Origin of the sequence: Pseudomonas sp. GM79, from assembly GCF_000282495.1 — a bacterium.
In the GTDB taxonomy this organism is placed as follows: Bacteria; Pseudomonadota; Gammaproteobacteria; order Pseudomonadales; family Pseudomonadaceae; genus Aquipseudomonas.
On record NZ_AKJE01000004.1, the window covers coordinates 57672 to 115342 of the forward strand.

The 57671-nt window shown below is 59.4% G+C and carries 49 protein-coding genes (2 of these 49 cut by a window edge); 22 read left to right on the plus strand and 27 right to left on the minus strand.

Annotated features, from left to right (window positions below):
* Together PMI36_RS28205 and PMI36_RS28200 are read left to right on the plus strand one after the other, a co-directional pair.
* Nucleotides 1-1269, plus strand: the 3' portion of a protein-coding gene (locus PMI36_RS28205) for a PTS fructose-like transporter subunit IIB (protein ID WP_008067241.1). 471 nt of this gene lie to the left of the window's left edge; 1269 of the gene's 1740 nt are visible here — the last part of the coding sequence; its start codon lies beyond the left edge, outside the window; its stop codon occupies nucleotides 1267-1269.
* Between the two features lie 184 nt (nucleotides 1270-1453).
* A complete protein-coding gene (locus PMI36_RS28200; protein ID WP_008067244.1) occupies nucleotides 1454-2995 on the plus strand; it encodes an alkaline phosphatase D family protein in 1542 nt (513 codons plus the stop codon).
* Nucleotides 2996-3126: 131 nt separating this feature from the next.
* On the opposite strand, the gene PMI36_RS28195 is transcribed toward PMI36_RS28200, so the two are convergent.
* A complete protein-coding gene (locus PMI36_RS28195) occupies nucleotides 3127-5655 on the minus strand; it encodes a PepSY domain-containing protein (RefSeq protein ID WP_008067245.1) in 2529 nt (842 codons plus the stop codon).
* Between the two features lie 236 nt (nucleotides 5656-5891).
* Complete coding sequence (locus PMI36_RS28190; protein ID WP_008067247.1) at nucleotides 5892-8150, minus strand: TonB-dependent receptor; 2259 nt, start codon at nucleotides 8148-8150, stop codon at nucleotides 5892-5894.
* Between the two features lie 206 nt (nucleotides 8151-8356).
* Here PMI36_RS28190 and PMI36_RS28185 point away from each other — a divergent pair, with 206 nt between their 5' ends.
* Both PMI36_RS28185 and PMI36_RS28180 read left to right on the plus strand, forming a co-directional pair.
* On the plus strand, nucleotides 8357-9037 hold the full coding sequence (locus tag PMI36_RS28185) for a Fe2+-dependent dioxygenase (RefSeq protein ID WP_008067249.1): 681 nt from the start codon (nucleotides 8357-8359) through the stop codon (nucleotides 9035-9037).
* Nucleotides 9038-9094: 57 nt separating this feature from the next.
* Nucleotides 9095-9793 (plus strand): tetratricopeptide repeat protein, encoded by a 699-nt coding sequence (locus PMI36_RS28180; protein WP_050549246.1) that lies wholly within the window; start codon nucleotides 9095-9097, stop codon nucleotides 9791-9793.
* 165 nt (nucleotides 9794-9958) lie between these two features.
* On the opposite strand, the gene PMI36_RS28175 is transcribed toward PMI36_RS28180, so the two are convergent.
* The 5 genes from PMI36_RS28175 to PMI36_RS28155 all read right to left on the minus strand — a co-directional run bounded on the left by PMI36_RS28175 (nucleotide 9959) and on the right by PMI36_RS28155 (nucleotide 15025).
* Nucleotides 9959-11122, minus strand: coding sequence for a type III PLP-dependent enzyme (locus tag PMI36_RS28175; protein WP_008067252.1), 1164 nt, complete (start codon nucleotides 11120-11122; stop codon nucleotides 9959-9961).
* A gap of 452 nt (nucleotides 11123-11574) precedes the next feature.
* On the minus strand, nucleotides 11575-12732 hold the full coding sequence (locus PMI36_RS28170) for an osmoprotectant ABC transporter ATP-binding protein OsmV (RefSeq protein ID WP_008067255.1): 1158 nt from the start codon (nucleotides 12730-12732) through the stop codon (nucleotides 11575-11577).
* Nucleotides 12729-13382 (minus strand): ABC transporter permease, encoded by a 654-nt coding sequence (locus PMI36_RS28165; protein ID WP_007900392.1) that lies wholly within the window; start codon nucleotides 13380-13382, stop codon nucleotides 12729-12731. The genes PMI36_RS28170 and PMI36_RS28165 overlap by 4 nt, the downstream gene beginning before the upstream one ends.
* Nucleotides 13383-13394: 12 nt before the next feature.
* Nucleotides 13395-14288 carry a glycine betaine ABC transporter substrate-binding protein gene (locus PMI36_RS28160; protein WP_008067257.1) on the minus strand — a complete coding sequence of 298 codons (894 nt, stop codon included), beginning with the start codon at nucleotides 14286-14288 and terminating at the stop codon, nucleotides 13395-13397.
* Nucleotides 14289-14308: 20 nt separating this feature from the next.
* Nucleotides 14309-15025 (minus strand): ABC transporter permease, encoded by a 717-nt coding sequence (locus tag PMI36_RS28155; RefSeq protein ID WP_008067259.1) that lies wholly within the window; start codon nucleotides 15023-15025, stop codon nucleotides 14309-14311.
* A gap of 444 nt (nucleotides 15026-15469) precedes the next feature.
* Between PMI36_RS28155 and PMI36_RS28150 the strand changes: the two genes are divergently transcribed.
* Nucleotides 15470-17053, plus strand: coding sequence for a peptide chain release factor 3 (locus PMI36_RS28150; RefSeq protein WP_008067261.1), 1584 nt, complete (start codon nucleotides 15470-15472; stop codon nucleotides 17051-17053).
* A 336-nt stretch (nucleotides 17054-17389) separates the two neighbouring features.
* Complete coding sequence (locus PMI36_RS28145) at nucleotides 17390-17605, plus strand: hypothetical protein (protein ID WP_008067267.1); 216 nt, start codon at nucleotides 17390-17392, stop codon at nucleotides 17603-17605.
* A 169-nt stretch (nucleotides 17606-17774) separates the two neighbouring features.
* On the opposite strand, the gene PMI36_RS28140 is transcribed toward PMI36_RS28145, so the two are convergent.
* The 11 genes from PMI36_RS28140 to PMI36_RS28090 form a co-directional block, all read right to left on the minus strand.
* Nucleotides 17775-18755 (minus strand): peptide ABC transporter ATP-binding protein, encoded by a 981-nt coding sequence (locus tag PMI36_RS28140; RefSeq protein ID WP_008067268.1) that lies wholly within the window; start codon nucleotides 18753-18755, stop codon nucleotides 17775-17777.
* Entirely contained in the window at nucleotides 18755-19723 is a 969-nt protein-coding gene (locus PMI36_RS28135) for an ABC transporter ATP-binding protein (protein ID WP_008067269.1), read from the minus strand. The genes PMI36_RS28140 and PMI36_RS28135 overlap by 1 nt, the downstream gene beginning before the upstream one ends.
* 10 nt (nucleotides 19724-19733) lie before the next feature.
* On the minus strand, nucleotides 19734-20645 hold the full coding sequence (locus PMI36_RS28130) for an ABC transporter permease subunit (RefSeq protein ID WP_008067271.1): 912 nt from the start codon (nucleotides 20643-20645) through the stop codon (nucleotides 19734-19736).
* A gap of 10 nt (nucleotides 20646-20655) precedes the next feature.
* A complete protein-coding gene (locus PMI36_RS28125; protein WP_008067272.1) occupies nucleotides 20656-21666 on the minus strand; it encodes an ABC transporter permease subunit in 1011 nt (336 codons plus the stop codon).
* A 73-nt stretch (nucleotides 21667-21739) separates the two neighbouring features.
* Complete coding sequence (locus PMI36_RS28120; protein WP_008067273.1) at nucleotides 21740-23335, minus strand: ABC transporter substrate-binding protein; 1596 nt, start codon at nucleotides 23333-23335, stop codon at nucleotides 21740-21742.
* A 75-nt stretch (nucleotides 23336-23410) separates the two neighbouring features.
* Nucleotides 23411-24844 carry an OprD family porin gene (locus PMI36_RS28115; RefSeq protein ID WP_008067274.1) on the minus strand — a complete coding sequence of 478 codons (1434 nt, stop codon included), beginning with the start codon at nucleotides 24842-24844 and terminating at the stop codon, nucleotides 23411-23413.
* A gap of 172 nt (nucleotides 24845-25016) precedes the next feature.
* Entirely contained in the window at nucleotides 25017-26618 is a 1602-nt protein-coding gene (locus PMI36_RS28110; RefSeq protein WP_008067276.1) for an ABC transporter substrate-binding protein, read from the minus strand.
* A 301-nt stretch (nucleotides 26619-26919) separates the two neighbouring features.
* A complete protein-coding gene (locus PMI36_RS28105; RefSeq protein ID WP_008067278.1) occupies nucleotides 26920-28545 on the minus strand; it encodes an ABC transporter substrate-binding protein in 1626 nt (541 codons plus the stop codon).
* A gap of 258 nt (nucleotides 28546-28803) precedes the next feature.
* Nucleotides 28804-30414 (minus strand): ABC transporter substrate-binding protein, encoded by a 1611-nt coding sequence (locus tag PMI36_RS28100; RefSeq protein ID WP_008067279.1) that lies wholly within the window; start codon nucleotides 30412-30414, stop codon nucleotides 28804-28806.
* 281 nt (nucleotides 30415-30695) lie between these two features.
* Entirely contained in the window at nucleotides 30696-30929 is a 234-nt protein-coding gene (locus tag PMI36_RS28095; RefSeq protein WP_008067281.1) for a hypothetical protein, read from the minus strand.
* A gap of 4 nt (nucleotides 30930-30933) precedes the next feature.
* Complete coding sequence (locus PMI36_RS28090; protein WP_008067287.1) at nucleotides 30934-31416, minus strand: hypothetical protein; 483 nt, start codon at nucleotides 31414-31416, stop codon at nucleotides 30934-30936.
* A 479-nt stretch (nucleotides 31417-31895) separates the two neighbouring features.
* Between PMI36_RS28090 and PMI36_RS28085 the strand changes: the two genes are divergently transcribed.
* A complete protein-coding gene (locus PMI36_RS28085) occupies nucleotides 31896-32264 on the plus strand; it encodes a DUF6124 family protein (protein ID WP_008067289.1) in 369 nt (122 codons plus the stop codon).
* Nucleotides 32265-32551: 287 nt separating this feature from the next.
* On the opposite strand, the gene PMI36_RS28080 is transcribed toward PMI36_RS28085, so the two are convergent.
* Complete coding sequence (locus PMI36_RS28080) at nucleotides 32552-33271, minus strand: SIMPL domain-containing protein (RefSeq protein ID WP_008067290.1); 720 nt, start codon at nucleotides 33269-33271, stop codon at nucleotides 32552-32554.
* 322 nt (nucleotides 33272-33593) lie between these two features.
* On the opposite strand from PMI36_RS28080, the gene PMI36_RS28075 reads away from it, so the two are divergent.
* From PMI36_RS28075 to PMI36_RS28060, 4 genes are all read left to right on the plus strand, one after another.
* The gene (locus tag PMI36_RS28075; RefSeq protein WP_008067291.1) at nucleotides 33594-34856 is read left to right on the plus strand and encodes an ATP-binding protein; all 1263 of its coding nucleotides are present in this window, start codon (nucleotides 33594-33596) and stop codon (nucleotides 34854-34856) included.
* Nucleotides 34849-35409: a response regulator transcription factor gene (locus PMI36_RS28070; RefSeq protein ID WP_008067292.1), complete on the plus strand. Its 561-nt coding sequence runs from the start codon at nucleotides 34849-34851 to the stop codon at nucleotides 35407-35409. Before PMI36_RS28075 ends, PMI36_RS28070 begins: the two co-directional genes overlap by 8 nt.
* A 96-nt stretch (nucleotides 35410-35505) precedes the next feature.
* Nucleotides 35506-37233: an ABC transporter ATP-binding protein/permease gene (locus PMI36_RS28065; RefSeq protein WP_008067293.1), complete on the plus strand. Its 1728-nt coding sequence runs from the start codon at nucleotides 35506-35508 to the stop codon at nucleotides 37231-37233.
* Nucleotides 37234-37422: 189 nt separating this feature from the next.
* A complete protein-coding gene (locus tag PMI36_RS28060) occupies nucleotides 37423-38172 on the plus strand; it encodes a FadR/GntR family transcriptional regulator (RefSeq protein ID WP_008067294.1) in 750 nt (249 codons plus the stop codon).
* 158 nt (nucleotides 38173-38330) lie between these two features.
* Here PMI36_RS28060 and PMI36_RS28055 read toward each other — a convergent pair whose 3' ends face one another.
* Nucleotides 38331-38522, minus strand: coding sequence for a hypothetical protein (locus PMI36_RS28055; protein ID WP_008067295.1), 192 nt, complete (start codon nucleotides 38520-38522; stop codon nucleotides 38331-38333).
* A gap of 14 nt (nucleotides 38523-38536) precedes the next feature.
* A complete protein-coding gene (locus PMI36_RS28050; protein WP_008067296.1) occupies nucleotides 38537-39856 on the minus strand; it encodes a hypothetical protein in 1320 nt (439 codons plus the stop codon).
* 235 nt (nucleotides 39857-40091) lie between these two features.
* On the opposite strand from PMI36_RS28050, the gene kdgD reads away from it, so the two are divergent.
* The 5 genes from kdgD (at nucleotide 40092) to PMI36_RS28025 (ending at nucleotide 46790) form a co-directional block, all read left to right on the plus strand.
* A complete protein-coding gene (gene kdgD / locus PMI36_RS28045) occupies nucleotides 40092-41003 on the plus strand; it encodes a 5-dehydro-4-deoxyglucarate dehydratase (RefSeq protein ID WP_008015297.1) in 912 nt (303 codons plus the stop codon).
* 60 nt (nucleotides 41004-41063) lie between these two features.
* On the plus strand, nucleotides 41064-42509 hold the full coding sequence (locus PMI36_RS28040) for an aldehyde dehydrogenase family protein (RefSeq protein WP_008067297.1): 1446 nt from the start codon (nucleotides 41064-41066) through the stop codon (nucleotides 42507-42509).
* Nucleotides 42510-42729: 220 nt separating this feature from the next.
* Nucleotides 42730-44097 (plus strand): MFS transporter, encoded by a 1368-nt coding sequence (locus PMI36_RS28035; protein ID WP_008067299.1) that lies wholly within the window; start codon nucleotides 42730-42732, stop codon nucleotides 44095-44097.
* 11 nt (nucleotides 44098-44108) lie between these two features.
* Complete coding sequence (gene garD / locus PMI36_RS28030) at nucleotides 44109-45662, plus strand: galactarate dehydratase (protein WP_008067302.1); 1554 nt, start codon at nucleotides 44109-44111, stop codon at nucleotides 45660-45662.
* 186 nt (nucleotides 45663-45848) lie between these two features.
* Entirely contained in the window at nucleotides 45849-46790 is a 942-nt protein-coding gene (locus PMI36_RS28025; protein ID WP_008067303.1) for an AEC family transporter, read from the plus strand.
* 154 nt (nucleotides 46791-46944) lie between these two features.
* Here PMI36_RS28025 and PMI36_RS28020 read toward each other — a convergent pair whose 3' ends face one another.
* The 6 genes from PMI36_RS28020 to gatC form a co-directional block, all read right to left on the minus strand.
* The gene (locus PMI36_RS28020) at nucleotides 46945-47325 is read right to left on the minus strand and encodes a carboxymuconolactone decarboxylase family protein (protein WP_008067305.1); all 381 of its coding nucleotides are present in this window, start codon (nucleotides 47323-47325) and stop codon (nucleotides 46945-46947) included.
* Entirely contained in the window at nucleotides 47322-48383 is a 1062-nt protein-coding gene (locus tag PMI36_RS28015; protein ID WP_008067306.1) for a calcium/sodium antiporter, read from the minus strand. The genes PMI36_RS28020 and PMI36_RS28015 overlap by 4 nt, the downstream gene beginning before the upstream one ends.
* Before the next feature lie 50 nt (nucleotides 48384-48433).
* On the minus strand, nucleotides 48434-48808 hold the full coding sequence (locus tag PMI36_RS28010) for a septal ring lytic transglycosylase RlpA family protein (RefSeq protein WP_008067308.1): 375 nt from the start codon (nucleotides 48806-48808) through the stop codon (nucleotides 48434-48436).
* Between the two features lie 148 nt (nucleotides 48809-48956).
* Nucleotides 48957-50402 carry an Asp-tRNA(Asn)/Glu-tRNA(Gln) amidotransferase subunit GatB gene (gene gatB / locus PMI36_RS28005; protein ID WP_008067310.1) on the minus strand — a complete coding sequence of 482 codons (1446 nt, stop codon included), beginning with the start codon at nucleotides 50400-50402 and terminating at the stop codon, nucleotides 48957-48959.
* A gap of 10 nt (nucleotides 50403-50412) precedes the next feature.
* Entirely contained in the window at nucleotides 50413-51864 is a 1452-nt protein-coding gene (gene gatA / locus PMI36_RS28000) for an Asp-tRNA(Asn)/Glu-tRNA(Gln) amidotransferase subunit GatA (protein WP_008067312.1), read from the minus strand.
* A 16-nt stretch (nucleotides 51865-51880) separates the two neighbouring features.
* On the minus strand, nucleotides 51881-52168 hold the full coding sequence (gene gatC / locus PMI36_RS27995) for an Asp-tRNA(Asn)/Glu-tRNA(Gln) amidotransferase subunit GatC (protein WP_007901429.1): 288 nt from the start codon (nucleotides 52166-52168) through the stop codon (nucleotides 51881-51883).
* 210 nt (nucleotides 52169-52378) lie between these two features.
* Here gatC and mreB point away from each other — a divergent pair, with 210 nt between their 5' ends.
* The 6 genes from mreB to PMI36_RS27965 all read left to right on the plus strand — a co-directional run.
* The gene (mreB, locus tag PMI36_RS27990) at nucleotides 52379-53416 is read left to right on the plus strand and encodes a rod shape-determining protein MreB (protein ID WP_002555108.1); all 1038 of its coding nucleotides are present in this window, start codon (nucleotides 52379-52381) and stop codon (nucleotides 53414-53416) included.
* A 142-nt stretch (nucleotides 53417-53558) separates the two neighbouring features.
* Nucleotides 53559-54689: a rod shape-determining protein MreC gene (gene mreC, locus PMI36_RS27985; RefSeq protein ID WP_081499219.1), complete on the plus strand. Its 1131-nt coding sequence runs from the start codon at nucleotides 53559-53561 to the stop codon at nucleotides 54687-54689.
* A complete protein-coding gene (mreD, locus tag PMI36_RS27980) occupies nucleotides 54689-55180 on the plus strand; it encodes a rod shape-determining protein MreD (RefSeq protein ID WP_007901481.1) in 492 nt (163 codons plus the stop codon). The genes mreC and mreD overlap by 1 nt, the downstream gene beginning before the upstream one ends.
* An 89-nt stretch (nucleotides 55181-55269) precedes the next feature.
* A complete protein-coding gene (locus PMI36_RS27975) occupies nucleotides 55270-55866 on the plus strand; it encodes a Maf family protein (RefSeq protein WP_008067329.1) in 597 nt (198 codons plus the stop codon).
* Nucleotides 55867-55923: 57 nt separating this feature from the next.
* Nucleotides 55924-57381 carry a ribonuclease G gene (gene rng, locus PMI36_RS27970; RefSeq protein ID WP_008067330.1) on the plus strand — a complete coding sequence of 486 codons (1458 nt, stop codon included), beginning with the start codon at nucleotides 55924-55926 and terminating at the stop codon, nucleotides 57379-57381.
* A gap of 75 nt (nucleotides 57382-57456) precedes the next feature.
* Nucleotides 57457-57671, plus strand: partial view of a YhdP family protein gene (locus PMI36_RS27965; protein ID WP_008067331.1) — the beginning only. The gene runs 3589 nt beyond the window's last position; the window shows 215 of its 3804 coding nt (coding positions 1-215); it begins with the start codon at nucleotides 57457-57459; the stop codon falls past the right edge of the window.

The following is a 57671-nucleotide window of genomic DNA, read 5'->3' on the forward strand; positions in this document are numbered from 1 at the left end:
CAAGGTTCGGTCGGCGCGCGCAATCCACTCAGCGCACAAGCGATTGCCGATGCCGACGTGGTGTTGCTGGCGGCAGACATCGAAGTCGCCACCGAGCGTTTCGCGGGCAAGAAAATCTACCGCTGCGGCACCGGCATTGCGCTGAAACAGGCCGAAGCGACGCTGAACAAAGCCCTGGCCGAAGGCAAACAGGAAAGCGCTTCGACCGGCGCCAAAGGCCCGGCCAAGCAAGAGAAAACCGGCATCTACAAGCACCTGTTGACCGGTGTGTCGTACATGTTACCCATGGTGGTGGCGGGCGGTCTGATGATTGCCTTGTCCTTCGTATTCGGTATCACCGCATTCAAGGAGGAAGGCACGCTCGCGGCGGCGCTGATGCAGATCGGCGGCGACACCGCGTTCAAACTGATGGTGCCGTTGCTGGCGGGCTATATCGCCTACTCGATCGCCGACCGCCCGGGCCTGGCGCCGGGGATGATCGGCGGTTTGCTGGCGAGCACCCTGGGTGCCGGTTTCATCGGCGGGATCATTGCCGGTTTCATCGCTGGCTATGCGGCCCAGGCGATCAATCGCTATGCGCGTTTGCCGCAGAGCCTTGAGGCGCTGAAACCGATCCTGATCATCCCGTTGCTGGCGAGCCTGTTCACCGGTCTGGTGATGATCTATGTGGTCGGCAAACCGGTGGCCGGGATGCTTGCAGGGCTCACGCACTTCCTCGACAGCATGGGCACCACCAACGCCATTCTGCTGGGTGTGCTGCTGGGCGGCATGATGTGCGTCGACCTCGGCGGGCCGATCAACAAAGCCGCTTACGCGTTTTCGGTGGGGCTGCTGGCGTCGCAAAGTTATGCACCGATGGCCGCGACCATGGCGGCTGGTATGGTGCCGCCGATTGGCCTGGGCATCGCCACGTTCATTGCTCGGCGCAAGTTCGCCCAGACTGAACGCGAGGCCGGTAAAGCGGCGCTGGTGTTGGGGCTGTGCTTTATCTCCGAAGGGGCGATTCCGTTTGCGGCGAAAGACCCGCTTCGGGTTATTCCGGCAAGCATCGCCGGCGGTGCGCTGACCGGCGCGTTGTCGATGTATTTCGGCTGCAAACTCATGGCGCCGCACGGTGGATTGTTCGTGATGCTGATTCCGAATGCGATCAACCATGCGCTGTTGTATCTGCTGGCGATCGTCGCCGGGAGTCTGCTGACGGCGGTGACGTATTCGGTGCTCAAACGGCCTGAGACGGTGGAGTTGGCAGTAGAGCCAGTCAGCGCCTGACCCCAATCCCTTGTGGGAGCGGGCTTGCTCGCGAAAGCGGTCTGACAGCCAGCATTAATGTTGAATGTTGAACCGTCTTCGCGAGCAAGCCCGCTCCCACAGGGATCTGCTGCATTGGCAGACTTTTGTGTCATGCCGCAGTCATACAGCCATGCTTAAGTTTTCCTTTTTCAGGGAGAACACCATGAGCGAATTTGACCTCGGCCGTCGTCGCGTCATGCAAGCCGTTGGCGCCGGGCTGTTGCTGCCCGGCCTGGCCCCGGCGGTGATTGCTTCGGTCAAGGATCGGCCGCAACTCACCGATGGCGTGCAGTCCGGCGACCTGTTGGGCGACCGGGCGATGATCTGGAGCCGTTGCGACCGTGCGGCGCGGATGGTGGTGGAATGGGACACACGGAGCCTGTTCAGTAATCCTCGTCGATTCGTCTCGCCATTGGCCGATGCCCGCACCGACTTCACCGCCCGGGTCGAACTCACGGGTCTGCCCGCCGATCAGGCAATTTTCTACCGCGTGACGTTCGAAGACGCCCAGAGCGGTGTTGCCAGTGAACCCTGGTTCGGTCATCTGCGCAGTGTGCCAACCGCCCGGCGGAATATTCGCTTTGTCTGGAGCGGTGACACAGTCGGCCAGGGCTTCGGCATCAACCCGGACATCGGCGGCATGCGCATCTACGAAGCCATGCGTCTGCGCCTGCCGGACTTTTTTATCCACAGCGGCGACACCATCTACGCCGACGGCCCGGTGCCGGCGCAACTGACCACCGAAAGTGGCCGGGTGTGGCGCAACCTCACCAGCGAAGCCAAGAGCAAAGTCGCCGAAACCCTCGACGACTATCGCGGCAATTACCGCTACAACCTGATGGATGAAAACATCCGCCGCTTCAACGCTGAAGTGCCGCAGATCTGGCAGTGGGACGACCACGAAGTGGTGAACAACTGGTCGCCGGGCAAGCAACTGGATGAGCGTTACAAAAGCAAAGATATCCACAGCCTGGTGGGCCGTGCGCGCCAGGCCTGGCTGGAATACGCGCCGATGCGCTTGCAGAGTGCCGATGACGGCGGGCGGATTTATCGCAAGCTGAGTTATGGGCCGCTGCTTGATGTGTTCGTGCTCGACATGCGCAGTTATCGCGAAGCCAATGACGACAACCTCGGTGCCGCCAAACCGTTTCTCGGCAGAGAGCAATTGGATTGGCTCAAACGCGAATTGAAAGGCTCCCGGGCCCAATGGAAAGTCATTGCCGCCGACATGCCCATCGGCCTCGGCGTACCCGACGGTGAAGTCAGCCCCGGTGTGGCGCGGTGGGAAGCGGTGGCCAATGGTGATCCAGGCCCGGCGCAGGGCCGTGAAGTGGAAATCGCTGAATTACTCGGTTTCCTGCGGGCGCAGCAGGTGCGTAATTTCGTATTCCTCACGGCGGATGTGCATTACTGCGCCGCGCACCATTACCACCCGGATCGCGCGGCATTTCAGGACTTCGAACCGTTCTGGGAATTTGTCGCGGGGCCGTTGAATGCGGGGAGCTTCGGGCCGAATGCGCTGGATAAAACCTTCGGCCCCGAAGTGGTGTTCGAGAAAGCACCCTCTGCGCAGAACACCTCGCCGTTTGCCGGGTTTCAGTTTTTTGGCGAGGTGAATATCGATGGGCAGACGGGGGAGATGGGCGTCGTGCTACGGGATCTGGATGGGGTGGGGGTGTTTGAGCGCAAGTTGCAGCCGGTTTGAGAAGAAGTAAGCCGATACATCGATCAATGTGGGAGCGGGCTTGCTCGCGAAGGCGGCCTGACAGCCAACATCTTTGTTGACTGTTAAATCGCTTTCGCGAGCAAGCCCGCTCCCACATTTAATGGGGTGTGTCAGTAGACGTCGCGGCGGTAGCGGCCTTGTTCGATCAGACGGTCGACTTCTTCAATGCCGAGCAATTCGTTGAGCACGTGATCTACGCCTGAAGCCATCCCCTGCAAACTGCCGCAGATGTAAATCACGGCGCCATCGGCCAGCCATTTTTTCAACTCGTCGGCAGATTCGCGCAAGCGATCCTGCACATAGATCTTCTCTGGCTGATCTCGCGAGAACGCCAGATCCAGTCGCGTCAGATCACCGTTGATCAACCACTCTTCCAGTTCCGCGCGGCACAGGTAGTCGTGCTCGCGATGACGCTCGCCGAACAGCAGCCAGTGACGCTGCTGCCCGTCGGCAATCCGCGCCTTGAGCAAACTGCGCAACCCGGCCAGGCCGGTACCGTTGCCCAGCAGAATCATCGGCACCGGTTCGTTCGGCAGATGGAAACCACTGTTGCGTCGCACCCGCAAACTGATGCTGCTACCCACGGGAGCGTGTTCGGTCAACCAGCCGGAACCGACGCCCAGGCTGCCATCGGCATGCAACTCCTGACGCACGATCAATTCCAGCACGCCGTCGGCGGCGATCGAGGCGATGGAGTATTCGCGCATGGACAACGGCACCAGGGCGTCCGCCAGCGCTTGCGCATGCAGGCCGACCAGATGCGCGCGGTTTTCGGGCAGTTGGCGGCCGGCCAGGGCTTGTTCCAGTGTTTGCGACAGGCCATCGAACTCAACCGTGGCCCGACCGTCGATCCCCAGGCCGTCGAGGAAATGCTCGATGGCCCACGGACAATTGCGCGGCAGCACTTCCACCAGATCACCGGCCAGCCAGCTGCTGGTGGTGGGGGCGCTGAGGCCGAGCAAATACACGGGCGAACCGCTGCTGTCCGGGTTCATCAATTCGCGGCGGGTCAGGGTCCAGTTGTCGTAGCTTGGCGCTTGCCAGGTATCCACCGGCGCCTGGCCCGTCAGCAGGCCGAGTTGCTGTTGCCAGTGACGCAGGGCGTAGGGGTCGCCGCTGTCGACCTCCACCGGGGCGAACAAGGTCTTGCCGCCGTGCTCGCCCAACCAGGTGTGCAAGCGGCGGGCGAAGCCGCAGAAGTGTTGGTACTGACGGTCACCGAGGCCGAGCACGGCATAGTTCAGGCTGTCGAAGCTCAGCGCACGACCCAGCACTTTGCGTTCGAATCCTCGGGCGCTGTCCGGCGCTTCACCGTCGCCGAAGGTGCTGACCACAAACAGCGCGTTGCTGGAATCCTGCAGGTCCTGTTCGCTGACATTGGCCAACGGTTGAACCTTCACCGGCAACCCGGCGGCCTGCAATTGCCCGGCGGTCTGCCAGGCCAGTTGTTCCGCGAATCCGCTCTGACTGGCGAAGCCGATCAGCCATGCCGGCGCATCACTGCCCGGTTGCGCGAGGCCTTTGCGGGCGTCCTTGATCTGGCGTTTCTTGCGTCGACGGTCCAGGTACAGCAACCAGCCAGTGATGAAAAACAGCGGCATGGTCAGCGCGGCGATGGTCAGGATAATCCGCCCGATCATCCCGAAATAACTGCCAACGTGCAGCGCATAGATACTGGTCAGCAGCTGCGCCTTGAGGCTCTTGTCGCTGTAGCGGTCATGACGGCTGACGATGCCGGTCGCCGGATCGAGGGTGAGCTGGTTCCGTGCCTGGTCGTGGGGGGAATTCTTCAGCAGGTAGAACACGGTTGCCGGTTGCCCGGCCACGGGCGGCATACGCACGTTGTAGGACGCAAGCCCAGGGCCGGCGGCGCTGTAGATGCTGCTCCATATCGCAGCGTAATCGGCAGTCGGGGCCGGGCCGCTTGGCGCAGGACCGCGACCACTGCGGACCCGCTCGTTCTGCGGCGAATCGGAAAGCAGCCGGGTCAGGCCTTTGTTGTACCACTCGTACGACCAGGACAGCCCGGTCAGCGCTGCCAAAAGATAGAACACCAGGCACCAGGTGCCGGCCACTGAGTGCAAATCCCAGTTGAAGCTGCGACCTTTTTTATTCCAGTCCAGGGTCAGCCAGGCGCGCCAGCTTTTCCACTGGCGTGGCCAACGCAGGTACAGGCCGGACAGGCAGAAGAACACCAGAATCAGGGTACAGGCGCCGGTGATCTGCCGGCCGATATCGCCCATGGCCAGGACCCGGTGCAGTTGCAGCATCAGGCCAAAGAAATCCTGGCCGGTGACGTCGCCCATGAACTCGCCGGTGTATGGGTCGAAGTAACGCATCGGCCCGCGACGTTCACCGGGTGGCGCCGTGAAGATCACCCGCGCGGCGTTGCCGCTGTCGGTCTCGACCCAGAGCATCGAGACTGTCTTGCCCGAAGCGCCTTCGATTTTTTCTACCAGCTCGGCAGGTGGCAGTACGCCGGCAATCTGCTTTTCGACGTGCAGCACAGAGGGGTTCAACGCCCGCAGGATTTCATCCTGGAACGATACCGCCGCCCCGGTGATGCCCATCAGGGCCAGGACCAGTCCGGCGCTGATGCCGAAAAACCAGTGCAACTGGAACAGGGATTTCTTCAACACGTCGCTCGCCTTGTTCGTTCAAAAGTCATCATCACGGCGCGCATTATGCCGTGAGTTGTCGAGAAGCATTCTTTTTTACACACAAAAGCCCCGTTCACTTCGATGAACGGGGCTTTGGCCTAATGCCAATGTAGGAGCTGGCGAAGCCTGCGATCTTTTGATCTTTAGCGATTTCAGCTCTGCCAAAAATCAAGGTCAAAAGATCGCAGCCTTCGGCAGCTCCTACAGTGTTTGGGCTAGAAGTGGAAGTTGGCACTCAGCAGGGCGGTACGGCCCGCCGCCACATGGGCGTAGTGGTTCTGGAGGATCTGGTCGAAGTAACGCTCGTCGGTCAGGTTCTGCACGTTGAGTTGCAGGTCGACGTTCTTGGTCAGGCGGTAGCTGGCCATCGCGTCGTAACGCCAGTAAGACGGGATCTCCACCGAGTTGGCGACGTTGCCGAACTGGGAATCGACGTAGGTCGCACCGGCACCGATGGTCAACTTGTCCGGCACCAGGTCGTAGGTCGACCAGAACGTGAAGTTGTTCTGTGGCGTGCTTGGCATGTGGTTGCCTTCATCGGCGGCGAGGGTGGTTTTGACCACTTCGCTGTCCATGTAGGTGTAGCCGCCGAAGACTCTCCAGTTACGGGTCAGCTTGCCGGCGTAGCTCAGTTCCAGGCCATTGACCTGCTGTTCGCCGTCCAGTACCTGCGTGGTGCCACCGTCCGGATCGTTGATCCGCGCGTTGGTTTTCTCGGTGCGGAACAGCGCGGCGGTCAGCGACAGATCGTCACCGAAGAAGTCCCACTTGGTGCCGATTTCGTAGTTGCGGTTCTTTTCCGGGTCCAGTTTGCTGTTGTTCGCGGCCAGTTCCAGGCCACCGTTGCCGCTGGTTTCGCCGGCCGGGTTGCTGGAGGTCGAGTAGGCCGCGTAAATGCTGCCGTTAGGCAACGGGTTGTAGACCACGCCGATCTGGTAGTTCACCAGGTCGCTGGTGTTCTCACGGGAGAAACTGCCCGCTGGCGCTGTGCTGCTGGCGTTGGCGAAGCCACTGGATTCGACCTGGTAGTTGTCATAACGCAGGCCCAGGTTCAGGGACCATTGCTCGTTGAACTTCAGGGTGTCGAACACGTAGGCCGCGGCGGTCTTGACGTTGGTGTCGGTGAAGGCTTTGCTGTCGGTGATCCTGCCGTTCCAGTTATCCCCTGGCGTCGGGTTGTACAGGCTGGTGCAGTCGCCGGAAGTGAACAGGGCGCTGTTGCATCGCGTGCCGCTGGCGCTGGAGGTCAGGAGGTACGGACGGTTGTGGGTGTCCTGATAGGAAAACTCCAGACCGGTCACCAGACTGTGCTCGATGGCGCCGGTGTTGAACTTGGCGCTCAGGTCGGTCTGGTTGATCCAGCCGCTGGACGTCGAGTTACGGCTCTTCGCACCCCGGTACACGTTGCCATTGACCACGTTGCCCTTGCTGTCGTCCGGGTTGGTGACGATGTAGTCCAGGGTCGAACGGGACATCCGGAAGCTGTTGGACACGGTCAGGTTTTCGTTCAGATCGTGCTCGAGCTTGATCGTACCGCTGTCGTTTGTGGTCTCGCGAAAGTCGCGACCGGTGAGGCCGTAGAAGTTGTCGCGGTCAACGTTGGCCGGCTTGTCGACGTTGTGCTTGCTGCGGTTGGGGCTCAACGTCAACGGGATGCCGTAGTCGGGCATGTCGTCGGTCTCGACGTGGTAGTAGCCGACGGTCAAGCGGGTATCGGTGCCCAGGCCGAACGCGAAGGACGGTGCGACGCCCCAGCGACTGACATCCACGGTATCGCGGCCGGCGACGTTGGCTTCGTGCTTCATCAGGTTCAAGCGTAAGGCCGAGGTGTCGGTCATCTGCTGGTTCAGATCAAGGGTGGTGCGCTGGGTCTGGTCCGAGCCCCAAGTGAAGCCGCCGTTGTAGGAATTGCCCAGCTTGGGGGTCTTGCTCACCAGGTTCAGGCTGCCACCGGTGGAGCCGGCGCCGGTGAAGGCTGAACCCGGGCCCTTGCTGACTTCGATCGATTCAACGTTGAAGATTTCGCGGCTCTGGGACGCCGGGTCGCGCATGCCGTCGACAAACGTGTCGCTTTCGGCGTTGAAGCCGCGAATGATCGGGCGATCGCCGGCCGGGTTGCCGCCTTCGCCGGCACCAAAGGTGATGCCCGGGGTGGTGCGCAGGGCGTCGACCAGACTGGTAGCGCCGGTGTCGCGAATCACTTGTTGCGGAATCACGGTGACGCTTTTTGGCGTCTCGCGCAGTGGCGCGGTGTACTTCTTGGAGGCCGAAGTATCGGTCTTGTAGGAGGTGTCATTCTGCTCGCCCACAACGCTGGTCGCGTCCAGGGAAATCGCATTGTCCGGTGCTTTTTCGTCAGTCTTTTCGGCCGCGAAAACCATGTGGCCCGCAGAGCCGGCAGTGATCACCACGCCAATTGCAGACGCGAGCAAGCGTGGTGAACTGACCGTTGATTGTGGTTGTTGGCGTGACATGTGAATTCCCCTCCCCAAGGATTTGAGGCCGCGGAATGTAGAGTAAATACGTATTTGTATCAATTGCGAAACGTTACTATTCGCGACGAATTTACATTCTTTACAATTTACCTTTACGGTTTTTGCGGTTTCATTCGTCACACGGGTTTTACACGGGCAATAAGAATCAATACCATTGGCACCCCTTCGCCTTCAGGTGTCTTTCCATGTTGCTGCACATTCCCGGCGTGTTCGCGAAAGAAGAAGTGCAGCGCATTCGCGAAGCCCTGACGCAGGCGGATTGGGCCGATGGCAAAATCACCGCCGGTTACCAGTCGGCCAAGGCCAAGCACAATCTGCAACTGCCGGAAGGGCATCCGTTGGCCAAGGAAATCGGTGCGGCGATGCTTGAACGGTTGTGGAAGAATCCGCAGTTCATGTCGGCGGCATTACCGCACAAGGTCTTCCCGCCGTTACTGAACTGCTACACGGCCGGTGGCAGTTTCGACTTCCACATCGACAACGCTGTGCGTCAGCCCAAGGGCAGCATCGAGCGTGTGCGCACCGACCTGTCGGCGACGCTGTTTTTCAGTGAACCGGAGGAGTACGACGGCGGCGAACTGGAAATCCAGGACACCTTCGGTACTCAGCGCGTGAAATTGCCGGCAGGCGACATGGTCCTGTATCCCGGCACCAGCCTGCACAAGGTCAACGCCGTCACTCGCGGCACCCGTTACGCCTCGTTTTTCTGGACGCAAAGCCTGGTACGTGAAGACAGCCAGCGCGCCTTGCTGTTCGAGATGGACGGGGCGATTCAACAGTTGACCCAGGACATGCCCGACCATCCTTCATTGATCCGCCTGACCGGCACCTACCACAACCTGTTGCGTCGCTGGGTCGAGGTGTAAGTGGCGGACTTTCGGTTGCACCGCGAGGAAATCCTCGACGGCGATCGTCTCAAGTCGATGCTCGAAGAAAGCCCGGCGCGAGCGGCTCAGGCGATCCTGATCGCCGCCCGTGAAGGCGTGCTCGATGCTCAGGCGTTGCTCGGGCAGATCCTCCTGGACGGGCGAGGGATTGAGCAGGATCAGCGGCTAGCCGTGCGCTGGTTCGAGATCGCCGCCCAGGGTGGACACTCTATGGCGCGCAACATGCTCGGCCGTTGTCATGAACATGGCTGGGGTTGCACCGCCGATGCTTCGATAGCCGCGGGGCATTATCGTGTTGCCGCTGAAATCGGGCTGGATTGGGCGATGTACAACTACGCCAATCTGCTGGCTACGGGGCGTGGAGTGATCGGGGATCAGTTGCAAGCGCTGAGACTGTATCGGCAAGCAGCTGAATTGGGCCACGCAAAGTCGATGAACCTGCTGGGGCGTTATCTGGAAGAAGGCCGGGTTTGCCCGGCAGATCCGCAAGCAGCCCGTGACTGGTATCGACGCTCGGCGGTCGGCGGGGATTTTCGTGGGCAATTCAGTTATGCAGCGGTGTTGGCGGATGAAGGCAAGATCGACGAGGCGCTGGGTTGGCTGCACAAGGCATTGGATGGCGGGAATCTGAATTTCTTGCGGGTGGCGAGCAAGGCACTGTTGAACGCGGTGAATCCGCAAATTCGCAAGTTGGCCGAAGACTACACGCAACGCTGCGCCGAGTTGAACCCGTAGGAGCTGCCGAAGGCTGCGATCTTTTGATTTTGCTTTTAAGGGCAAGATCAAAAGATCGCAGCCTTCGGCAGCTCCTACAGGGAAAATGCGGGTTTCCCGAGGCGTATTTCAGACACAAAAAAGCCCATGACAGGTCATGGGCTTTTTGATTTCTGCGCGTAGCGCTTACACGTAGAACGATTTCAGCGGCGGGAAGCCATTGAACTCAACGGCGCTGTAGCTGGTGGTGTACGCACCGGTCGACAACCAGTACAAACGGTCACCGATCGCCAGGTTCAACGGCAAGCCGTACTTGTAGTTCTCATACATGATGTCGGCGCTGTCGCAGGTTGGACCGGCGATGACCACTTCTTCCATCTCGCCTTTCTTCTCGGTCCAGATCGGGAACTTGATGGCTTCGTCCATGGTTTCGATCAGGCCAGAGAATTTGCCCACATCCGTGTACACCCAGCGCTCGACGGCGGTACGGGATTTACGCGCCACCAGCACTACTTCACTGACCAGAATGCCGGCGTTGGCGATCAGCGAACGGCCCGGCTCCAGGATGATTTCCGGCAGCTCGTCGCCGAAGTCTTCCTTGAGGAAGCGGATGATTTCTTCAGCGTAGGTTTCCAGGCTGTTGGTGCGGGTGATGTAGTTGGCCGGGAAGCCGCCGCCCATGTTGATCAGCTTCAGGTGGATACCGTCTTCTTCTTTCAGGCGTTCGAAGATCACTTTGACCTTGGCGATCGCCGCGTCCCAGACGCTGATGTCGCGCTGCTGCGAACCAACGTGGAACGAGATGCCGTAAGGCACCAGGCCCAGGTCACGAGCGAGGATCAGCAAGTCCATGGCCATGTCGGTCTGGCAGCCGAATTTGCGCGACAAAGGCCAGTCGGCGGTGGTCGAGCCTTCGGTCAGGATACGCACGTAGACTTTCGAGCCCGGAGCTGCCTTGGCGATGTTGCGCAGGTCAGCTTCGGAGTCGGTGGCGTACAGACGCACGCCCTTGTCGTAGAAGTAGCGAATGTCTTTGGATTTCTTGATGGTGTTGCCGTAGCTGATGCGATCCGGGCCGACGCCCTGGTTCATCACTTTGTCGAGCTCGTAGATCGAGGCGATGTCGAAGTTCGAGCCTTTCTCTTTGAGCAGGTCGATGATTTCAACGGCCGGGTTGGCCTTGACTGCGTAGTAGACCTTGGCGAATTCGAAACCGGCGCGCAGGTCGTCGTAGGCCTGGCTGATCATCGCGGTGTCGATCACCACGAACGGGGTTTCTTGTTTGTCGGCGAAGGCCTTCATTTTCTGGAAGGTATCGCGCGCGAAATAGTCTTCGACGTTGATCGACATGCTGGGAACTCCTACTGGCAAACTGAAATTATCAATGGGTGCAAATGAACGCCCTCCGTATCCCCACTTTGGTTCGCCTACTTCCCAAGGCATGTCGCCGAAAGCAAAAAGGCCATGGGAGGCGGTGCTTTCCCTTGGCCTTGCTGTCTCGTCGTCAGTACTTGAGCCGGATGGATCGTTTCCAGCATGGACGTTCGGCGCGAACTTTAGGGCGTGAGGAGCTCGAGATCAACAAAAAATGTCGCGTTTTTGCACGCTTCCGTCGTGCGGTCCCGGACAGCTACTGATGTAACCGACCTGCATGACAGTGTGATGTTCCCTTTACAGGGGTATTTGAGGTGTATCAGAGGGATTTGTGGTGCTGCCCTTCGCGAGCAAGCCCGCTCCCACAGAGGATTTGTGTTGTTGCACAGATCCAATGTGGGAGCGGGCTTGCTCGCGAAGGCGTCAGATCAGGCGACAGCAGTCTCAGCAGGCGAAACAATACTGGTCTTGCCCCCACGAGACTTACCGGAGCTCAGATACTCGGCAATCGATTCCTGAGTCACTTCCCCCAGGAACACCCGCTCGGCATCCATCACCGGCAGCCACGAGCGGTTGAACTCGTACATGCGCGACAGCAGGATGCGCAAATGCTCGTCGTACGCCGCGGTGGCGTTGAACTCACGCAGGTATTGCGCGCAGGTGCCGGTCTGACGGTGCAGATCGCGACGGCGCACGTAGCCCAAGGCCTTGTTCTCGGCACAGGTGACCACCACGTAGCGACGGTCCAGTTCGTCCATCAATTCCAGCGCTTCGGCCACCGGCGTTCCCGGGCTCACCGAGGGTGCGTTGTCCGCCGCGTCTTCGGCTTTCACCAGCAACAGGCGCTTGAGGGTGCTGTCCTGGCCGACGAAGTTGCTGACAAAGTCATCCGCCGGGTGCGCGAGCAGCGTATCCGGATGGTCGATCTGCAGCAGTTTGCCCGCGCGGAAAATCGCGATCTTGTCGCCAAGCTTGATGGCTTCATCGATGTCGTGGCTGACCATGATCACGGTCTTGTGCAGTGCCCGTTGCATCTCGAAGAACTCGTTCTGAATCATCTCGCGGTTGATCGGGTCGACCGCGCCGAACGGTTCGTCCATCAACAACAGCGGCGCATCTGCCGCCAGCGCGCGAATCACGCCGATCCGCTGCTGCTGGCCACCGGACAACTCACGCGGGTAACGATTCAGGTACTGCTTGGGTTCGAGTTTGATCATGCTCATCAACTCGCGGGCGCGGTCGTGGCATTTCTGTTTGTCCCAGCCGAGCAGGCGCGGAACGATGGTGATGTTTTCCTCGATGGTCATGTTCGGGAACAGACCGATCTGCTGGATCACATAACCGATGTTGCGACGCAGGGTGACGGCGTCGAGGTCAGTGGTGTCTTCGCCGTTGATCAGGATCTTGCCCGAGGTTGGCTTGATCAGGCGGTTGATCATCTTCAGCGTGGTGCTTTTGCCGCAGCCCGATGGCCCGAGGAACACACAGATTTCGCCTTCATTGACGGTCAGGCTTACCGAGTCCACGGCTTTCACATCTTTGCCGTTGCTTTGGAAGGTCTTGCTGAGGTTTTGAAGTTCGATCATTTGAGCAGTCCTTTTGGAGTCAGCGTGCGTTGCAGCCATTGCAGAAGCAGGTCGGCGAAGATGGCCAGGAGACTGACCAGTACGGCGCCGACGATCAGCATCGACATGTCGCTGCGGCTGATGGAAGCGAGAATGAGTACACCGAGGCCACCGGCGCCGATGGTCGCGGCGATGGTCATCACACCGATGTTCATCACCACGGCGGTGCGCACGCCGGCGAGGATCACCGGCACGGCAATCGGCAATTCGACCATGCGCAGGCGCTGGCCGAAGGTCATGCCGATGCCACGCGCGGCTTCGCGAATGCCGGGTTCGACGCCGGTCAGGGCCAAATAGGTGTTACGCATGATCGGCAGCAACGAGTACAGAAACACGGCGGTGATCGCCGGCATCGGGCCGAGGCCCTGGCCGAATTTCGAGTAGAACGGCAGCAGCAGGCCGAACAGCGCAATCGATGGCACGGTCAGCAACACCGTAGCGCTGGCTTGCAACGGGCCGGCCAGCGTCGGGAAACGGGTCATCAGGATGCCCAGCGGCACGCCGACCAGAATCGCCAGGGTCACGGCGATGCCAACCAGGGTGATGTGCTGCCAGGTCAGGTGTAAAACCTGCGGCCAATCGAGATGGGAAAAGGCGTTCAAGAATTCCATGGCTTTTCCTCCTCAGTGGATGGGGTGCTGGCGCAGGAAATCTGCAGCAACGGATGAAGGACTTTCGTGATCGACATCGACCCGTGCATTGAGCTGACGCATGGTGGCGTCGTCGAACAGTTCGGCCAGCGGCTTGAGCTCTTCGGCGAGCTTCGGGTGGGCGTCGAGGTAAACTTGACGCACCACCGGCGCGGCGGTGTAGTCCGGGAAGTAATGCTTGTCGTCTTCCAGCAACTTGAGCTTGAAGGCGTTCAAGCGACCGTCGGTGGTGTAGACCAGACCGGCAAACACCTGACCATTGCGCAGGGCGGTGTAGACCAAACCAGCATCCATCTGCCGGATGTTTTTGCGGGTAAGGTTCATGCCGTAGAGGTCGACCATGCCGTCCAGACCGTCGGAACGATTGGCGAACTCGGTGTCCAGGGCGACGAGGTGATGGGTCTTCGCCTCAGCCTGCAGCACTGTGTTCAGCTCGCTGATGGTGTTGATCTGCGGATACGCTTTTGCGGTGTTTTCCGGCAGTGCCAGGGCGTAGGTGTTGCTGAACTTCGACGGGGTGAGCCAGACCAGGCCTTTTTTCGCGTCGAGTTCTTTCACCCGGGCGTAGGAATGAGCGCTGTCGAGCTTGTCTGTGACGTGGTTGTAAGCCACCAGCGACACGCCGGTGTATTCCCACATCAAATCCAGCTGACCACTTTCGTGGGCGCTGCGGGCCAGGTTGCTGCCCAGACCGCCGGTCACCTGGGTGTCGTAACCCTTGGTGCGCAGGTATTGGGAAGTGATTTCCGCCAGCAGGGTTTGTTCAGTGAACACCCGGGCGCCGATGCGGATCACGGGTTTTTCAGCGGCTTGGGCAAATCCTGCGAACAGCAGGGCGCAGCCTAGTATTAAGCTTACTTTCTTCATGTTGATTCCTTTGCCGAGGCTTAAGACGGGCGCAAGCCGCGTTCGAGCCAGAGGCGGCTGGCGAGTGTCACCAGTCCGTCGAGCAGCAAGGCCAGCAGGGCGGTGCACGCCGCGCCGAGCAGCAGTTGCGGCTGATTGTTCAGGGCGATGCCGGGGAAAATCAGGCTGCCCAGGCTGTTGGCGCCAATCAGGAACGCCAGCGGTGCCGTACCGACGTTGATCGCCAGCGCCACGCGCACACCACCGATGATGATCGGCACGGCGTTCGGCAGTTCGACCCGCCATAGCACCTGAGTCGGTGTCATGCCGATGCCGACGGCCGCTTCCTTCAGCGAACCCTGGACGTTTTTCAGGCCTTCATAGGTGTTGCGCACAATCGGCAACAGTGAGGCGAGGAACAAGGCGAAGATCGCAGGACCGCTGCCGATGCCGAGGATACCCAGGGCGATGGCCAGTACGGCGAGAGGCGGCACGGTGTTGCCGATGTTGAAGATCTGCATGAAGCGTTCGGCGCGTCCAACCATGGTCGGGCGGCTGAGGAAGATGCCGGCAGGGATGCCCACAATGAGGGCGGCCAGCATGGAAGCGAGGACGAGAATCAGATGAGCTTGCAGGTAAAACAACAAATCGTCGCGGTACTGTTCGATCGTGTTGATGCCAATCCAGTGGACCAGCAGGGCCAGAAGGGCGACGACAACCGCACCTCCTATCAGCCCTTTGCCATAGCGAATAGCCACAGGCGGACTCCTTTTTCTTTGTCGGCGAACGCAGTCCCGTGTGGCAATGCCATTCCTGGCTGCCGGGAAAACAACGTTCGCGAGAAGCAGCTCTATCAGTGCCGGTAAACGGCATGAAATCGAGCCATAAGCGCAGCCTCGTCAGGCCAACTTGCTGATTTTTCAGCCCCTGACGATGGGGCGTAACAGGGGAGTGGACGCCTCCACCTTTTAAAAGGTTCCATAATTAACAGCATTTAGCCACCGCGTAGGAGCTGCCGAAGGCTGCGATCTTTTGATCTTGATCTTCGGTGGTCTTGAAAAAAACAAGATCAAAAGATCGCAGCCTTCGGCAGCTCCTACAGGGGATGCGGTGTTCGGGAAGCCTTACGGACGGTGGTCCGTAGATGTCGGTTTGCGCTATACTCGCCGCCCTTTTTTGAATCACCTGCCAGGCGATTTCCCATGACCAAACAGGCCGCCGAAGTCGCGAAACGCCGCACTTTCGCCATTATTTCCCACCCCGATGCCGGTAAAACCACCATCACCGAGAAGCTCTTGCTGATGGGCAAGGCGATTGCGATTGCGGGCACGGTGAAATCTCGAAAATCCGACCGCCATGCCACCTCCGACTGGATGGAAATGGAAAAGCAGCGTGGTATCTCCATTACCACGTCGGTCATGCAGTTCCCGTATCGCGATCACATGATCAACCTGCTCGACACCCCGGGCCACGAAGACTTCTCCGAAGACACCTACCGCACCCTGACAGCGGTGGACTCGGCATTGATGGTCCTCGACGGCGGTAAAGGTGTAGAGCCACGCACCATCGCCCTGATGGACGTCTGCCGTCTGCGTGACACGCCGATCGTCAGCTTCATCAACAAACTCGACCGTGACATTCGCGACCCGATTGAACTGCTCGACGAAATCGAAGCGGTCCTGAAGATCAAGGCGGCGCCGATCACCTGGCCGATCGGTTGCTACCGCGACTTCAAGGGCGTTTATCACCTCGCCGACGACTACATCATCGTCTACACCGCTGGCCACGGCCACGAGCGCACCGATGTGAAAATCATCGAGAAGCTCGACTCCGATGAAGCCCGCGCGCACTTGGGCGATGAATACGATCGCTTCGTTGATCAGCTGGAACTGGTGCAGGGCGCCTGTCACGAATTCAATCAACAGGAATTCCTCGACGGCCAACTGACGCCGGTATTCTTCGGTACCGCACTGGGCAACTTCGGTGTCGATCACGTGCTTGACGCCGTAGTCAACTGGGCGCCGAAACCGCTGGCCCGTGTCGCCAACGAGCGCACCGTGGAACCGGTTGAAGAGAAATTCACCGGCTTCGTGTTCAAGATCCAGGCGAACATGGACCCCAAGCACCGCGACCGCATCGCCTTCATGCGTATCTGCTCCGGCAAGTACGAAAAAGGCATGAAAATGCGCCACGTTCGCACCGGCAAAGACGTGCGGATCGGCGATGCGCTGACCTTCTTCTCCTCCGAGCGTGAGCAGCTGGAAGAAGCCTTCGCCGGCGACATCATCGGTTTGCACAACCACGGCACCATCCAGATCGGCGACACCTTCACCGAAGGCGAAGTCCTGGGCTTCACCGGTATCCCGCACTTCGCCCCGGAACTGTTCCGTCGTGTGCGTCTGCGTGATCCGCTGAAATCCAAGCAACTGCGTCAGGGCCTCCAGCAACTGGCCGAAGAAGGCGCCACTCAGGTGTTCTTCCCCGAGCGCAGCAACGACATCATCCTGGGGGCCGTCGGTGTGCTGCAGTTCGACGTGGTCGCCAGCCGTTTGAAAGAGGAATACAAGGTCGAGTGCTCGTATGAGCCGATCACTGTTTATTCCGCGCGCTGGATTGATTGCGACGATAAGAAGAAGTTCGAGGAATTCCGGGTCAAGGCCGTGGAAAACCTTGCGGTCGATGGTGGTGGTCACCTGACCTACCTGGCTCCGACGCGGGTTAACCTGGCGCTGATGGAAGAGCGCTGGCCGGATGTGAAATTCCGTGCAACGCGTGAGCATCACTAAGCGCTGAGCCGTAACACCAAAGCCCCGATGCGTAAGCCTCGGGGCTTTTTTGTGCCGCCTCGGTCAACTGTGGGAGCGGGCTTGCTCGCGAAAGCGTCGGGTCAGTCGACATCAATGTTGAATGAAAGGGCCCTTTCGCGAGCAAGCCCGCTCCCACGTTGGATCATTGTTGTTAGTGGGTTTGGATATAACCCCTATTCCAAACCAATCTCCCCGCCAACGGCATTTTCTGCTACCCGGTAGCGTCCTCTCTGGAGAACCCGGTCAATCGGAACTAAATTTCATTCAGTACCTTTCAGGCATCCATGCGTCACCCAAGAAAGGATGGAATCGGCTATGAGCATTTTTCAACGCATTGTGTTGTTGCTTAAGGTTTTGGTGATGCTGTCCCTCGGCACGTCGGCGGTGGCGTGGGCAGAGTGTGAGGACCATGAAAAACAGGCCTTGAACGGGCAAGGCGTGCACAGCGAGCAGATGATCGCTGCGACCGAATCAGGCGATGATGATCCAGACGCCGATGAAGATGAGGAAGAGGAAGACACGCAAACGTAAATGACGGACCAAAGAAAACCCCTCCTGCCGGACTGATGCGCAGTTTGGCGGAAGGGGTCTGGTCAACTCAGTCCCTGTGGGAGCGGGCTTGCTCGCGAAAGCAATCTGTCAGTCAACGGTGATGGTGACTGACACGACGCCTTCGCGAGCAGGCCCGCTCCCACGGTTTTTACGCCGTGCCGTCGAGGAATTGCTCGGCGTAGTGGCAAGCCACCTGACGGGTGTCGACCAGGCGCAGGAGCGGTTCTTCTGTGGTGCAGCGCTCGGTCGCGTACGGGCAGCGCTTGTGGAAGGCGCAGCCGGACGGCGGGTTCAGCGGGTTTGGCAGTTCGCCGACGATCTTGATTTTCGGCTTGGTCGGGTCCGGGTGGATGGTCGGAGTGGCCGACAACAGCGCCTGGGTGTAGGGGTGCAGAGGGCGAGTGTAGATGTCCTCTTTCGGGCCCATTTCCACCGGACGGCCGAGGTACATCACCATCACGTGATCGGCGACGTGGCGCACCACCGCCAGGTTGTGGGAGATGAACACGTAGGCGGTGTTGAACTCTTGCTGTAAATCCATGAACAGGTTCAGTACCTGCGCCTGAATCGATACGTCCAGCGCCGAGGTCGGTTCGTCCGCCACCAGCACTTTGGGTTGCAGCATCATCGCGCGGGCCAGGGCAATCCGCTGGCGCTGACCGCCGGAGAACATGTGCGGGTAGCGCTGGTAATGCTCAGGCCGCAAGCCCACCTGTTTCATCATCGCCTGGACTTTCTCGCGACGTTCCGAGGCGCTCAGGTTGGTGTTGATCAGCAGCGGTTCGGCGAGCTGATCACCGACTTTCTGTCGTGGGTTCAGCGACGCGTACGGGCTCTGGAACACCATCTGCACGTCTTTGCGCAGCTGCTTGCGCTGAGCCTTGTCGGCACCAGCGACTTCCTGCCCGGCGATTTTCAAGGAACCGGAGGACGGTTCTTCGATCAGCGTCAGGGCCCGGGCCAAGGTGGATTTGCCACAACCCGATTCGCCCACAACGGCGAGGGTCTTGCCGGCTTCCAGTTCGAACGACACACCGTTGAGGGCGCGCACGGTCGCATGACCCTTGAACAGGCCTCGGGACACTTCGTAGTGACGGGTCAGGTTGCGGGCGGTAAGTACGACGGCCATTACGCCACCTCCTGATTCAGCGGGTAGAAGCAGCGGGCGAGGCTGTTGCTTTTCGGGTCAAGGGCCGGACGCTGAGTGCGGCAGTTGTCCTGCACGTATGGGCAGCGCGGCGACAACAGGCAGCCTTGCGGGCGGTCGTAACGACCGGGAACGATGCCCGGCAATGTCGACAGGCGCGCGGCGCCCAGGCTGTGTTCCGGAATGGCCTTGAGCAGTGCTTCGCTGTACGGGTGCGCCGGGATGTCGAACAGTTGTGGCACCTGACCGACTTCAACCGCTTGGCCGGCGTACATCACGCACACGCGCTGGGCGGTTTCGGCCACGACCGCGAGGTCGTGGGTGATCAGCACCAGGCCCATGTTCTGCTCTTTTTGCAAGGCCAGCAGCAGGTCCATGATCTGCGCCTGAATCGTTACGTCCAGCGCGGTGGTCGGTTCGTCGGCGATCAGCAGTTTCGGTTCGCCGGCAATCGCCATGGCGATTGCTACACGCTGGCTCATGCCGCCGGAGAGTTGATGCGGATAGGCGTCCATACGGCTAGCGGCGCCCGGGATTTCCACTTTTTCCAGCAGTTCGATGGCACGCTTGCGGGCGTCCTTGCGGGACATTTTCAGGTGCAGGCGCAGCACTTCTTCGATCTGGAAACCGACGGTGTAGCTCGGGTTCAGCGCGGTCATCGGGTCCTGGAAGACCATGGCCAGGTCTTTGCCGACGATTTGCCGACGCTGACGGTTGCTGAGCTTGAGCATGTTCTTGCCGTCGAAATTCAGGGCATCGGCGGTGACGATCCCCGGATGCTCGATCAGGCCCATCAGCGCCATCATGGTCACGGACTTGCCGGAACCCGATTCGCCAACGATGGCCAGCACTTCGCCTTTGTCCACGGTAATGTCGAGACCGTCGACCACCGGAACGGCGTTGGCGTCGCCGAAGCGAACGTTGAGATTCTTGATTTCTAACAGTGACATTTGAATCTCCTCAGGCGGCGTTCTTGAGTTTCGGGTCTAGCGCATCGCGCAGGCCGTCGCCCATCAAGTTGATTGCCAGCACGCTGAGCAAAATGGTCAAACCAGGCAAGCTCACCACCCACCAGGCACGTTCGATGTAGTCACGAGCCGAAGCCAGCATGGTACCCCACTCAGGCGTTGGCGGTTGTACGCCAAGGCCGAGGAAGCCCAGTGCCGCGGCATCGAGAATTGCCGAAGAAAAACTCAAGGTGGCCTGCACGATCAGTGGCGCCATGCAGTTGGGCAGCACGGTGACGAACATCAGGCGTGGCAGGCCGGCACCGGCCAGGCGCGCGGCGGTCACGTAGTCGCGGTTCAATTCGCCCATCACCGCGGCGCGGGTCAGACGAACATAGGACGGCAACGAAACCACGGCGATGGCAATAATGGTGTTGATCAAGCCAGGGCCGAGGATGGCGACAATCGCCACGGCCAGCAGCAGGGACGGCAGGGCCAGCATGATGTCCATCAGACGCATGATGGTCGGGCCGAGCACGCGCGGGAAGAACCCGGCGAACAGACCCAATAGGATGCCCGGAATCAGCGACATCACCACCGACGACAAGCCGATCAGCAAGGACAGGCGCGAACCGTTGATCAGCCGCGACAGCAGGTCGCGACCCAGTTCATCGGTGCCGAGCAGGAACTGGATTTGCCCGCCTTCCAGCCAGGACGGCGGGGTCAGCAGGAAGTCGCGGTATTGCTCGCTTGGGTCATGCGGTGCAACCCATGGCGCGAAGATCGCGCAGAAAATCACCAGCAGCATGAACATCAGGCCAGCGACGGCGCCTTTGTTCCTGGAGAACGCGTGCCAGAATTCTTTATACGGGGACGGATACAGCAGGCTTTGATCGACTGCTACCGGTGTAGTGAGAGTGGTCATGGTCTTGATCTCAGCGCTGATGACGGATGCGTGGGTTGGCAAAGCCGTAGAGGATGTCCACCACGAAGTTGACCAGGATCACCAGGCAGGCGATTAACAGGATGCCGTTCTGCACCACGGGATAGTCCCGTGCGCCAATGGCTTCGATCAGCCATTTGCCGATGCCGGGCCAGGAGAAAATGGTTTCGGTCAGGACCGCACCGGCCAGCAGCGTGCCGACTTGCAGGCCGACCACGGTCAGTACCGGAATCAGTGCGTTACGCAGGCCGTGAACGAACACCACGCGCGATGGCGACAGGCCTTTGGCGCGGGCGGTACGGATGTAGTCTTCACGCAGCACTTCGAGCATCGAGGAACGGGTCATCCGCGCGATCACCGCCAGCGGGATGGTGCCGAGCACGATGGCCGGCAGGATCAGGTGATGCAGGGCATCGAAGAACGCCCCGACGTCGTCGGCCAGCAGCGTATCGATCAGCATGAAGCCGGTGCGCGGCTCGATGTCGTAGAGCAGGTCGATCCGCCCGGACACCGGGGTCCAGCCCAGGCTCACCGAGAAGAACATGATCAGGATCAGGCCCCACCAGAAGATCGGCATCGAGTATCCCGTCAGGGAGATGCCCATCACCCCGTGGTCGAACAGGGATCCTCGCTTGAGTGCCGCGATCACCCCGGCCAGAAGGCCCAGGATGCCGGCGAATAACAGGGCGGCCATGGACAGTTCCAGGGTCGCGGGGAATAGAGAGCTGAACTCGGTCCAGACGCTTTCACGGGTACGCAGGGATTCGCCGAGATCGCCGTGGGCCAACTTGCCGATGTAATCCAGGTATTGGGCATACAGGGGTTTGTTCAGACCTAGGCGTTCCATTGCCTGAGCATGCATTTCGGGGTCGACCCGACGTTCGCCCATCATTACTTCCACGGGGTCGCCTGGAATCATGCGAATCAACGCGAAAGTCAGCAAGGTGATGCCGAAGAACGTGGGGATCAATAACCCCAATCGGCGGGCAATAAAACTAAACATCTTGTGTGGTACCTCATCAGCCGGTTAGGCGTGCCCGGCAGCGCTGGGGTCAGCGATGCCGGGCGTTTCTTATCTACTTCACCTGGGTGGTGGCGAAGTTATTAGTGGTGAGGGGGCTAATGTGATAGCCCTCTACGTTGGTGCGCATTGCAGTGAACATACGGGTGTGCGCCATGCTGATCCACGGCTGGTCCTGATTGAAAATGGCCTGGGCCTGTTCGTAGAGCGCCGTGCGTTCGTCCGGGTTCACTTTAGCCCGTGCTTCGTCGATCAGCGCCTGGAACTTTTCATTGCACCAACGAGCGTAGTTTTCGCCGTTCTTGGCCGCTTCGCAACTGAGCATCGGCGTCAGGAAATTATCCGGATCACCGTTATCGCCAGCCCAGCCGGCGGACACCATGTCGTGCTCGCCGTTTTTCGCGCGCTTGAGCATTTCGCCCCATTCCATGACCCGAATATCGACCTTGATCCCGACTTTGGCCAGGTCGGCCTGCATCATCTGCGCGCCGAGCATCGGGTTCGGGTTGGTCGGGCCGCCGCCGTTACGGGTGAACAGGGTAAACGTGGTGCCTTCCGGTACGCCGGCTTCTTTGAGCAAGGCGCGAGCCTTGTCCAGATCACGCGGCGGGTTGGTCAGTGTGTGGTTGTAGCCCAGCAGGGTGTCCGGGTACGGGTTGACCGCCACGGTCGCATTGCCCTTGCCGAACAACGCGTTGACGTACGCCGCCTTGTCGAAGGCGATGTCGATGGCTTTACGCACGCGCACATCGCTGATGTACGGGCGGGCGGTGTTCATGGCGACATAGGACACGGTCATCGCGTTCAGCTCATCAACCTTCAGGTTGGTGTCTTTCTTGATGCTCGGGATGTCATCCGGTTTCGGGTACAGCGCGATCTGGCACTCGTTGGCCTTGAGCTTTTGCAGGCGCACGTTGTTGTCGGTGGCAATCGCCAGGACCAGCGCTTCAGCCGGTGGCTTGCCACGGAAGTAGTCCGGGTTGGCCTTGAAGCGGACTTGAGCGTCCTTGGCGTAACGCTGGAAGACGAACGGGCCGGTGCCGATCGGCTTGTTGTTCAGGTCGCCGGCCTTATTGGCCTTGAGCAACTGATCGGCGTACTCGGCGGAGTAAATCGAGGAGAAGGCCATGGCGATGTCGGCCAGGAACGGCGCTTCACGGCGGGTCAGGGTGAATTTGACCGTGTTGTCGTCGACTTTCTCGACGCTTTTGAGCAGCTCTTTGAAGCCCATGCTTTCAAAGTACGGGAAGCCCACGCTCGACAGTTTGTGCCATGGGTGTTTCGGGTCCAGTTGACGCTGGAAGCTCCAGACCACGTCGTCGGCATTCATGTCGCGGGTCGGCTTGAAGTAATCGGTGGTGTGAAACTTGACGCCTTTGCGCAGGTGGAACGTGTAGGTCAGACCGTCGTCGCTGATGTCCCACGACTCGGCCAGTGCCGGGATCACTTCAGTGGTGCCGGGCTTGAAGTCCGCCAGACGATTGAAGATGGTTTCGGCCACCGCATCGGCTGTGACTGCAGTCGTGTACTGGACCATATCGAAGCCTTCCGGGCTGGCTTCGGTACAGACCACCAAGGGTTTGGCCGAGGCGCCGACGGCGACACTCAGCAACGCGGCAGCGATGGCCGCTCGTAGGGGAAGCATTTTCATCTAGAGCCCTCTGCAATCGGTTGAACAGAAAAACCAGACGGCCGACTCATCATGAGTCAGCCGCCGGCATGGGTTTTACAAAATGTTGAACGGGATGGTGGTCACGAGACGGAACTCGTTGATGCTGCCATCCACCTGGTTTTCGCTGGCGCGATGAGCGGTGTAGGTCGCGCGGATAGCGGTGGCCTTGAGTGGGCCGCTCTGCACGGCGTACGAAGCACCGATGCCGTATTCATAGTGGTGTTCGCCATCCTGGTTCTGGATACCGTCGTAACCCTTGTCCGTCACGCCGCCGTTGCCGGTGTAGTGAGTGCCGTCGATGCCCCAGCCGCGAGCCTGATAGATGTTGAACTTCAGGCCAGGTACGCCGTATTCAGCCATGTTCAGACCGTAGGCAATCTGGAAGGACTTCTCGTTCGGGCCGTTGAAGTCCGACAGCAGGGAGTTGGCCAGGTAGATGCCGTTGGTTTCGTGCAGGTAGTCGAAGTACTCGTTACCGTTAATTTCCTGGTAAGAGAAGGTCAGGCTGTGAGCCTGGTGGGTCAGGCCGAACGACAGGGAGTAGGTGTCGTTATCGATCTTGCCGATAAGGGCTTTACCTTCTTCCTGGGTTTTGTAGTAGTTCAGGCCGGTGGTCAGGCTCAGGATCGAGCTGTCGCCCAGCACATGAGTGGCGCCGAAGTAGTACTGGTTCCACAGGTCTTCAGCCTGGGTGCCCCACAGACTGGTGGTCAGGCTGGCAAATGGCGTGTAAGTGATACCGGCCGTGTGGACGTGATCGGTTTCAACGATGCCGTTGGCGTATTCGGTGCGGAACTTGCGCTGGCTTTGTTCGGTTCGTGGAGAGTTGCGATCGAACGTGCCGACGTCGAAGCTCAGGTTTTCCAACTCTTCGCTGTGCAGGCTCACACCCTGGAAGCTCGAAGGCAACGCACGGTTACCGATGACATCGACCATCGGGCTGCTGAAGTTCTGGCGGCCGGCAGTGAGGGTGGTGTTGGACACGCGGGCCTTGACGTTGGCCAGGCCCAGCTTGCTCCACTGGCCGACGGCGTCGCCACCTTCCTCGGTCAGTGTGCGGTTGTTGCCCGCGCCAGAACGGGTACCCGGTGCGCCACCATTATTGGACGCCAGATCCTTGCGATCACGATCCAGAGCAATAGCGTTGTAGGCCGCCACTTCGGTGCTGAAACCTACGGTGCCTTCGGTGAAACCGGAGTTGTACTTGAGGATAGTGCCCTGAACCCAGTTGATACGACGGTCAGTCGGGGTCGACACACCGTTTTTCTTGTAGCTGAACGTGGCGCCGCGCTTCAGTTGCTCATTGGCGTACCAGTTACGCGTGCTGCCAGTGATCGATTGGCCTTCGACAAAGCCTGTGGCTTCACTCTGGGCACTTTTCTCTTTAACGGTAACCGGCGTGAACGCCTGGCTTTGGGATTCTGCGTACGCCGTGGCGGTCACGCTGCTGATGGCCAAGGCCAATAACGCGGTGCTGCTCAGTTTCATGGGTGAAGCTCCTTACTTTCTTTTTTTTTAATGCCGGTCTTTTTCGGTGATCCGGCTATTTGGTTTAGAACTCATGCAGGCATCGCAAACGTTTGCTATAGGCCGGATTGGCGAATTACGGCAATACGCTGGCGTGAGGGCGTAATCCGCCCCCAGCGTTCTGGCTAATCGGTTATTGGTCGATACTGACGCCCGAGAACACGTTACGACCGAAAGGACTCACCTTGAATCCTTCGACTTTGGCGCTCAACGGCTGGTTGACCGTCGAGTGGGCGACCGGCGTGATGGGCACCTGCTGCTTGAGGTACTGCTGCGCCTGTTTGTAGAGCACCGTGCGCTGGTCACGGTCAGTGACGACTTTGGCCTGCTTGATCAGCTTGTCGTAAGCCGGATCACACCACATGGAGTAGTTGTTGCCGCCAATGGCATCGCAGCTGTACAGCGTGCCAAGCCAGTTGTCCGGGTCGCCATTGTCACCGGTCCAGCCGATCAGGCTGATGTCGTGCTCGCCGTTCTTGGTGCGCTTGATGTACTCGCCCCATTCGTAGCTGACGATCTTGACCTTGAGGCCGATCTTCGCCCAATCCGCCTGGAGCATTTCGGCCATCAACTTGGCGTTGGGGTTGTACGGACGCTGAACCGGCATGGCCCAGAGAGTGATTTCGGTGCCTTCCTTGACGCCGGCGGCCTTGATCAATTCCTTGGCCTTTTCCGGGTTGTAGGCGGCGTCTTTAATCGTTTCGTCGTAGGACCACTGGGTCGGTGGCATGGCGTTTTGCGCCAGTTGACCGGCGCCTTGATAGACGGCGTTGAGAATGCCTTGCTTGTTCACCGCCATGTCCAGCGCCTGGCGTACTTCGAGCTGATCGAACGGTTTGTGCCGCACGTTATAGGCGATGTAACCAAGGTTGAACCCGGGCTTTTCGATCAATTGCAGTTTCGGATCGTTTTTCAGCGCGGTCACATCGGCGGGGCGTGGGTGCAGGGTGATCTGGCATTCGTTGGCCTTGAGCTTCTGCACGCGCACCGAGGCGTCGGTGTTGATGGCGAAAATCAGGTTGTCGAGCTTGACCCGGCTCGGGTCCCAGTACTGCTTGTTGCCGCTGTAACGGATGTTGGAATCTTTCTGGTAGCTCTTGAACACGAACGGGCCAGTGCCGATCGGCTTCTGGTTGATGTCGCTCGGCTTGCCGGAGGCCAGCAACTGATCGGCGTACTCGGCGGACAGGATCGCGGCGAAGCTCATGGCGATGTTCTGGATGAACGCGGCGTCGACACTGTTGAGCGTCATCACCACGGTCAGCGGCCCGGTCTTCTCGACCTTGGCGATGTTCTTGTTCAGGCTCATCCCGTTGAAATACGGGAACTCGGTTGGATAAGCCTTTCGGAAGGGTTGCTGCGGATCGAGCATGCGATTGAAGGTAAAAAGCACGTCATCGGCGTTGAAATCGCGGGTAGGCGTGAAGTACTTGGTGGTATGAAATTTCACCCCTTCGCGCAGGTGAAAAGTGTACTTGAGGCCGTCCTCGGAAATATCCCAGCTCGTTGCCAGGCCCGGTACGACGTTGGTGGCGCCTTTTTCAAACTCTGCCAATCGGTTGTACAGCGGCTCGGCGGCGTCGTTATCGGTCGCCGTGGTGTATTGCGCGGTGTCGAAACCCGCCGGGCTGCCTTCGGAGCAAAACACCAGGCTGTTATTGGCGGCCTGGCTAATGGAAGTGACGGCCAGCAGGCCGGTGCCCAGCAATGCGGATAAAACCAAGGTATGGCGCATGACGCTCCCTCTTTTTGTAGTGTTTATTCAATGCGCCACGACCCCGTCTGGGGAGGTGTGGCTGCATTGAGCTCAAACCAATACGGGCAGCAAACCGATAGCCACGCAATCGCTGGTCAGATCCCGACGGTAGGTGCCGTGGGTCTGGCAGTAAATGCGCTGAGTCCTAAAGACTCGTAGGAAAAGGCAACGCGTCCTAACCCCTGGCTGCGTCAGACAGCGGATTAGGATGTAGGCAAATTCCTATCTTTTCGGCAGAAAAAAGCAGCGGCGTCGCTGAAAACGTCGCCGCTGCCTTTTCTTATTTGCTGACGCTGACGCCGTAGAAGGAGTTCAAGCCAAATGGGCTGATCTTGAAGTCCTGCACGTTGTCGCGCATGGGTTGGAACACCGTCGAGTGAGCGATAGGTGTCATTGGAACAGCATCTTTGAGGACGTGTTGCGCCTGTTTGTACAGTTCGGTGCGCTTGGCCTGATCGGTGGTGCGCTTGGCTTCCTTGACGATGCCGTCGAACTTCTTGTCGCACCACTTGGAGAAGTTGTTGCCTTGCAGCGAATCGCAGCCGAACAGCACGTTCAGCCAGTTGTCCGGGTCACCGTTGTCGCCGCTCCAGCCAATCAGCATCGCGCCGTTTTCGCCGCCTTTGGAGCGCTTGATGTACTCGCCCCATTCGTAGGTGACGATCTTGGCCTTGATACCGATCTTGGCCCAGTCGGACTGGAGCATTTCGGCCATCAGCTTGGCGTTGGGGTTATAGGGACGTTGCACCGGCATCGCCCACAGGTTGATCTCGGTGCCTTCCTTGATGCCGGCTTCCTTGAGCAGCTCTTTGGCTTTCTCAGGGTTGTATGGCGCGTCCTTGATGGTGGTGTCATAAGACCATTGGGTGGGTGGCATGGCGTTGACGGCCAGTTGGCCGGCGCCCTGGTAAACCGAATCGATGATCTGCTGCTTGTTGACGGCCATGTCCAGTGCCTGCCGCACTTTCAACTGAGCCATCGGGTTTGGCTGATCGCTGCCCTTGATCTTGTCCATCACGTTGTAGGCGATGTAACCCAGGTTGAAACCGGCCTGGTCAGGCACCTTCAGGGTTTTGTCTTCCTTCAACGCCTTCAGATCGGCCGGACGAGGGAACAGGGTGATCTGACACTCGTTCTTTTTCAGCTTCTGGATGCGTACCGACGGGTCGGTGGTGATGGCGAAGATCAGGTTGTCGATCTTCACGTCGTCAGGCTTCCAGTAGTCCTTGTTCCCGGTGTAGCGGATGTTGGAGTCTTTCTGGTAGCTCTTGAACACGAACGGGCCAGTACCGACCGGCTTCTGGTTGATGTCGGCGGCTTTGCCTTCCTTGAGCAGCTGGGCAGCGTACTCGGCGGACTGGACCGAGGCGAAACTCATGGCCATGTTCTGAATGAACGCGGCATCAACTTCTTTGAGCGTGAACTTGACGGTGTGGTCGTCGACTTTATCGATCTTGGTGATGTTGGTGTCCATCCCCATGTCGGTGAAGTACGGGAATTCAGTCGGGTACGCCTTACGGAACGGATCATCCTTGTTAATCATGCGATTAAAGGTGAACAGCACGTCGTCGGCGTTGAACTCACGAGTTGGCTTGAAGTACGGGGTGGTGTGGAACTTGACGCCTTCACGCAGGTGGAAGGTGTAAGTCAGGCCGTCATCGGAAATGTCCCACTTGGTCGCCAGGCCAGGAATAACGGCGGTGCCGCCGCGCTCGAACTGGGTCAGGCGGTTGAACATGGTTTCTGCAGAGGCGTCGAAGTCGGTTCCGGTGGTGTACTGACCAGGATCGAAACCGGCCGGGCTCCCTTCGGAGCAAAACACCAGGTTAGTCGCCGCTTGGGCGAAAGGTGCGCTGGCTAATAAGCTTGCGCCGACTAAAAACGGAATGACCGCGTGTTTAAGCATGGTGGCCTCATGATTTGTTGTCATTTTTGGAATTAGAGGACGACCTCGTGAGTCGACCTGCGGATACTTATGCAGGGGCCATACCCAATGCAAGATCCTGAATGGCTCCAAACCTTAAACAGTGGCACGAACGTACCTTAATGTCGCATATGTATAAATTCCCGCACATTTGACCGTTTGCGCAGGTTTTTTACGGTGCAAAACGCGCACCGACAAGGGGCAACCGGGGCGTCTGGTGCACCCGGTTGGCGCCTGGTGTTACTTATTTATACTCACGCCATAGAAGGGTGTAAGGCCGAAAGGGCTGATCTTGAAGTCGGTGACTTCCTTGCGCAGTGGCTGGAACACGGTCGAGTTGGCAACAGGTGTGATAGGTACTTGTTGCTTAAGGATTTGCTGTGCCTGCTGGTACAGTTTGACCCGCTGCTGTTTGTCAGTAGACACCTTCGCTTGCTGCACCAGCTTGTCGTAGGCCGGGTCGCACCATTTGGCGTAATTGCTACCTTTCACCGCAGCGCAGCTGTAGAGCACGCCGAGCCAGTTGTCCGGGTCACCGTTATCGCCGGTCCAGCCGTAGATCATCGCGTCGTGCTCGCCGTTCTTGGCGCGCTTGATGTACTCACCCCATTCATAGCTGACGATGTTGGCCTTGATCCCGACTTTCTCCCAATCCTGCTGGATCATCTGCGCCGACATCCGCGCATTCGGGTTGGAGGCACGCTGCACCGTCATGGCCCACAAATTAATAGTCGTACCGGGCGCAACCCCTGCTTCTTTTAGTAGCGCGCGGGCTTTGATCGGGTCGTGCGGTGCATCCTTGATGGTCGGGTCATAGGACCATTGCGCCGGGGGCAGGGCGTTCTGCGCCAGCTGCCCGGCACTCTGGTAGACAGCCTTGATGATCGCCGGTTTATCGATAGCCATGTCCAGGGCCTGACGGACCTTGAGCTGGTCCAGCGGCGGATGGGTTACGTTGTAGGCGAGGAAGCCGAGGTTGAAACCGGCCTGTTTGAGCACGGTCAGGTTCGGGTCTTTCTCCATGACTTCGATGTCTGCCGGGCGCGGGTAGCCGCTGACCTGACACTCGCCGGCCTTGAGCTTCTGCAAGCGCACGGCGGCATCGGGTGTGATCGAGAAAATCAGGTTATCGAGTTTCACGTCCTCGGGCTTCCAGTAGGCCTTGTTGGCGGCGTAGCGGATCTGCGAGTCCTTTTGATAGCGCTTGAACACGAACGGGCCGGTGCCGACCGGTTTCTGGTTGAGGTCGGCGGCTTTGCCTTCCTTTAACAGTTGGGCGGCGTATTCGGCGGACTGCACCGAGGCGAAGCTCATGGCGAGGTTCTGCACGAATGCGGCGTCGATGTTGTTCAGGCTGAAGCGCACGGTGTGGTCGTCGATCTTGTCGATGCTTTTGATCGTGGTGTTCAGGCCCATGTCGGTGAAGTACGGCGACTCGGCCGGGTAGGCTTTACGGAACGCATTCTGCGGGTCGAGCAGGCGCTGGAAGGTGAACAGGACGTCATCGGCGTTGAAGTCGCGGGTCGGGGTGAAGTAGTCGGTGGTGTGGAATTTCACTCCGTCGCGCAGGTGGAAGGTGTAGCTGAGGCCGTCCTGGGAGACATCCCAACTTGTCGCCAGGCCGGGTTCGACTTCGGTGCCGCCGCGTTTGAATTGGGTGAGGCGGTTGAAGACGGTTTCGGCTGAGGCGTCGAAGTCGGTGCCGCTGGTGTATTGGCTGGGGTCGAAGCCGGCAGGGCTGGCTTCGGAGCAGTAGACCAGGGTGGTGGCGGCTTGGGCGGTTTGTGCGAGTGATGCGGTTGTAGCGAGGGCGAGAGCAAGCAGAAGTGGTTTGACGGTGGTTCTTTCCATGGAGTCCCCGTGGGTTTGGCTGCGGTGTTTTCCTGAGGGTAGCGTTGTTGGTGGGGCGGGCGGAAATATCGTTTTTTGAGGGGGACCCCTCTATCCGGGCATAGTCGGCCGGTTTTTGCGTTGATGGCGGACTGTAGGAGCTGCCGAAGGCTGCGATCTTTTGATCTTGAAAATCAACGTCATAAGATCGCAGCCTTCGGCAGCTCCTACGCAAAGCGGTGTCAGGCGGGCGTTTTGGGTGAAGTGAATTCCGTTTCACGTTGCTTGAATGAGCGCATGGCTCACGCCGCATACCGGGTCCGACTAAAAAACAGCGCAGCCCCGAGGGCGATAGCATTGGTTGAAACGATGCCCAGATCGAAGCCTGCGATGAAAGGCGGCAGCATCAAAATACTCGAAAACCCCAGAGCGACCAGCGCAATGCCCAGCCATTTTCTGAGGCCATAGGATTTCAGATAGAAGAACAACAGCAGGAACACTGCATAAGCCACGGCGTACAGGCCATATTCGTTCATGGTCTCACCCGCCTTGAGTCTTGATGATCATGGACGATGCTGAGTGCTGAGGGCCTATGCCGCCGCTGACCTGTGCATCCAGGCTGACGATGACATCGCCGGCGTGATAAGTCGGCAATGTGCTCAGCGTGAACTCGCGGACTGCCCATCCCACCGGGATGGCCGCAGCGGGCATGAATTTACCTGCCGCTGCGGCGAAAACACCACTGGTGAGGTTGGCGATACTTGTTCGTTGGGCATTGAGTAAATCCCCCTGTAGCCGGGTCAGGGGTTTGGAGATCCCGACCATCATTTGGCAAGGCAAATCCTTGGCGAGCATTTTGTCGTAGAGCTCCACCACCAGATTGCTCACTTCATAGTGGGCGGCTTTCGCTTCACCAAAATGCAGTGTTCTGAGGCCACCCCGTTCACTGGCTGACAGAGTGAAGCGCGATACGTTGAAGACAATTCCATGGTCGCCGGAAAACTGATCCCTTTCAAACTTCAATGCTCGCATCCTTATCGAGTCTGGAAAGGCAGGGAGTTTCTCTTAGCTCCTGGGCTTTCGCAAATGCAAAATCAAAAGCAGATGACACCGCCCTGCTGTGTGCGGGCTTGCTCGCGAAGGCTGCCTGACAACCGGCCAATCTGTTAATGGGTGTTTAAGAAATTAGTCTTGGCCATAGAGCTTTCCCACGCATTTTTCAGGTTGCCGGGTAGGAAGCAGTGCCTCTAATCTTTTGGCTGTCACTGAAAACTCAGTGATCGGGAGTGAGATCCCGGCTAAACGATTGGAAACCCACGCGAGCCACTCCATAATTGCCGTCAGCTTATCCGCTGCCAGCAAATGCGTTATGGCGGCTGTGTGCGGGCAGACCTCGGTCTGGCCGGGTTCCTTTTGCCGGTAATCTCACACCGCACATAGCTGCCACCTCTTCGCCGAGTGAGATCGGAAATTGATGGCTCCAATTTCAAAAGGAAAATTGCATGGATAAGTTAATCCCGGACCCACCCTTCAACACCACCACCCCCAACGCCGAAGCTTCGCGCACCGAAGAATTACTCAAAGACCGCGAAGCCATAAAACGCGCCCTCGATTACTACCTCGATCCACCCGCCCCATACGCCCCGACACCCCGTCGTCCCAGCACGATGTATATGATCGCCCCCAACATGGATACCGAAAGCCTGTTGGCACAAGCCTGCGAGTCATTGGCCTCGGCCAGTGTCCTGGCCAGCGATTTCGCCACCCACCTGATCGGCCCGCAGCGCAATACAGTGTTGGCGATTCAACAGATCATCATGCTGGCGGAGTTGGCGGTGAATCGGGCGTTGGATAACGTAGATCTGGCGTAGACCCTCCGCAAACAATGTGGAAGCGGGTTTGCTCGCGAAGACGGCGGTACATCCAACATCGCAGTGACTGACACACCGCTTTCGCGGGCAAGCCCGCTCCCACAGGATTTGTGCTGATTTGAAGTTGGCGCATGACCTTGTGAGAGCGGCGGTGCGACGATTCGACTTGCCCGCGATTGACGGCAGGTCAATCAACACAAGGCCTGACGGACAAACTCCATTTCTTCAGGGCACAAAAAAACCGGCGATCACTTATTGATCGCCGGTTTTCGTTCAACCCTTACCAATCACTGCATCAACACTTCAATCGCCCCGTCCGCCGTCATGCTGACCTGGCTGGTGCCGGCTTCAACTTCCGGCGTCACCGGCGCTGAATCCATGCCGGCCGCGGCTTTCATCATCATCGGCCCGCGCATGTACGGCTGTGGATAACCGTTGCTGTTGAGGTTCAGGTTGACGATTTTGTAGCTCTTGCCGCCCAGGGCGTCGGTGGCCAGTTGGGCGCGGGACTTGAAGGCGGTCACGGCTTCCTTGAGCAGGGCGTCTTCGCTGGCCTTGCGGGTTGGGGTGGCGATGGCGAAGTCCATGCCGCCCATTTTCAGGTCGGTGAGCAGTTCACCGGTGAGTTTGGAGAGGGCGGCGAAATCCGAGCTTTCCAGGCGCAGTTCGGCGCGTTCACGCCAACCGATGATTTTCTGGCCTTTGGTGTCGTAGATCGGGTAGCTGTTGCGGCTGCCCTGGCGCAGGGTGATGTCTTTGACTTCTTTAGCCTGTGCCAGCGCCTTGTTCATGGTGGTGCTGACGTCGGCGGCGAGTTTGGCCGGGTCGCTGTTTTGCTCTTCGGTGTAGAGGGTCACGATCATCAGGTCGCGGGCCACTTCCTGGCTGACTTCGGCGCGCAGGGAGATCTGGTTGTAATGCAGTTCGTCGACGGCCAGGGCTGGAAGGCTGGCGACGGTGCCAACGCTTAAGGCAAGAAGGGCGGCGCTGCGGCGCAATGTGTGCATGAAAAGCTCCTTGGACGATGCGCAGGGGTTAAGGTCCGAACCTGCGTGAAACCATCAGACTCTAGCTTCAATGGTCCGGTTCGCACAGTTACAACTTCTATACAGATAATCAGCAGGTGGCTGCTTCGCAGCCAATCGCGGGCAAGCCACGCTCCCACAGGGGAACGCATTCCAATGTGGGAGCGTGGCTTGCCCGCGAAGGCGTCCTTATAGACGCAGCAATTCTTTCTGCCATGTGGTCGTTTGCCGCACTTTCGCCTCTCAGGCCCGCGGCTTGGTTATACTCCGTGCGATCCGCCTGGAGCGCTCATCAGGAGAGCTCATGCTCGCCCCCGTTCAAATCACTTCCGCCACTCGCCAGAACCTCTGGCGGCTTACGTTCATCCGCACGTTGGTGCTGGCCGCTCAGGCCGGTTCTGTGGGGCTGGCCTACTGGTTCGACCTGTTGCCGTTGCCGTGGGTGCAACTGGCAATGACCCTGGGTTGCTCGATGTTGCTGTGCGCGTTCACGGCGGTTCGTCTGCGCACGTCGTGGCCGGTGACCGAGCTCGAATACGCCGTGCAACTGGCCTGCGACCTGTTTATCCACAGTGCCTTGCTGTACTTCTCCGGCGGCTCGACCAACCCGTTCGTCTCTTATTACCTGGTGCCACTGACCATCGCCGCCGTGACGCTGCCATGGCGCTATTCGGTGATTCTGTCGGGTATCGCCCTGGCGCTGTATACGTTGCTGCTGGCGCAGTTCTACCCGCTGGAAACGTTCCCGATCGCCCGGGAAAACCTGCAGATCTACGGCATGTGGCTGAGCTTTGCCCTGGCGGCGGCGGTGATCACGTTCTTCGCCGCCCGCATGGCCGAAGAGCTGCGTCGTCAGGAAGAATTGCGCGCCATTCGTCGCGAAGAAGGCCTGCGCGATCAGCAATTACTGGCCGTCGCGACCCAGGCGGCGGGTGCCGCCCATGAGCTGGGCACACCGCTGGCGACCATGAGCGTGCTGCTCAAGGAAATGCGCCAGGATCATCCAGACCCGCTGTTGCAGGACGATTTGAGCGTGCTGCAGGATCAGGTCAAACTTTGCAAAGAGACCTTGCAGCAGTTGGTGCGGGCGGCGGAAGCCAATCGTCGCTTGGCGGTGGAGATGCAAGACGTCACCGACTGGCTCGACGAAGCCCTGAACCGTTGGCACCTGATGCGCCCGGAAGCCAGTTATCGCTTCCAGCGCCTGGGCCAGGGGACCGTGCCGCGCATGGCGCCGCCGCCGGATTTGACTCAGGCGCTGCTGAATTTGCTGAACAACGCCGCCGATGCGTGCCCCGAAGGCTTGCAAGTGACGCTGGACTGGAATGCCGAGGACTTGACCATCAGCATTCGCGACCATGGCGCCGGTGTGCCATTGGCTATTGCCGAGCAGATTGGCAAACCGTTTTTTACCACCAAGGGCAAAGGTTTCGGCCTGGGCCTGTTTTTGAGCAAGGCCAGCGTGACACGCGCCGGCGGCTCAGTGAAACTCTACAGTCATGAGGAAGGTGGCACGCTTACCGAGCTGCGCCTGCCCCGTGTCGCCCGAGGAGACGAACATGAGTGACGAGATCCAAGTCGAAGGCGAAGAACTGCCGCATTTGCTGCTGGTAGACGACGACGCAACCTTCACCCGCGTGATGGCTCGCGCCATGGCTCGCCGTGGTTTTCGCGTGACTACCGCAGGGTCCGCCGAAGAAGGCCTGACCATCGCCCAGGCCGACATACCGGATTACGCCGCCCTGGATCTGAAAATGGACGGCGATTCGGGCTTGGTGTTGTTGCCCAAACTGCTGGAACTCGACCCGGAAATGCGCGTGGTGATCCTCACCGGTTACTCGAGCATTGCCACCGCCGTCGAGGCGATCAAGCGTGGCGCCTGCAATTACTTGTGCAAACCGGCGGACGCCGATGACGTGCTGGCCGCGTTGCTCTCCGAGCACGCCGACCTCGACACCCTGGTGCCGGAAAACCCGATGTCTGTGGATCGCCTCCAGTGGGAGCACATCCAGCGCGTATTGACCGAGCACGAAGGCAACATCTCCGCTACCGCCCGCGCCTTGGGCATGCACCGCCGCACGCTGCAGCGCAAACTGCAGAAGCGTCCAGTCCGTCGCTGAACCGGCGCTGAACAATTGTTGTCACACCTCGTTACAAGCCGGGCCGATCATTTATGATCGGCTCGTGTGTGTTCTTTTCTTTATCGAGCCTTATCCATGAATCAGAACGCTGAATATTGCGCGGTCAATGATGCTGTGCGCGGGCAGTTTTTTCGCAAAGTCTGGGCGATGACCACGCCTTACTGGCGCAGTGAAGAGAAGGGCAAGGCCTGGACGTTGTTGATCGCGGTGATCGCGCTGTCATTGTTCAGCGTGGCGATTTCAGTGTGGCTCAACAGTTGGTACAAGGATTTCTATAACGCCCTGCAAAAGAAGGACGAAGCGGCCTTCTGGCATTTGATCCTGTATTTCTGCGGCATCGCGGCCGTGGCAATTCTCGCTGCGGTGTATCAGCTCTACCTGACCCAGATGCTGACCATTCGTTGGCGGGCCTGGCTCACCGAGAAACACTTCACCCGTTGGTTGAGCAACAAGAACTACTATCAGCTGGAGCAGGGCGGTTACACCGATAACCCGGACCAGCGCATTTCCGAAGACCTCAATAAATTCACCACCAACACCTTGCTCCTGGGCCTTGGTTTGATCCGCACCGTCGTCAGCCTGGTGTCGTTCTCGATTATTCTGTGGGGCGTCTCAGGCAGCATCGAAGTGTTTGGCTATACGATTCCCGGCTACATGTTCTGGTGTGCACTGGTTTACGCCATCGTCGGCAGCTGGCTCACGCATTTGATCGGACGTCGCCTGATCGGCCTCAACAACAACCAGCAACGTTTCGAAGCCGATTTGCGTTTCTCCATGGTACGAGTCCGCGAGAATGCCGAAAGCATTGCGTTGTACAACGGAGAACCCAATGAGAACCGCCGTCTGAGCAGCCGCTTCAGCATGGTCTGGCACAACTTCTGGGACATCATGAAAGTGTCCAAGCGCCTGACCTTTTTCACTTCCGGTTATGGCCAGATCGCAATCATCTTCCCGTTCATGGTCGCTGCACCTCGTTACTTTGCCGGCAAGATCGAGCTGGGTGAGCTGATGCAAATCAACTCGGCGTTCGGCAACGTTCAGGAAAACTTCAGCTGGTTCATCAGTGCATACCAGGGCCTTGCCGAGTGGCGTGCCACTTGCGATCGTCTATTGAGTTTCCATCAAGCCATGACCGATAACGAGCAGCGTGCGCCGGCCATCGATGTGCAGAATCAGGGCACAACGTTGAAGGTGCAAAACCTTGGCCTTGACCTCGCTGACGGTCGTCACCTGCTGACCAACGCCGACATGACGGTGGAGGAGGGTGAGCGCGTCATGCTCAGCGGTCGTTCCGGCAGCGGCAAATCAACGTTGCTGCGGGCGATGGGGCATCTTTGGCCGGCTGGCCACGGCAGCATCCGTCTGCCCACGGGGCGGTATCTGTTCCTGCCGCAAAAACCCTATCTGCCGATTGGCACCCTGCGCGAGGTGCTGAGTTATCCACAGCCGGGCGACACCTACCCGCATGAGCGTTACGTCCACGTTCTGGAAACCTGCCGCTTGCCACACCTGATTACGCGTCTGGATGAAGCCAATCACTGGCAGCGCATGCTCTCGCCAGGCGAACAGCAACGGTTGGCCTTCGCCCGTGCGCTGCTGTATGCGCCGCAATGGCTGTACATGGACGAAGCCACTTCGGCGATGGACGAAGAGGATGAAGCGTCGCTGTATCAGGCATTGATTGATGAGTTGCCTGGACTGAGCATCGTCAGCGTTGGCCATCGCAGCAGCCTGAAGCGTTTCCATCCACGGCATGTGCGTATCGAGAGTGGCCATTTGGTGGATCAGGCCGTGACCGCCTGAACACCGCAATCCCCTTGTGGGAGCGGGCTTGCTCGCGAAAGCGGTCTGACATCCAACATTGAGGTGTCTGACACACCGCCTTCGCGAGCAAGCCCGCTCCCACAGGGGATAGTGGATGCCGACGGTGATCGTACAACCGCGTTGAGCTATGATGCGGATTCAGCCGCTTTTTCGAGAAAGACGTTCACCATGGAAAACCCGATCGACGCACCTCGCCTCCCTCGCAAGCGCCGCAGCCTCGCTCAGGAACTGGTGACGGTGCTGTCCGAGCAGATCCGCGACGGTCACCTCAAGCGTGGCGACAAGTTGCCCACCGAGTCGGCGATCATGGATGCCCATGGCGTCAGTCGCACCGTGGTGCGCGAAGCGATTTCCCGTTTGCAGGCGGCGGGGCAAGTGGAAACCCGTCACGGCATCGGCACCTTCGTACTCGATACCCCGAGCCCGAGCGGTTTCCGTATTGATCCGGCCACTGTGGTGACCTTGCGCGATGTGTTGGCGATTCTGGAGTTGCGCATCAGCCTGGAAGTGGAATCCGCCGGCCTTGCCGCGCAACGTCGCACTCCTGAGCAGTTGGCGTTGATGCGAGCGGCGCTGGATGCGCTGAATGAGAGCGTCTCCCACGCCAGCGATGCGGTGGCTTCGGACTTCCAGTTCCATCTGCAAATTGCCCTGGCCACCGGCAACCGCTACTTCACCGACATCATGACCCACCTGGGCACCAGCATCATTCCACGCACGCGCCTGAACTCCGCGCGCCTGGCCCATGACGACCAACAGCACTACATGAGTCGTCTGAGTCGTGAGCACGAAGAGATTTATGACGCAATTGCCCGCCAGGATTCCGATGCGGCACGCGCGGCGATGCGTTTGCACCTGACGAATAGCCGCGAGCGGTTGCGCCAGGCGCATGAAGAGGCGCAGGCGCAACGGGGATAGGTTTGCAGGTTAAGTGATTTGCTGCCTGATAGATCGCTTTCGCGAGCAAGCCCGCTCCCACACTTGATCCCGGTTGTTCACAAGAAATGCGTTCACCGAAGATCCAATGTGGGAGCGGGCTTGCTCGCGAAAGAGCCGGCGGCCATCTCGCAGTAGCTTCAGCCAGTCCTCAAAATCGAACGATCCACCCTCACTGCCAACCCGGCAGCCCCAGGTTTGGCATCGAAAACCGCATGCCCGCGTTCATCCACAACCGCCCGGGCAACCGGCACGCCCTTCGACAACAACTCCAACGGCGCACCTTTCAGCGACTGGCCAGAAGCCAGTTCCAGTTTCAATTTGATAGTCATCAGTGATCTCCTTATCAGGCATTGGCTGCTGAATTCAGCACGCCAGTTGGTTGGTAGTCCTTGAGCAGCAGATACGTGCTCCAGCCCCACCAGTCGTCCACGGTGGCGGTGTCGTTCAAGTTGTTGACGTCCTTGCGCCGCAATACCTTGTTGCCCTCGACCTTGAACAGTGGCGAGAAATTGCCGGCCGGGTTCAGAACCGCTTGCAGGTCGGGCAGCCTTTTCAACGCAGCAAAGCTGCCGGCCGATGGAGCAGTGCCACTGAGGTACGCCGCAAACACTTCATCCGCAGACACCTGAACCGCTTGATTCACCTGGGCGCGATTGGCGCTGTCGATTGCGTCGAAGTAGCGCTTGTCGCCGTAGGCGTGCCAGCGATCGCCGTTGCCATTGCTCACGTTGAGGCCGAACTTGCTGTCTTCATCGTGCATGAAGCGGGTAATCAACGAGCCGAGATCACTGGGCGTGACCACTGCCGCCAACTGTTTGCGCGGTACTCGCAGGTGACCGGCGGAAAACAGGTCGGTCAGAGAGTGATCGGCAAAAGCGTTCATCGCATAGGCCAGCTCCAGCTGCTTCTCATCGCCGCTGTTATGGGCCGCGACTGCTTGTTGCAGGGCTGCTGTGTGCCCGGCGATATACGCCAGCAACGCCCATTCGCCAAAGTGGTCAGCATTGTTGGCGGCCAGTTTCAGATAACGCCCCAAAGGGAATAGCGCCGAAACGAAACTGCCGCCACCGGTGATCTTGTTCCACTCTTCCGACAACGTATCACCTAGGGCGTCATAAGCCTCATGAGGCTGTTTTCCGTCCCTGATCGCTTGATTGATGGCGGCGATTTCTTTCTGCATGACACCGAGGATCAACTTCGCCTCGGCGTTTGAGGCCGGCAGTACCGCCAGGGAGTTGAAGGCGTTGGTAAAGCGCTGGATTCGTTCGGCGGGTGTCGCGCCTTCGTTGATCGGTTGATCGGGAATTCCATAGAAATCCCCTCCCAGCGCGATGACCTGGCCATAGGTCAGCGCCAGCCCGTTGGGTAAATGCAGCTCTACCTGTGAGGCTGGAATAGCGGGGGCGTCCTTGATGAAGCGCAACAAGGTGCTGTCGCCAATAGCGGTGTGTTCAGCCCCCTCGAACCTCAGTTGCGGCGCACCTTTCAGCGTTTTTTTCGGTGAGGTGGGTTGCTGGTTTTTGTGAGTGTGAGTGCTGCCCGCGAGCAGCTTCAAAGTTTCGCCATCGCCAGAAATGGCGATGCCGTGCTCGGTAAAAAGATCATCCAGATCGGCGATGATCTGTCGGGTGTTTTCCTTCGGTTGTGCGTGTAGACCTGACATTTCTAGCTCCTTGATATGTCGTAGGTAGATTCAAATTTAACTGTATGTATATACAGTTATTTGGATCATAGATTAGAAATTTCCTACGTCAAGGAATTACTTTTTCCTACGCCAATTTTGCGGCTCGCGATGAAATGCAGTTGACGGTTGTATTTTAAGTTGTACGATGACCTACAACTTCGGCGAAGGCTGAACGGTTTTCTCACACAACGTTGCTACCCAGGGTGTTCGAATAATGAATCCACAAGAACTGAAGTCCATCCTCTCTTCCGGCCTGCTGTCGTTCCCGGTCACCGACTTCAATGCTCAGGGCGATTTCCATCGCGCGGGCTACATCAAGCGTCTCGAATGGCTGGCCCCATACGGCGCCTCGGCATTGTTCGCCGCGGGCGGCACCGGTGAGTTCTTCTCTCTGGCGGCCAGCGAATATTCGGAAATCATCAAGACTGCCGTCGACACTTGCGCTACCAGCGTGCCGATCCTTGCCGGCGTAGGCGGCGCCACCCGCCAGGCCATCGAATACGCACAGGAAGCCGAGCGTCTGGGCGCCAAAGGCTTGTTGCTGCTGCCGCACTACCTGACCGAAGCCAGCCAGGACGGCGTTGCCGCCCACGTTGAAGCGGTGTGCAAATCGGTAAAAATCGGCGTGGTGGTTTACAACCGCAACGTCTGCCGCCTGACCGCGCCACTGCTGGAGCGCCTGGCCGAACGCTGCCCGAACCTGATCGGTTACAAGGATGGTCTGGGCGATATCGAGTTGATGGTGTCGATCCGTCGCCGCCTCGGCGATCGCTTCAGCTACCTGGGCGGTTTGCCGACCGCCGAAGTCTACGCCGCGGCCTACAAGGCGCTGGGCGTGCCGGTTTACTCCTCGGCGGTGTTCAACTTCATCCCGAAAACCGCGATGGATTTCTACCATGCGATCGCTCGCGAAGATCACGCCACCGTCGGCAAGATCATCGACGACTTCTTCCTGCCGTACCTGGACATCCGTAACCGCAAAGCTGGCTACGCGGTGAGCATCGTCAAGGCCGGGGCAAAAATTGCAGGCTATGACGCAGGTCCTGTGCGTGCGCCGCTGACCGATCTGACGGGCGAAGAGTACGAAATGCTCGCCGCGCTGATCGACAAGCAAGGTGCGCAATAACACTCGATAAAACCAAGGCCGCTGAGCAATCAGCGGCTTCTTGCGTGAGGAGATCTTCAAGTGGCAGATGCAAAGCGTTTCGATAACTACATCAACGGCGAATGGGTGGCGGGCAGTGATTACTGCGCCAACATCAACCCGTCCGAGCTGACCGATACCATCGGCGAATACGCCAAGGCTGATCTGGCTCAGGTCCACGCCGCCATCGACGCCGCTCGCGCCGCGTTCCCGGCCTGGTCCACTTCCGGCATCCAGGCTCGCCACGATTCACTGGATAAAGTCGGCACTGAGATCCTCGCCCGCCGCGAAGAACTCGGCACGTTGCTGGCCCGGGAAGAGGGCAAGACCCTGCCCGAAGCCATCGGCGAAGTGACCCGCGCCGGTAACATCTTCAAGTTCTTCGCTGGTGAATGCCTGCGCCTGTCCGGCGACTATTTGCCGTCGGTGCGTCCGGGCGTCAACGTCGAGGTGACCCGCGAAGCGTTGGGTGTGGTCGGCCTGATCACCCCGTGGAACTTCCCGATTGCGATCCCAGCGTGGAAAATCGCTCCGGCCCTGGCCTACGGCAACTGCGTTGTCCTGAAACCAGCGGATCTGGTGCCGGGCTGCGCCTGGGCCCTAGCGGAAATCATCTCCCGCGCAGGCTTCCCCGCCGGCGTGTTCAACCTGGTGATGGGCAGCGGTCGAGTGGTTGGCGATGCGCTGGTGCAGAGCCCGAAAGTCGACGGCATCAGCTTCACCGGCTCCGTCGGTGTCGGTCGGCAGATCGCCGTCAGCTGCGTGTCGCGCCAAGCGAAAGTGCAGCTGGAAATGGGCGGCAAGAACCCGCAGATCATTCTCGATGACGCCGACCTCAAGCAAGCGGTCGAGCTGTCGGTACAGAGCGCGTTCTACTCCACCGGGCAGCGTTGCACCGCGTCGAGCCGCTTCATCGTCACCGCCGGGATTCACGACAAATTCGTCGAAGCCATGGCCGAGCGCATGAAGTCGATCAAGGTCGGTCACGCGCTGAAAACCGGCACTGATATCGGTCCGGTCGTCTCGCAGGCTCAGCTTGAACAGGACATGAAGTACATCGACATCGGCCAGTCCGAAGGTGCACGCCTGGTCAGTGGCGGTGGTCTGGTGACGTGCGACACCGAAGGCTACTTCCTCGCGCCGACGCTGTTTGCCGACAGCACAGCGGCGATGCGCATCAGCCGCGAAGAGATCTTCGGCCCGGTGGCCAATATCGTTCGCGTCGCCGATTACGAGGCAGCGCTGGCCATGGCCAACGACACCGAGTTCGGCCTGTCAGCGGGTATCGCCACCACGTCGCTGAAGTACGCCAACCACTTCAAGCGCCACTCCCAGGCCGGGATGGTGATGGTCAACCTGCCGACCGCCGGCGTGGATTACCACGTTCCGTTTGGTGGGCGTAAAGGTTCATCCTATGGCTCACGTGAGCAAGGTCGCTATGCACAAGAGTTCTACACGGTCGTGAAGACCAGCTACATCGGCTCCTGACAGGAAACACCGCGGTATCGGCATCGATACCGCAACCCTCGCGGGATTGTGGGACTGTAGGAGCTGTCGAGTGAAACGAGGCTGCGATCTTTTGATCTTAAAAACAAAGATCGCAGCCTCGTTTCACTCGACAGCTCCTACAGCCCTACAGCCCTACGGCCCTACAGGGAACACACCCGTTTCACCCGCGCATAAAAATAATCAGTGGGAGTACATCTACATGCAATCGACCAAGCCGACTCACGTCCGCTATTTGATCCTGCTCATGCTGTTTCTGGTGACCACGATCAACTACGCCGACCGGGCCACCATCGCAATCGCCGGCTCCAGCCTGCAAAAAGACCTCGGCATCGACGCGGTCACCCTCGGTTATATCTTCTCCGCATTCGGTTGGGCCTACGTGGCCGGGCAAATTCCCGGTGGCTGGCTGCTGGACCGTTTCGGTTCGAAAAAAATCTACGCGCTGAGCATCTTCACCTGGTCGCTGTTCACCGTGCTGCAGGGCTATGTCGGTGAGTTCGGCATGTCCACGGCGGTGGTTGCGCTGTTCATGCTGCGCTTTTTGGTGGGCCTGGCCGAAGCGCCATCCTTCCCCGGCAACGCACGCATCGTGGCGGCCTGGTTCCCGACCGCTGAGCGCGGCACAGCGTCTGCGATCTTCAACTCGGCGCAATACTTCGCCACCGTGTTGTTCGCACCGCTGATGGGTTGGATCGTTTACAGCTTCGGCTGGCAGCACGTGTTCATCGTCATGGGGGTGATCGGCATCATCTTCTCGGGGATCTGGCTGAAGGTGATCTACAGCCCGCGCCAGCACCCGATGATCAACGACGCCGAGTTCAAGCACATCGCCGACAACGGCGGCATGGTCGACATGGACCAGGACAAAGGCAAAGGCAAAAAGGGCGACGGTCCAAAGTGGGACTACATCCGCCAGCTGCTCACCAACCGCATGATGCTCGGCGTGTATCTGGGCCAGTACTGCATTAACGGTATCACCTACTTCTTCCTGACCTGGTTCCCGGTGTACCTGGTGCAGGAGCGCGGTATGACCATCCTCAAGGCCGGTTTTATTGCCTCGCTGCCGGCGATCTGCGGGTTTATCGGTGGTGTGCTCGGCGGGGTGATTTCCGATTACCTGCTGCGCAAAGGTCACTCGCTGACCTTCGCCCGCAAGGCGCCGATCATCGCCGGCCTGCTGGTTTCCAGTAGCATCGTGGCCTGCAACTATGTAGACGTGGAATGGATGGTCGTCGGCTTCATGGCCCTGGCATTCTTCGGCAAAGGCGTGGGCGCGTTGGGCTGGGCGGTGGTGTCCGACACCTCGCCGAAACAGATCGCCGGTCTCAGCGGTGGCCTGTTCAACACCTTCGGCAACATTGCGTCGATCACCACGCCGATCGTTATCGGCTACATCATCAGCTCCACCGGTTCGTTCAAATGGGCGCTGGTGTTCGTCGGTTGCAACGCGCTGGTAGCCGTCTTCAGCTATCTGGTGATCGTTGGCCCGATCAAGCGTGTGGTACTCAAAGAGCCGCCTGTCAGCGGTCCTGAAACCAACAGTAAATTGTCCGAAGCGCATTCCTGAGGAGCGGCGTCATGCAGTTGATTGAACATTCCGACTCGCCGCGCTACATCCGCCTGCACGAGCGGGACAATGTGGTGATCGTGGTCAATGATCAGGGCGTGCCGGCCGGCACCGAATTCCCCGATGGTTTGGTCACCGTGGATTTCGTGCCGCAGAGCCACAAGGTCACTCTCGAGGACATTCCCGAGGGTGGCCAGGTGATTCGTTACGGCCAGACCATTGGCTACGCGTTGCAGCCGATTCCTCGCGGCAGCTGGGTCAAGGAAGATCAACTGCGCATGCCGACCGCGCCGCCGCTGGACAGCTTGCCGCTGTCCACCGAAGTGCCGGCCGCGCAGGCACCGCTGGAAGGCTTCACCTTCGAGGGTTATCGCAACGCCGACGGCACCGTCGGCACGCGCAACATTCTGGGCATCACCACCACCGTGCAGTGCGTTACCGGCGTGCTGGATCACGCGGTAAAACGCATCAAGGACGAACTGCTGCCCAAGTATCCGAATGTCGACGACGTGGTGGCGCTGACCCACAGTTACGGCTGCGGCGTGGCGATCACCGCCACCGACGCGTACATCCCGATCCGCACCGTGCGCAATCTGGCGCGCAACCCGAACCTGGGTGGCGAAGCGCTGGTGATCAGCCTGGGCTGCGAGAAATTGCAAGCCGGGCAGGTGATGCACGAGAACGATAGCTCGGTGGATTTGAGCGAGCCGTGGCTGTACCGCTTGCAGGACTCCAGCCACGGTTTCACCGAGATGATCGAGCAGATCATGGCGCTGGCCGAGACTCGTTTGAAGAAGCTCGATCTGCGTCGTCGGGAAACCGTGCCGGCCTCCGAGTTGATCCTCGGCATGCAGTGCGGCGGCAGCGATGCGTTCTCTGGCATCACTGCCAACCCGGCGCTGGGTTATGCCTCAGACCTGTTGCTGCGGGCCGGTGCGACGGTGATGTTTTCCGAAGTCACCGAGGTGCGCGACGCGATTTACCTGCTGACGTCCCGCGCCGAAACCGAGGAAGTGGCTCAGGAACTGGTGCGGGAAATGGACTGGTACGACCGTTACCTGGCCAAGGGCGAAGCGGATCGCAGTGCCAACACCACGCCGGGGAACAAGAAGGGCGGGTTGTCGAACATTGTCGAGAAGTCGCTGGGCTCGATCGTCAAGTCCGGCAGCAGCGCGATCAACGGGGTGCTCGGCCCTGGCGAGCGATTCAAGCGCAAAGGGCTGATTTTCTGCGCGACCCCGGCCAGTGATTTTGTCTGCGGGACGTTGCAGTTGGCGGCGGGGATGAACCTGCATGTGTTCACCACCGGGCGGGGTACGCCTTATGGGTTGGCGATGGCGCCGGTGGTAAAGGTGTCGACCCGAACAGAACTGGCGCAACGCTGGCCGGATTTGATCGATATCGATGCCGGGCGAATTGCTACCGGGCGGGCATCGATTGAAGAGCTTGGCTGGGAGTTGTTCCATTACTACCTGGATGTGGCCAGCGGCAAGAAGCAAACGTGGGCTGAGAAGCACAAGCTGCATAACGACATTACCTTGTTCAATCCTGCGCCGATCACCTGAGACCGAGTTGCCTGCTTCGCGAGCAAGCCCGCTCCCACATTGGATTTTCGCCGTGCACAAAATTTCGTGTTCGACGCTGATCAAATGTGGGAGCGGGCTTGCTCGCGAAGGCGTTCTACCAGACGCCAACGTCTCCAGTGGCTTATCATTAGCCCCCTAACGACGCCCACCCAAGGTTCTTCCGGTATGCTGGCTATTTTCCTCGAAACCCTGAACATCACCGCGCCGGTGTTTGCCATGCTGTTTCTGGGGGCGCTGCTCAAGCGCATCGACTGGATCAACGACAACTTCATTCATACCGCGTCGGCCCTGGTGTTCAACGTCACCATGCCGGCGTTGCTGTTTCTGGGCATCTTGCATGCCGACCTGCATGCCGCGCTGCAACCGGCGCTGCTGATCTACTTCTCGATTGCCACGCTGATGTGTTTTGCGATTGCCTGGGGCTGGGCGATCTGGAAATGCCCGAGGGAAGACCGGGGGATCTACACCCAAGGGGCGTTTCGCGGTAACAACGGCGTTATCGGTCTGGCACTGGCGGCGAGCATGTACGGCGACTACGGGATTTCCCTCGGGGCCATTCTCGCGGCGTTGGTGATCCTGTTTTACAACACACTTTCGACCATCGTGCTGGCGGTCTATAGCCCGGTGATCAAGTCTGACCCGTGGAGCATCTGCAAGAGCGTGATGGTCAACCCGCTGATCATCAGCGTGTTTGCGGCGGCGCCGTTTGCGTATTTCAAGATCGGTTTGCCGGGGTGGCTGGAAACGTCCGGCCAGTACCTGGCGCAAACCACCTTGCCGTTGGCGCTGATCTGCATCGGGGGCACGTTGTCACTGGCGGCGATGCGCAAAAGCGGCACGATGGCGCTGAGTTCAAGTCTGGTGAAGATGATCGGCCTGCCGGTGTTGGCGACGCTTGGTGCCTGGCTCTGGGGTTTTCGCGGGGCGGAATTGGGGATTCTGTTTCTGTACTTCGGCAGCCCGACCGCCGCGGCCAGTTTCGTCATGGCTCGGCAGGCCAATGGCAATCATGAACTGGCGGCAGCGATCATCGTGATTACTACGCTGATGGCGGCGGTCACCACCAACATCGGGATCTTTTTGTTGCAGTGGGGTGGGTGGATCTAGCCTTGGGATTTGTGGTGTTTTTCAGATCCGTTCGCGAGCAAGCCCGCTCCCACAGTGGATTTTTGGTGTACACAAAATCTGGTTTCACACCGATCAAGTGTGGGAGCGGGCTTGCTCGCGAAGACGGCAGAACAATCAACACAAATTCCGACGATTACTCCGGCTTCTGGTAGCTATCAATCACTTCCTGCGCCGCCCGAAAGGCATCGATCGCCGCCGGCACGCCGGCATACACCGCGCAATGCAGCAGTGCCTCGCGAATCTCTTCCACGGTGCAGCCGTTGTTCAGCGCACCGCGCACGTGGCCTTTCAATTCTTGCGGGCACTTCAACGCGGTCAGCGCGGCGAGGGTGATCAGGCTGCGGGTTTTCAGCGGCAGACCTTCGCGATTCCACACACCGCCCCAGGCGTGTTCGTTGACGAAGTCCTGCAGCGGCTGAGTGAACTCGGTGGCGTTGCCCAAGGCGCGGTCGACGAAAGCGTCGCCCATCACTTGGCGGCGGACTTCAACCCCAGGCTTTTTATCAGTGCTCATGGCAATACCCTCTTGTGGTGTTGGCGACGCCAGGCGCGTAGCGACGAGAACAGCAAAAACGCCCCCAGCGCCGGCAGGACGAAAAACAGCATCAGGTGTTCAAGCTTTCCGGCCAGCGGCATTCCCGTGGTGAACGACACCACGTGCAGCCCATAGGCCAGGTACAAACCCAAAAACAGCAGGCCTTCGGCGCGCGTCACCCGATAGCCGGAATAGAACACCGGCAGGCACAGCACCGCGACACCGAGCATCACCGGCAGGTCGAAATCCAGGGCATTGGGCGAGACCGACAGCGGCGACGGCGCGATCAATGCGGTAAGCCCGAGCACGCCCAAGAGGTTGAACAGGTTGCTGCCGATCACGTTGCCCACCGCGATGTCCCGCTGACCGCGCAACGCGGCAATCAACGAAGTGGCCAGTTCCGGCAGGGACGTGCTGACGGCGACGATGGTCAGGCCGATGATCCGCTCCGACAACCCCAGGTCAGTCGCAACCGCCACCGCGGCGCCGAGCAGCAAGTGCCCGGCGAACACCAGCATCGCCAGTCCGGCGACAATCATCAGCAAGCTGCTGAACCACGGCGCCTGTGGCGCTTCATGCGCGCTCGATGGCGGACGGGCCGAGTGCCGCGACTGGCGCAGTAGCAAGCCCAGGTACAGCACCAGCGCGCCCAGCAGAATAATGCCGTCTGTGCGGTTCAGTTCTTCATTCCACGCCAGTACGAACACCAGCAGGCTGGCGCCAATCATCAGCGGAATATCCAGGCGCACCAATTGCCGCGACACCCGCAGTGGAATAATCAGCGCCGAGAGCCCGAGGGTGACGAGGATGTTGAAGATGCTGCTGCCGATCACGCTGCCAACGGCGATGTCGGCGTTTTGCGCCAGGGTGGCTTGCAGGCTGACCGCCATCTGCGGTGCGCTGCTGCCGAGGGCCACGATGGTCAGGCCGATGATCAGCGGCCGCACATGCAGTCGCGCGGCCAGGCGCACGGCGGCGCGCACCATCAGTTCGGCACCGGCGATCAGTAAAAACAGACCGCTGAACAATTCAATCACGCTGATCAGGGGTAAATCGGCCAGTCCGAAAATAGTCAGCGCTCCGTCTATCAGTCGTCGAGGGCTTGCACGCGAACTTTCGCGGTGCCACTGCGCAGCATGCCCAACTGCTCGGCCGCTTCACGTGACACGTCGATCAGGCGCCCACGTGAGTATGGCCCGCGGTCGTTGATGCGCACCACGCAGGACCTGTCGTTATTCAGGTTGGTAATCTTCACCCGGGTGCCGAATGGCAACTGGCGATGGGCGGCGGTCAGGCCGTGCTGGTTGAAACGCTCGCCGCTGGCGGTGCGTTTGCCATGATGTTTGGCGCCGTAATACGAAGCTACGCCGGTCTTGTCGTAGCCGTGTGGATCAACAACATCCGTGCTGGCGCAACCGGCCAGTAGAGAGAGCAGGGCGCAGGCACTGAGCAGACGCTTCATAAAAGGTATCCCGGAAACAAATGTGGGAGCGGGCTTGCTCGCGAATGCATTCTGACAGTCAACCTTGTGTTGAGTGCCGGACCGCGTTCGCGAGCAAGCCCGCTCCCACAGGGAATGGAGCCAGGTTTGAATGCTGGCTCCATTCTCATCAGCCTTCGAGCTTGCTTTTCAGCAGTTCGTTGACCTGTTGCGGGTTGGCCTTGCCTTTGGAGGCTTTCATGGCCTGGCCGACGAAGAAGCCGAACATCTTGCCGCGTTTGGCTTCGTCTGCCGCGCGGTATTGTTCGACCTGCTCGGCGTTGGCCGCGAGCATTTCGTCCAGCACCGCCGAGATCGCGCCAGTGTCGGTCACTTGCTTGAGGCCGCGCTTGTCGATGATCTCGTCTGCGCTGCCTTCGCCGTTGGCCATGGCTTCAAACACCACCTTGGCGATTTTGCCGGAGATGGTGTTGTCCTTGATGCGCAGCAGCATGCCCCCCAGTTGCTCGGCTGAAACCGGCGACTGGTCGATGTCCAGGCCTTGCTTGTTCAACAGGCTGCCCAGTTCAACCATCACCCAGTTAGCCGCCAGTTTGGCGTCGCCGCCGATGCTCGCGACTTTCTCGAAGTAATCGGCTTGCTCGCGGCTGGTGGCCAGGACGCTGGCGTCGTAGACCGACAGACCGAACTGTTCCTGGAAACGCTCGCGCTTCCGCGGTGGCAGTTCCGGCAGGGTGGCGCGCACGTCGTCGAGGAACGAGTCTTCGATGACCACCGGCAGCAGGTCCGGATCGGGGAAGTAACGGTAGTCGTTGGCTTCCTCTTTGCTGCGCATCGGACGGGTTTCGTCCTTGTTCGGATCGTACAGACGGGTCTGCTGGATCACTTTGCCGCCGTCTTCGATCAGCTCGATCTGACGCTGCACTTCGGTGTTGATCGCCTTCTCGATGAAGCGGAAAGAGTTGACGTTCTTGATCTCGCAGCGCGTGCCGAATTCAACCTGGCCCTTCGGACGGATCGACACGTTGCAGTCGCAACGCAGCGAACCTTCGGCCATGTTGCCGTCGCAGATTCCCAGGTAACGCACCAGTGCATGGATTGCCTTGACGTAAGCCACGGCTTCCTTGGCGCTGCGCATGTCCGGCTCGGAAACGATCTCCAGCAACGGCGTGCCGGCGCGGTTCAGGTCGATGCCGGTGGCACCGTTGAACTCTTCGTGCAGGCTTTTACCGGCGTCTTCTTCCAGGTGCGCGCGGGTAATGCCGACGCGTTTGACCGTGCCGTCTTCCAGCGCGATGTCCAGGTGGCCCTTGCCGACGATCGGCAATTCCATCTGGCTGATCTGGTAGCCCTTGGGCAGGTCCGGGTAGAAATAGTTTTTGCGGGCGAACACGTTGTGCTGGCCGATCTCGGCATCGATGGCCAGACCGAACATCACTGCCATGCGCACCGCTTCCTGGTTCAGCACCGGCAATACGCCGGGCATGCCCAGGTCAACCAGGCTGGCCTGGGTGTTCGGCTCGGAACCGAAGGTGGTGGAACTACCGGAAAAGATTTTCGACCGGGTGGTGAGCTGGGTGTGAATCTCCAGCCCGATCACGACTTCCCATTGCATGTGTTTCTCCTCAGAAGCCGGTTGGGGTGCGGGTGTGCCAGTCAGTGTTCAACTGATACTGGTGCGCAACGTTGAGCAAGCGGCCTTCCTGGAAATACGGGGCGAGCAACTGCACGCCGACCGGCAGGCCATCGACAAAACCTGCAGGCATGGACAAGCCCGGCAAGCCGGCGAGGTTGGCGGTGATGGTGTAGACGTCTTCCAGGTACGCAGCGACCGGGTCGCTGTTCTTGGCGCCGAGCTTCCAGGCCGGGTTCGGCGTGGTTGGGCCGAGGATGATGTCGACCTCATTAAAGGCAGCCATGAAGTCGTTCTTGATCAGGCGACGGATTTTCTGCGCTTTCAGGTAGTAGGCGTCGTAGTAACCGGCCGACAGCGCGTAGGCACCGACCATGATCCGGCGCTGCACTTCCGGGCCGAAACCTTCGCCACGGGAACGCTTGTACAGGTCTTCCAGGTTTTTCGGGTCTTCGCAGCGATAGCCGAATCGCACGCCGTCGAAACGCGACAGGTTGGAAGAGGCTTCCGCCGGGGCGATCACGTAGTACGCAGGGATTGCGTGCTGCATGTTCGGCAGGCTGATTTCCTTGACCACGGCGCCGAGTTTTTTCAGCTCTTCAACGCTGGCCATGACCAGGTCCGCGATGCGCGAGTCCAGACCTGCGCTGAAGTACTCTTTCGGCACGCCGATGCGCAGGCCTTGCAGCGAACCGTTGAGGCCGGCGCTGTAATCAGGCACGGGCTCGTCGATGCTGGTGGAATCCTGCGGGTCGAAACCGGCCATGCCTTGCAGCAGGATCGCGCAGTCTTCGGCGGTGCGGGCCAATGGGCCGCCCTGATCGAGGCTGGACGCGTAGGCAATCATGCCCCAGCGCGAAACACGACCGTACGTCGGTTTCAGGCCGGTGAGGTTGGTCAGCGCGGCGGGCTGACGAATCGAACCGCCGGTGTCGGTGCCAGTGGCTGCCGGCAACAGGCGCGCGGCAACTGCAGCAGCCGAACCGCCAGACGAACCGCCCGGAACGTGTTCCAGGTTCCACGGGTTTTTCACTGCGCCGTAGTAACTCGACTCGTTGGCCGACCCCATGGCGAATTCGTCCATGTTGGTCTTGCCCAGGGTCACGGCCCCGGCAGCAGCCAGTTTGGCGACCACGGTGGCGTCGTACGGTGCTTTAAAGTTGTCGAGCATCTTCGAGCCGCAGCTGGTGCGGATGCCCTGGGTGCAGAACAGGTCTTTGTGCGCGATCGGCGCGCCGAGCAGGGCGCCGCTCTCACCGTTGGCCCGACGAGCGTCAGCGGCTTTCGCCTGCTGCAGCGCCAGGTCTTCGGTGAGGCTGATGAAACTGTTGAGCTGCGGGTCAAGCTGGGCGATACGCGCCAGCAGGACTTTGGTCAGCTCTTCGGAAGAAAACTTTTTGTCGGCGAGTCCGCGGGCGATCTCGGCCAGAGTCAATTGATGCATTGCAGGCTCTTTCCCTTTAGTCGATGACTTTCGGAACCAGATACAGGCCGTTTTCGACCGCTGGTGCGATGGACTGATAGGCCTCGCGATGATTGGTTTCGGTCACGACGTCTGCACGCAGGCGCTGGCTCGCTTCCAATGGGTGGGCCAGCGGCTCGATACCGTCGGTATTGACCGCTTGCATTTCGTCGACCAGCCCGAGAATGCTGTTCAGGGCCGAAGTGATGTGTGGAAGATCGGCATCATTGAGGCCAAGGCAGGCCAAATGAGCGATTTTTTCCACGTCGGAGCGTTCAAGCGCCATGGGATTCTCCAGTGGAAAACAGAACGGACGGCGTCCGTGTGTTAGATTGTCGGAACACTACCGCATTTCTACGGTCTCAAGGCCGCGATTGTGGGGCTTGGTGCACAGAAAAGCGGCCAATTTAACATATTGGCGCCTTGCCCAAAATCCCTGTCGTTGTTAGAGTTTGCCGCACTTTTTTACCCACGCGTTGCCTAGGGTCCCTTTCCCATGTTCAAGAAACTGCGTGGCATGTTTTCCAGCGATCTTTCCATTGACCTGGGCACTGCCAACACCCTTATTTACGTGCGCGAGCGCGGTATCGTCCTGAATGAGCCATCGGTTGTGGCTATTCGGACACACGGTAACCAGAAAAGTGTCGTTGCTGTCGGCACCGAGGCCAAGCGTATGCTCGGCCGTACGCCGGGCAACATTGCTGCCATTCGTCCGATGAAGGACGGTGTGATCGCCGACTTCAGCGTCTGCGAAAAAATGCTGCAGTACTTTATCAACAAGGTTCACGAAAACAGCTTTCTGCAGCCTAGCCCTCGTGTGCTGATCTGCGTTCCATGCAAATCCACCCAGGTTGAGCGACGTGCCATCCGTGAATCGGCCCTTGGTGCCGGTGCCCGCGAAGTGTTCCTGATCGAAGAGCCGATGGCTGCTGCAATCGGTGCCGGTCTGCCGGTGGAAGAAGCTCGCGGTTCGATGGTTGTCGATATCGGTGGCGGTACCACTGAAATCGCGCTGATCTCCCTCAACGGTGTGGTCTATGCCGAATCCGTACGGGTTGGCGGCGACCGCTTCGACGAAGCGATCATCACCTACGTGCGTCGCAATTACGGCAGCCTGATCGGCGAATCCACCGCCGAGCGCATCAAACAGGAAATCGGTACGGCTTACCCGGGCGGCGAAGTTCGCGAAGTCGACGTTCGTGGCCGCAACCTGGCCGAAGGCGTTCCACGCGCATTCACCCTGAACTCCAATGAAGTGCTGGAAGCTCTGCAAGAGTCCCTGGCCACCATCGTTCAGGCCGTGAAAAGTGCACTGGAGCAATCGCCTCCGGAGCTGGCATCGGATATCGCCGAACGTGGTCTGGTACTGACCGGTGGTGGCGCCTTGCTGCGCGACCTCGACAAGTTGCTGGCCCAGGAAACCGGTCTGCCGGTGATCGTCGCCGAAGACCCGTTGACCTGCGTTGCACGCGGCGGTGGTCGTGCATTGGAAATGATGGATAAACACACCATGGATCTGCTTTCCAGCGAATAAGTCGCCGGATCGCCTCTATGCTGTTGAGCGCGCAGGCAGCACTTTGCAGTGCTGCCTGTTGCGTTTATCTTCTGTCAGTCTGCATCCAGGCCGGTTTGATGCCGTATGAATAAAGAGAACATTTGCCTGGGAGGAGCGGCTTATTAAACCGCTTTTCACCAAAGGCCCCTCACTGGGCGTGCGCTTGTTGGTGCTGGCCGTGCTATCGGTCGCGCTGATGGTGGTCGATGCCCGCTTCACACTGCTCAAGCCAGTGCGTAGCCAAATGTCGCTGGTGCTGATGCAGTCTTACTGGATCACCGACCTGCCGCAGCGGCTATGGCAAGGTGTGGCCAGCCAATTTGGCAGCCGGACCGAACTGGTCGCCGAAAACGAAAAACTCAAAACCGAAAACCTGCTGTTGCAGGGGCGCATGCAAAAGCTGGCAGCCCTTACCGAGCAGAACGTTCGGCTGCGCGAGTTGCTCAACTCTTCCGCGCTGGTCAACGAAAAGGTCGAAGTGGCCGAGCTGATCGGCATGGACCCCAACCCCTTTACCCATCGCATCATCATCAATAAAGGTGAGCGCGACGGTGTGATCCTCGGTCAGCCGGTGCTCGATGCCCGCGGCCTGATGGGGCAGGTGGTCGAGTTGATGCCGTATACCTCCCGCGTACTGTTGCTGACTGACACCACTCACAGCATTCCGGTGCAGGTGAACCGTAACGGTCTGCGGGCGATTGCCAGCGGCACCGGTAACCCGGAGCGCCTTGAGCTGCGTCATGTGGCCGATACCGCCGACATCAAAGAAGGCGATTTGCTGGTCAGCTCCGGCCTCGGTCAGCGTTTCCCGGCGGGTTACCCGGTGGCGACGGTCAAGGAAGTGATTCACGATTCCGGTCAACCGTTCGCCATCGTCCGTGCGGTGCCGACCGCTGCATTGAACCGCAGCCGTTATCTGTTGTTGGTATTCAGTGACGGACGCACGCCTGAGGAACGCGCCAACGACGCCGCCCAGGCTCAGGAAGCGCTGGACCAGCATGGCGGTGGGCCGATCATTCCCGCAACCGTGCCCAAACCTGCCGTGTCGGTGATACCGGCTGCCGTTGCTGCTCCGGCTGTTCCGGCGGCTGCACCTGCTGCCGCAACCCCGGCAACCGCTGCTCATGCTGCCAGCAAGCCACCCGCGTCGGCACCGGCCGCCGTCAAACCATCGGCGGCCCAACCCGCTGCCGTGAAGCCAGCTGCCAAACCGCCTGTTTCTGCGCCGGCTACCACTGGGGGAAGAGAATAATGGGCGGTACCACTTCCTCCCGAAACGGCTGGATGGTCTGGTTGACCTTTGCCATTGGCATGCTGCTCAGCGTTTCGCCGTTGCCGCAATTCATGGAAATCCTGCGCCCTCTATGGCTGGCCTTGCTATTGGCCTTTTGGGCGCTGGCCCTGCCGCAGAAAGTCGGCATGGTGACCGCCTGGTGCCTGGGACTGGCCGAAGATGTGCTGTATGGCACGTTGCTGGGCCAGAACGCGTTGATCCTCACACTCATTACCTTCCTGGTGCTATCGCTGCAACAGCGCCTGCGCATGTTCCCGATGTGGCAACAGAGCCTGGTGATCCTGGTGATCTTCGGCCTCGCTCAACTGGTTCAGTTGTGGCTGAGCGCCCTGACCGGCAATCGTCAGCCGACCCTGGCACTGGTGTTGCCGGCACTGGTCAGTGCGTTGCTCTGGCCCTGGATCAGCTACGGTTTGCGCGGTTTGCGTCGACGCTACAAAATCAATTAATTCGGTCAGGCATGTGCTCGCACCGGTGCCCTGTCTCGACAAAAAGGAACAGTATTTGTGAGACAGGGCGCTAGCAGGGAGATGTCTTGATGAAACAGCTGTACCTCGCCTCAGGCTCGCCGCGTCGGCGTGAACTGCTCACGCAAATCGGCGTGTCGTTCTCCGTCATCAGCGCGGACATCGATGAAACCCCCTTACCTGAAGAATGCCCATTGGCCTATGTCGAGCGTCTGGCGCGCGGCAAGGCCGAGGCCGGGCATGGCACGGTCGTGTCCGACGCCGATTTCTGCGTGCTGGGTGCCGACACCGCCGTGGTGCTGGACGGGAAAATTCTCGGCAAGCCGGTGGACGAAGCCGACGCATGCGCCATGCTTATGCTGTTGTCTGGGCGCGAACATGAAGTGCTGACCGCGATTGCGGTGCGCAATGGCGAGCGTTGCGAGTCTTTGGTGGTGCGCAGCCTGGTGCGTTTTCGCAACATCGACCGCGACGAAGCAGCGGCCTATTGGGCCAGCGGCGAACCCCGGGACAAGGCTGGCGGTTACGGGATTCAAGGACTGGGCGCGGTGTTCGTCGCCGGTCTCAACGGCAGTTACTCGGCGGTGGTCGGATTGCCCCTGTGCGAAACCTGCGAGCTACTCGGCCATTTCGGCATACCCTGTTGGCAAACCTTTAACGCGCGTTGAGCGTCGTACTGACAAGATGCGGCCATTATCGTGAACATGCCTGAACGAGACCCTGCCATGAGTGAAGAGATCCTGATCAACATCACGCCGATGGAATCGCGCGTGGCGGTGGTCGAAAACGGTGTCCTGCAAGAGGTCCATGTCGAGCGCACGCAAAAGCGCGGGATCGTCGGCAACATCTATAAAGGCAAAGTCGTGCGGGTATTGCCAGGCATGCAGGCCGCCTTCGTCGATATCGGTCTGGACCGCGCCGCGTTCATTCATGCCTCGGAGATTTCTCTTCGCGAAGGCCCGACGGTCGAAAGCATCAGTGCGCTGGTTCATGAAGGTCAAAGCCTGGTGGTGCAAGTCACCAAGGACCCGATCGGCTCCAAAGGCGCACGCCTGACCACGCAACTGTCGATTCCGTCGCGCTATCTGGTGTACATGCCTCGCACCGCCCACGTCGGCATTTCCCTGAAGATCGAGGACGAAGCCGAGCGCGAACGCCTCAAGCAGGTGGTCACCGACTGCGTGGCCAAAGAAGGCATCAAGGAGGCCGGTGGTTTCATTTTGCGTACTGCTGCCGAAGGGGCCGGGGCCGATGAAATCCTCATGGATATCCGCTATCTGCGCAGGCTCTGGGACCAGATCAACGAACAGATCAAGACCATCAGCGCGCCGAGTGTGATTTATGAAGACCTCGGCCTTGCGCTACGCACCTTGCGTGACCTGGTGAGCCCGAAGATCGAGAAGATCCGCATCGATTCCCGGGAAACCTTCCAGAAAACCACGCAATTCGTCGCCGAATTGATGCCGGAGATTGCCGACCGTCTGGAGCATTACCCTGGCGAACGGCCGATCTTCGACCTGTACGGTGTCGAAGACGAAATCCAGAAAGCCCTGGAGCGCAAGGTACCGCTCAAGTCCGGCGGCTATCTGGTGGTCGATCCGGCGGAAGCCATGAGCACCATCGACGTCAATACCGGGGCCTTTGTCGGTCATCGCAACCTCGAAGAAACCATCTTCAAGACCAACCTCGAAGCCGCCACCGCCATTGCCCGTCAGCTGCGCCTGCGTAATCTGGGCGGGATTATCATCATCGACTTCATCGACATGGAAGATGAAGAACATCAGCGTCAGGTGTTGCGAACCCTCGAGAAGCAACTGGAACGCGATCACGCCAAGACCAACATCATTGGCATCACCGAGTTGGGCCTGGTGCAAATGACCCGCAAGCGCACCCGCGAAAGTCTCGAGCAAGTGCTGTGCGAACCGTGCAGCAGTTGCCAGGGGCGCGGCAAACTCAAGACGCCGGAAACCGTGTGCTACGAGATCTTCCGCGAAATCCTGCGCGAGGCCAGGGCCTATCAGGCCGAAGGCTATAGGGTGCTGGCGAATCAGAAAGTGGTCGACCGTTTGCTCGACGAAGAGTCGGGCAATGTCGCCGAGCTCGAAGGCTTTATCGGGCGCACCATTCGGTTCCAGGTGGAAACCATGTACTCCCAGGAACAATACGACGTGGTGTTGCTCTGAATCGTTGTGTTTCACCTTCACTAGAACGGCTGGCCTCAGCTTTTTGCAGTATTTTTGCCACGGGAGCCAACTGACATGGACCGTCTGACACGCATTTTGGCCGCACTGACCCGCTGGGGTCTGGGCCTGTGTGCGTTGGTTTTGGTGCTGATGGCGCTGTTCGTCAGCCTTGGCCGAGAGCTGACGCCGCTGGTGGCCGAGTACCGTGCCGACATCGAAGACAAAGCCAGCGATGCCTTGGGCATGCCCCTGCAGATCGGCAAGCTGGAAGGCAACTGGAGCGGTTTCGC

What these genes read in the sequence shown, in the direction of transcription:
- PMI36_RS28200 (WP_008067244.1), top strand. Translation starts at nt 1,454, where the DNA reads ATGAGCGAATTTGACCTCGGCCGTCGTCGCGTCATGCAAGCCGTTGGC.
- PMI36_RS28190 (WP_008067247.1), bottom strand. Translation starts at nt 8,150, where the DNA reads ATGTCACGCCAACAACCACAATCAACGGTCAGTTCACCACGCTTGCTC.
- PMI36_RS28185 (WP_008067249.1), top strand. Translation starts at nt 8,357, where the DNA reads ATGTTGCTGCACATTCCCGGCGTGTTCGCGAAAGAAGAAGTGCAGCGC.
- PMI36_RS28180 (WP_050549246.1), top strand. Translation starts at nt 9,095, where the DNA reads ATGCTCGAAGAAAGCCCGGCGCGAGCGGCTCAGGCGATCCTGATCGCC.
- PMI36_RS28175 (WP_008067252.1), bottom strand. Translation starts at nt 11,122, where the DNA reads ATGTCGATCAACGTCGAAGACTATTTCGCGCGCGATACCTTCCAGAAA.
- PMI36_RS28170 (WP_008067255.1), bottom strand. Translation starts at nt 12,732, where the DNA reads ATGATCGAACTTCAAAACCTCAGCAAGACCTTCCAAAGCAACGGCAAA.
- PMI36_RS28165 (WP_007900392.1), bottom strand. Translation starts at nt 13,382, where the DNA reads ATGGAATTCTTGAACGCCTTTTCCCATCTCGATTGGCCGCAGGTTTTA.
- PMI36_RS28160 (WP_008067257.1), bottom strand. Translation starts at nt 14,288, where the DNA reads ATGAAGAAAGTAAGCTTAATACTAGGCTGCGCCCTGCTGTTCGCAGGA.
- PMI36_RS28150 (WP_008067261.1), top strand. Translation starts at nt 15,470, where the DNA reads ATGACCAAACAGGCCGCCGAAGTCGCGAAACGCCGCACTTTCGCCATT.
- PMI36_RS28145 (WP_008067267.1), top strand. Translation starts at nt 17,390, where the DNA reads ATGAGCATTTTTCAACGCATTGTGTTGTTGCTTAAGGTTTTGGTGATG.
- PMI36_RS28140 (WP_008067268.1), bottom strand. Translation starts at nt 18,755, where the DNA reads ATGGCCGTCGTACTTACCGCCCGCAACCTGACCCGTCACTACGAAGTG.
- PMI36_RS28135 (WP_008067269.1), bottom strand. Translation starts at nt 19,723, where the DNA reads ATGTCACTGTTAGAAATCAAGAATCTCAACGTTCGCTTCGGCGACGCC.
- PMI36_RS28130 (WP_008067271.1), bottom strand. Translation starts at nt 20,645, where the DNA reads ATGACCACTCTCACTACACCGGTAGCAGTCGATCAAAGCCTGCTGTAT.
- PMI36_RS28125 (WP_008067272.1), bottom strand. Translation starts at nt 21,666, where the DNA reads ATGTTTAGTTTTATTGCCCGCCGATTGGGGTTATTGATCCCCACGTTC.
- PMI36_RS28120 (WP_008067273.1), bottom strand. Translation starts at nt 23,335, where the DNA reads ATGAAAATGCTTCCCCTACGAGCGGCCATCGCTGCCGCGTTGCTGAGT.
- PMI36_RS28115 (WP_008067274.1), bottom strand. Translation starts at nt 24,844, where the DNA reads ATGAAACTGAGCAGCACCGCGTTATTGGCCTTGGCCATCAGCAGCGTG.
- PMI36_RS28110 (WP_008067276.1), bottom strand. Translation starts at nt 26,618, where the DNA reads ATGCGCCATACCTTGGTTTTATCCGCATTGCTGGGCACCGGCCTGCTG.
- PMI36_RS28105 (WP_008067278.1), bottom strand. Translation starts at nt 28,545, where the DNA reads ATGCTTAAACACGCGGTCATTCCGTTTTTAGTCGGCGCAAGCTTATTA.
- PMI36_RS28100 (WP_008067279.1), bottom strand. Translation starts at nt 30,414, where the DNA reads ATGGAAAGAACCACCGTCAAACCACTTCTGCTTGCTCTCGCCCTCGCT.
- PMI36_RS28095 (WP_008067281.1), bottom strand. Translation starts at nt 30,929, where the DNA reads ATGAACGAATATGGCCTGTACGCCGTGGCTTATGCAGTGTTCCTGCTG.
- PMI36_RS28085 (WP_008067289.1), top strand. Translation starts at nt 31,896, where the DNA reads ATGGATAAGTTAATCCCGGACCCACCCTTCAACACCACCACCCCCAAC.
- PMI36_RS28080 (WP_008067290.1), bottom strand. Translation starts at nt 33,271, where the DNA reads ATGCACACATTGCGCCGCAGCGCCGCCCTTCTTGCCTTAAGCGTTGGC.
- PMI36_RS28075 (WP_008067291.1), top strand. Translation starts at nt 33,594, where the DNA reads ATGCTCGCCCCCGTTCAAATCACTTCCGCCACTCGCCAGAACCTCTGG.
- PMI36_RS28070 (WP_008067292.1), top strand. Translation starts at nt 34,849, where the DNA reads ATGAGTGACGAGATCCAAGTCGAAGGCGAAGAACTGCCGCATTTGCTG.
- PMI36_RS28065 (WP_008067293.1), top strand. Translation starts at nt 35,506, where the DNA reads ATGAATCAGAACGCTGAATATTGCGCGGTCAATGATGCTGTGCGCGGG.
- PMI36_RS28060 (WP_008067294.1), top strand. Translation starts at nt 37,423, where the DNA reads ATGGAAAACCCGATCGACGCACCTCGCCTCCCTCGCAAGCGCCGCAGC.
- PMI36_RS28055 (WP_008067295.1), bottom strand. Translation starts at nt 38,522, where the DNA reads ATGACTATCAAATTGAAACTGGAACTGGCTTCTGGCCAGTCGCTGAAA.
- PMI36_RS28050 (WP_008067296.1), bottom strand. Translation starts at nt 39,856, where the DNA reads ATGTCAGGTCTACACGCACAACCGAAGGAAAACACCCGACAGATCATC.
- kdgD (WP_008015297.1), top strand. Translation starts at nt 40,092, where the DNA reads ATGAATCCACAAGAACTGAAGTCCATCCTCTCTTCCGGCCTGCTGTCG.
- PMI36_RS28035 (WP_008067299.1), top strand. Translation starts at nt 42,730, where the DNA reads ATGCAATCGACCAAGCCGACTCACGTCCGCTATTTGATCCTGCTCATG.
- garD (WP_008067302.1), top strand. Translation starts at nt 44,109, where the DNA reads ATGCAGTTGATTGAACATTCCGACTCGCCGCGCTACATCCGCCTGCAC.
- PMI36_RS28025 (WP_008067303.1), top strand. Translation starts at nt 45,849, where the DNA reads ATGCTGGCTATTTTCCTCGAAACCCTGAACATCACCGCGCCGGTGTTT.
- PMI36_RS28020 (WP_008067305.1), bottom strand. Translation starts at nt 47,325, where the DNA reads ATGAGCACTGATAAAAAGCCTGGGGTTGAAGTCCGCCGCCAAGTGATG.
- PMI36_RS28010 (WP_008067308.1), bottom strand. Translation starts at nt 48,808, where the DNA reads ATGAAGCGTCTGCTCAGTGCCTGCGCCCTGCTCTCTCTACTGGCCGGT.
- gatB (WP_008067310.1), bottom strand. Translation starts at nt 50,402, where the DNA reads ATGCAATGGGAAGTCGTGATCGGGCTGGAGATTCACACCCAGCTCACC.
- gatA (WP_008067312.1), bottom strand. Translation starts at nt 51,864, where the DNA reads ATGCATCAATTGACTCTGGCCGAGATCGCCCGCGGACTCGCCGACAAA.
- gatC (WP_007901429.1), bottom strand. Translation starts at nt 52,168, where the DNA reads ATGGCGCTTGAACGCTCCGACGTGGAAAAAATCGCTCATTTGGCCTGC.
- mreB (WP_002555108.1), top strand. Translation starts at nt 52,379, where the DNA reads ATGTTCAAGAAACTGCGTGGCATGTTTTCCAGCGATCTTTCCATTGAC.
- mreD (WP_007901481.1), top strand. Translation starts at nt 54,689, where the DNA reads ATGGGCGGTACCACTTCCTCCCGAAACGGCTGGATGGTCTGGTTGACC.
- PMI36_RS27975 (WP_008067329.1), top strand. Translation starts at nt 55,270, where the DNA reads ATGAAACAGCTGTACCTCGCCTCAGGCTCGCCGCGTCGGCGTGAACTG.
- rng (WP_008067330.1), top strand. Translation starts at nt 55,924, where the DNA reads ATGAGTGAAGAGATCCTGATCAACATCACGCCGATGGAATCGCGCGTG.